This is a genomic window from Salegentibacter haimaensis (assembly GCF_054121495.1).
In genome coordinates this window covers 105,698-163,368 of the sequence record NZ_JBSYGH010000002.1, presented here as the reverse complement: position 1 = coordinate 163,368, position 57,671 = coordinate 105,698, and the positions used below count along the sequence as shown (strand labels likewise).

Here is a 57,671-nt window from a genome sequence, read left to right as displayed (position 1 = left end):
CCGCAGGAAAAAAACAATATTTATCAACATCCCGATTATGTGGATATTCGGGAGCAATTGCATACACAATTAGACAGCCTGCAGGAGCAATATCAAATTACTGAAGAAGAATTTAAACAAACCCCACCCGAACAGGTTAAGCGTTCTATGCGAAACTGGGCAAATCTTGCCGGAGAGGATCCCGACACCTATCCGGATAAAAAATCTACTAAATACGGTAATTAAAGTTTCGGGAATTTTTCCATACACTAGGACATATTCCTATTTTTGGAAAAATTCCAGCTTATGAATTTTGACCGAATAAAAGAAAAACTCAATATCCTGGCCGATGCAGCCAAGTATGACGTCTCCTGCAGCAGTAGTGGCAGTAAGCGAACAAATCCCGGCATAGGTCTTGGAAATTCTTCGGGAATGGGCATTTGCCATTCGTATACAGAAGATGGTCGCTGTGTTTCGCTGTTGAAAATTTTGCTTACCAATCATTGTATTTTCGATTGTGCCTACTGTGTTACCCGTAAAAGCAATGATATTAAAAGAGCGGCTTTTAAGGTGCAGGAGGTGGTAGATCTTACCATAAATTTCTATCGTCGAAATTATATTGAGGGCTTATTTTTGAGTTCCGGAATTTTTAAAAATGCCGATTATACTATGGAACGCCTGGTACAGGTGGCCAAAAAATTAAGATTAGAAGAAAATTTTAATGGCTACATTCATCTTAAATCAATACCCGGTGCCAGCGATGAACTTATGCGCGAAGCAGGACTTTATGCCGACAGGCTAAGCGTGAATATAGAAGTTCCCACAAAATCGGCTTTAAAACTACTTGCTCCCGACAAAAAGCACGAAGATTTCCTGAAACCTATGGAAAAGGTCAAAAATGAGATCATTCAATATAAGCAGGAGAAAAAAATAATAAAGAGCACTCCAAAATATGCTCCTGCAGGGCAAAGCACCCAAATGATCATCGGGGCTTCGGGTGAGAGCGACCGCGATATTATGTATTCGGCAGCATTTTATTATAAACAATTCAGGATGAAAAGGGTATATTATTCTGGTTATGTGCCTGTGAGTAACGATTCCCGGCTTCCGGCTTTGGGCAGTCCCGTACCTATGCTCAGGGAAAACCGTCTCTATCAGACCGATTGGCTGCTGCGGTTTTATGGTTACGATGTGAGGGAATTACTAAATCAGCAAACCCCAAATCTCGATCTGGAAGTCGATCCAAAATTGAGCTGGGCGCTTCGAAATCCTCATTTTTTTCCTGTAGATGTCAATAAAGCCGATAAGGAAGCGCTTTTACGAATCCCCGGGCTGGGTTTAAAATCGGTTTATAAAATTCTGAATGCCCGACGTTTTAGACAACTGGGAATCGAACATTTAAAGAAAATCGGGATTGCGCTAAACCGGGCCCAGTATTTTATCATTTGCCAGGGGTCTGATTTTAAAAAGACCGAAATGGCTTCGGAAAAAATAAAAGGCCAGATTCTTCAAAATTCATCAGGAAAATTCAGAAAAGAAATCGGGAATCAATTAAGCCTGTTCGCGTGAAAAATCTTCAGTTTACTTACGATGGAAGTTTTGAAGGCTTGCTTTGCTGTATTTTCGCTGCCTATGAACAAAAGTGTGAGCCTACTGCCATAAATCTGCCGGGAAGCAGGCAGGAAGCTCTTTTTGGAGCTTCAGAAGAAATTATCACTGAAGCTCCAAAAGCAACCCGGGTGTTGAAGGCATTAAAACAAAAAGGATCACGAGATGCCGCTTCGCAGATTTACAGGGCGTTTTTAAGTGAAATCCCGGGTATTGAACTCGAGATTTTTCATTTGGCCAGGTATATTTTCTCAGGAGGCAGCGATAAGGATTTTTCCAATAAGCACGCCTTAAAAATCGCAAAAACAGCAAAAATGGTGGGACGGGAAAAGCATAGAATGGAAGCCTTTATACGTTTCGAATTAACTGCAGATGAATTTTATTTTGCTGTGATAGAGCCCGATTTTAATGTTTTGCCGCTTATCGCTAGACATTTTAAAGAACGTTATGCCGATCAACATTGGCTTATTTACGACCTGAAACGAAAAATTGGGCTGAGCTACGATTTAAAAAGCCTGGAATATATTCAATTGGAATTGGATGAAAAATTTCTGAAATCAGAGAAAAAAGTAGAATTTCTGGCTTCAGAAGAACAGAATTTTCAAAAACTCTGGAAAAATTACTTCGAGTCTACAAATATCAAATCAAGAGCGAATCAAAAATTGCACCTGCAACATGTTCCCAAACGTTACTGGAAATATTTGAGTGAAAAGAATCCATTGATAAATTAAAAATTAGTTTAAATTTGCCTCTTCAACTAATTAAACATATTCTAAAATGAAAAAATTACTTTTATTACTTGCTGTTGCAATGATGACTGTTTCTCTTCAATCTTGTAGAGAGAACACTCAACAAGAATCTGAAGAAGCTGTAGAAGAAATCGGTAGAGATATCGAGGCCGGAGCTGAGGAAGCTGCCCGCGAAACTGAAGCTGCTGCTGAAGAAGTAGAAGCTGAGGTGGAAGCTGAAGTTAACGAAACTGACGATATGTAGTCTTAAGACTGCTAAAGTTTAAAGCCACCTACCCCCACGGGTTTGTGGCTTTTTTTAATTAACCACAAATGTACCAGTTATGAAAAAAAGCATTTTATTACTTGCTGCAATTTTTGCACTCGGGTTAACTTCCTGTAGAGAAACCACCCAGGAGAAAACCAAAGAAGCCGTTGAAGCTATTGGAGAAGACATCGAAGATAACGCCCGCAAGGCAGGAGAAAAAATTGAAGAAGGCGCCAAAAAAGTCAAAAAGGAGGTAGATGAAGAAATTCACGAAACCGATGATGTTAATGGCGAAGCTAATGACGAGGTTTAAGTAAACCGAACTCAATTTTAGGACCGCGTAATCACTCAAATTATGCGGTTTTTTATTTCATTTTTCAAAGTATAACACCATCGCTGGAAATATACCCCTATAGATCGTCTCCTTTCGGGAGAGGCGGGGGTGAGGGCCTATTTTTTACGTTCAATCACGTAATTCACCATGAGAACAAGAGAATCTTTGTAAGGCGAATCGGGAAAGGTTTCCAGAAGTTTTAAGGCCTCTTTCTGGAATTCTTCCATTTTGGCAATGGCGTAATCGAGACCGCCTTTGTTTTTCACAAATTCGATTACTTCCTTTACCCGCTTCTTATCTTTATTGTGGTTTTTCACCGAATTGATCAACCACTTTTTCTCATCTTTTGAAGCCTGATTTAGTGCATAAATAAGCGGCAGAGTCATTTTCTGCTCCTTAATATCTATGCCCGTAGGCTTCCCGATTTTCTCATCGCCATAATCAAAGAGGTCATCTTTGATCTGGAAAGCCATCCCGATAAGTTCCCCAAACCTTCGCATTGTTGCAATTTCATCCGATTCAGGTTTTACAGAGGCTGCACCCAGGCTGCAGCAAGCTGCGATTAGCGTCGCGGTTTTCTGCCGAATAATATCGTAATAAACGGCTTCGGTAATATCCAGCCTTCTGGCTTTTTCAATTTGCAGCAATTCCCCTTCGCTCATTTCCCGAACGGCCACAGAGATAATCTTCAGCAAATCAAAATCATTATTATCTATAGAAAGCAGTAATCCTTTAGAAAGCAGATAATCACCCACCAAAACAGCGATCTTATTTTTCCAGAGCGCGTTTATGCTGAAGAATCCGCGGCGGCGATTGGAATCGTCTACCACATCGTCGTGCACCAGGGTGGCGGTATGAATAAGTTCGATTACCGAAGCTCCCCTGTATGTACGTTCATTTACGCTTCCTTCTGAAACCATTTTGGCCACTAAAAACACGAACATAGGCCGCATTTGCTTGCCTTTGCGGTTTACGATATAATGGGTGATGCGGTTTAAAAGGGCCACCTGTGAAGACATCGAGGCATAGAACTTCTTCTCGAAGAGTTCCATTTCCTTTTCAACAGGAAGTTTTATTTGGGAGATCACTTTCATTAAGCCCCCAAAGATAAAGATTTACAAAGAATTTTTAACTGCTGAATTTCGTCAATCTTAAGCCGATTTATTTGCGAGCTGCCCACAGGCTGCATCGATATCTTTACCTCGTGACCGCCTCACGGTAACCGTGATTCCATTGCGCTCCAGCAAATCCTGATACATATTGGTAGCTGAAGCAGGAGCCTGCTGAAAATCGCCGTCGTCTATGGGGTTGTATTCAATGAGATTTACTTTGCAGGGCACATACTTACAAAATTTCACCAATGCCTCGGCATCTTTGCGGCGATCATTTATACCTTTCCAAACTATATATTCATAAGTAATTCTGCTTTTGGTTTTGGAATACCAGTATTCCAAAGCTTCGCGAAGATCGGTTAAGGGAAAGGTTTCATTAAAAGGCATTATTTGGGTTCGCACCTCGTCGATTGCCGAGTGCAGAGAAACCGCAAGTTTGATTTTCGCTTCATCATCGGCCAGTTTTTTAATCATTTTTGGCACTCCAGAGGTGGAGATCGTGATTCGCTTGGGAGACATTCCCAAACCTTCAGGGCTGGTGATTTTTTCTACCGCTTTCATCACATTATTGTAATTCATAAGCGGCTCGCCCATCCCCATAAAAACGATATTGCTAAGCGGACGATCAAAATACAACCTACTTTCATTGTCTATAGCCACCACCTGATCGTATATCTCATCGGGATTGAGATTCCTCATACGCTTTAGACGTGCGGTAGCACAAAACTGACAGTCGAGGCTGCAGCCTACCTGGGAAGAAACGCAGGCCGTGGTACGTGTGGCGGTAGGGATCAACACCGATTCTACGGTAAGCTGGTCATGTAGTTTAACAGCGTTTTTGATCGTACCATCGCTGCTGCGTTGCATTCGGTCTACCCGAATATGGTTGATCACAAAATTCTCCTTCAGCATCCCACGGGTTTCCTTGGAGATATTGGTCATCTCATCAAAACTATGAGCGCCTTTGTTCCAAAGCCATTCGTAAACCTGGCTTCCCCGAAAGGATTTATCGCCCTGTTCCACGAAAAAATTTTGCAATTGCTCTTTAGTTAAAGCCCGTATGTCTTTCTTCTTGTTTTTCACGCTGCAAAAGTATGAAGATTTAAAGGATTTTTAAATTAAGCTGAGCCTAAGTGTTTTAATTTGTGAGTCTAAGAATTGAATTCATCCTAAAATTAACCTGATTTTTCCGCTCCCACTAAACTCCTGGAATTCCTTCTGAAATAAAAAAGCCACAAATTCATCAATTTTATTGAGAATTCGTGGCTTATTTTTTTACTGAAATGAAGTTAGATGATCAACATTGCGTCTCCATAAGTATAGAAACGATACTTCTCCTTAATCGCCTCCTCGTAGGCCTTTTTCATAAAATCGTGACCGGCAAAGGCCGAGATCATCATCAATAAGGTAGATTTTGGCGTGTGGAAATTGGTGATCATACAATTCGCGATGCTAAAATCGTAAGGAGGGAAAATGAATTTATTGGTCCAGCCTGCAAATTCATTCAGGTTATGGTCTGAAGATACCGAACTTTCCAATACCCGCATCACTGTGGTACCTACGGCACACACGCGGCGATTTTCACGTTTGGCTTTGTTGATGGTTTCAGTTGCTTTTTTGGTGATGAAAGCTTCTTCAGAATCCATTTTGTGTTTGCTTAAATCTTCTACCTCAACCGGGCTAAAGGTACCCAGACCTACGTGAAGGGTAACTTCAGCAAAATCTACACCTTTAATCTCCAAACGCTTCAACAGGTGCTTGGAAAAGTGAAGTCCTGCAGTTGGCGCAGCAACGGCTCCTTCTTCTTTTGCGTAAATAGTTTGATAGCGCTCCTGATCTTCAGGCTCTACCCCTCTTTTTATATATTTTGGAAGTGGAGTTTCTCCCAGTTCCTTCAGTTTAAGACGAAAATCTTCATAAGACCCGTCGTATAAAAATCTAAGGGTTCTTCCGCGGGAAGTAGTATTGTCTATAACTTCGGCAACAAGACTTTCGTCGTCACCAAAATAAAGTTTGTTTCCAATTCTAATTTTTCTGGCAGGATCTACCAGTACATCCCATAATTTGGTTTCAGGATTAAGCTCACGCAACAAAAACACCTCAATACGGGCCCCGGTTTTTTCCTTATTTCCGTAGAGACGGGCCGGAAAAACCTTGGTATTATTAAGCACCATAACATCCTGTGGCTCAAAATAGTCAAGGATATCTTTAAATTGACGATGCTCAATGGTTTGTTCCTTTCGGTTGAGTACCATTAACCTCGATTCATCCCTGTTTTCAACAGGATACTCGGCTAATAGTTCATCCGGAAGGTCAAAATTGAAGTGTGAAAGTTTCATTCCCATAGTTATAATTTTAAAGAGCGCAAATATACAATCTCAAAACAGGGGTTGTCAAGTAAATACCGGTTTATTTGGAAATAGCCTTAATCTATGCTGAATCCCAGCTGTTTTAAGTCTTTCCAGAAATCGGGATAAGATTTGGAAACCACCTCTGCATCCTCAATTTCTACCGGAAGTTTTAGTCCCATAGGAGCAAAGGCCATAGCCATTCGGTGATCGTTATAGGTCGCTATTTTTACTCCTGAATTAAATTCTTTTCGGGGACTTAGCTGCAGCCTGTCGTCACTTATTTCTACCTTACTCCCAAACTTTTCAATTTCATTTTTAAGGGCCACCAGGCGGTCGGTTTCCTTAATTTTTAGGGTATGCAGACCCCTCAAATCACAGTCTACTCCAAGAGCAAGACAGGTCACCGCAATGGTTTGAGCGATATCGGGACAGTTTTGTAGATTTTTTGAAAAATGCCGGGGCTTTTTATGATTGTGTTTGGAAAGAACAATAGACTGATCTTCATAGGTAGTCTCCACCCCAAATTGATGATAAAGTTTCGCAATTACCGAATCTCCCTGCAAACTATTTCTTCGATAGCTGTTCAATTTTAAGCTGGCATCCCCGCTTATAGCCACCAGACTATAAAAGTAAGAGGCCGAACTCCAGTCGCTTTCCACCACTATGCTTTTAGCAGGAACCTGCTGCATCGGCTCAATACTGATTTTGTTATTCTCAAATACTCCTTTAATCCCGGCCTGCTTCATAATGTCCAGCGTCATTTCGATATAGGGCACCGAGGTTACCTTTCCGTCCAGGTTAATCTCCAGTCCATTTGGCAGTGATGGCGCTATTAGCATTAAAGCCGAAATATACTGGCTGCTAATATTGGCCTGCACGTTAACTTCACTCTCGAGTAATTCCCTGCCTTTAATACGAAGCGGCGGATAGCCTTCTTCCTTTTCATAACCAATATCGGCTCCAAGACTACGAAGCGCATCTACCAGCAGTTTTATAGGCCGTTCCTGCATTCTTTTGCTTCCGGTAAGCACTACCTCTTTACCTTTCTTAGCGGCAAAATAGGCGGTAAGAAAACGCATAGCCGTACCGGCGTGATGAATATCAACTACCTCCTGTTTTGAAGCCAATGCTTTTTCCAGATATTGGGTATCATCACTGTTGGAAAGGTTTTCAATTTCTATATTAGGATAAAGCGCTCGTAAAATCAGCAGCCTGTTCGATTCACTTTTTGAACCGGTAAGCTGAAGTTCACCGCTCAAGGCAGGCGTTTTTTTTGAGATTTTCAAATTCATAGCAGCTTAATATTAATTCTCCTGATTTTCTCTCTTTAATTTAGATCGAATTTGGCCGTAGGCGATGATCATTCCGTAGATAAGACTGGAGGCCAATTGTGCCAGGATAAACCTAAACCATTTGTTCTCTATCTTATCCTTATAGAAGGCCTCAAAATCGAAACTACCATATTCAAACCATATCGAAATAAGGTTAAAAACGATCATAAAACCAATTCCCAACAAAGCGACCGATTTCCAGTAATCTCTTCTGGAAAGAATTTCTTTCGGACTCATTTACTGAAGTTTTTTATTATTCTTATGCCGGTCTTTATCGCGTTTGGTTTTTAAGGCTAGCTTTTTATCAAAGGCTTCCTGCAAATTTACCCCGGTTTGGTTGGCCAAACAAAGCACTACAAACATTACATCTGCCAGTTCTTCGCCCAGGTCTTTCTCTTTATCGCTTTCCTTTTCACTTTGCTCGCCATAGCGCCGGGCTATAATGCGGGCCACTTCTCCTACCTCTTCGGTTAATTGAGCCATATTGGTGAGTTCGTTAAAATAACGCACCCCGTGCTCCTTTATCCAGGCATCAACTGCTTCCTGGGCATTTTCTAAATTCATAGTTTATACTTTTGTAAAATTCAAATTTTAACTTTTGTCTTTAGAATCCATTAAGATAGTGACTGGCCCATCATTGAGTAGCTCAACTTTCATATCGGCTCCAAATTCCCCGGTTCCAACAGGTTTTCCGAGGTTTTTTTCCAGGGTCTTAACAAAAGTCTCGTAAAGTGGAATTGCGACATCGGGTTTTGCCGCTTTTATATAACTGGGACGGTTGCCCTTTTTCGTACTGGCGTGCAGGGTAAACTGACTTACGACAATCGCTTCGCCGTTGATTTCCAGCAAAGAATTGTTCATCACTCCCTGCTCATCGTTGAAAATTCGCATATTCACGATCTTTCTGCAAAGCCAGTCTATATCTTTCTTTTCATCGGCATCTTCAATACCCAGAAGCAATAACAGCCCGGGGCCGATTTTTGTATTTATTGATCCGTTAATACTCACAGAGGCGTTTGCCACCCTTTGTATCACTACTCTCATTCTTTTTTATATATATCGGTTCGGTAATTGTCTTCCTCACCTTCTAAAATTTGCAAATAACTTTTATATCGGCTCCAGGCGATTTCTCCTTCTTCCAGAGCCTCCTTTACCGCGCATTTAGGCTCCTCGAGGTGCATGCAATTATGAAATTTGCAATCCTGCTTCAGTTTAAAAAATTCCGGAAAGAAATCTCCCAGCTCTTCCCGCTCAATATCTACCACCCCAAAACCTTTAATTCCGGGGGTATCTATGATGCGGGCGTCAAAACTCAAATCGAACATTTCGGCAAAGGTGGTGGTATGTTGCCCCTGCTTATGTTGGTCTGAAATTTCAGAAGTTTTTAAATTCAGAGAAGGTTCAATGGCATTGATAAGCGTAGATTTTCCCGTACCGCTATGGCCCGAAAACATACTGGTTTTGCCCAGCATCATTTCTTTTACCTTATCTACATTTTTCCCGGTTTTGGCCGATATCCCAAGACATTCATAGCCTACCGCACGATATAGCGCTGCCAGGTACTTAATCTCTACCAGCTCGTCTTCATTATAGGTGTCGATTTTATTGAAAAGCAGTACAGCTTTAATCCCATAGGCTTCCGCAGTAACCAAAAACCGATCTATAAAAGTGGTAAAGGTTGGCGGATTATTTAGTGTAACCAATAGAAAAACCTGGTCGATATTCGAGGCGATGATATGGGTTTGCTTGGATAAATTTACCGACCGCCGAATGATATAATTTGAACGTTCTTCAATCTTCTTGATCACCCCGGTAACCTCATCGGCCTTTTCGTCGATGTCGAATTCCACCCGGTCGCCCACTGCCACAGGATTGGTGCTTTTAATTCCCTGAATACGGAATTTCCCCTTTATCCTGCAATCGTAGCTTTCCCCTTCGGGAGTTTTCACCAAATACCAGCTTCCGGTAGATTTATATACTGTGCCTTTCATATTTTAAGGAAGTAAAGCTGTCTAAAAAATTCAGCTTGGTTTGAGCGCAGTCTTTTCAACTTCGCCTAAATTTTAAATGCTCTTAGACAGCTTTTTTCTTATAATTTCCGCTAAAATAACAAAAGCCAACCTCATTTCTATAAAAAGGCAGAATTATGGAAAAACTCAATTATTTGGCCTTCATTATTTTTTCCTGGTGGTTTATAGATTCCTGATGTACCGCTTTGAAAAGCCTTAGAATAAATTCTTCGCTTAAGCCGTGGCGTTCACCTTCCAACACCATATTCCCTAAAATCTCGTTCCAACGCTTGGTTTGCAATACCGATACATTTTGATCTTTTTTCACTCTCCCTATTTCGTCGGAAATTTTCATTCTTCGGGACAATAGCTCGATAAGCTGATTATCGGCCACATCGATTTGCGCTCTTAAATTGCTAAGCTTCGACTGAAACTCTTCGCTTTCTGAAACTTCCTTTCTTATTTTTAGATCTTTCATAATCTGAACTAAAGTACCGGGGGTAATTTGCTGGGCTGCATCACTCCAGGCGTCATCTGGAGTATGATGGGTTTCTACCATCAATCCGTCGTAATTCAGGTCAAGCGCGGTTTGACAAAGATCAAAAATGATATCCCGTCTTCCGGCAATATGAGAAGGATCCAGAATTAGCGGCAAATCGGGAAATTTATTCTGAAGTTCGATCGCGATCTGCCATTCAGGGTTGTTTCGGTATTTTGTCTTTTCGTAAGCTGAAAACCCACGATGAATCACGCCCAGGTTTTTGATATCGGCAGTGTGCAGGCGTTCTACAGCTCCCAACCAAAGCGAAAGATCTGGATTCACCGGATTTTTCACCAATACGGTTTTGTCGGTTCCTTTTAATGCGTCGGCGATTTCCTGCACGATAAAGGGAGAAACCGTTGTTCTTGCCCCTATCCAGAGAATATCCACATCATTTTCCAGCGCCAGATCTACGTGGTGCGGATTAGCAACCTCTGTAGTGGTTAGCATTCCCGTTTCTTCCTTGGCTTTTTTAAGCCATTTTAGACCCAGGGCGCCCACACCCTCAAAATTCCCGGGTCGGGTTCGGGGTTTCCAGATTCCTGCTCTAAGTACCGTGGCATCGGTATCCTTAAGTTGATGAGCGATTTTTAAAACCTGTTCTTCGGTTTCTGCGCTACAGGGCCCGGCGATAACCAGTGGATGATCCAAATTGAAATCGTCCAGCCATTTTCTCATTTCTTTCCTGTTTTCCATAATTCAAGTTGTAATTTAATGTATTCCGTTTAAAATTGTTTTTATATGATTGGTTCGCTGCATCTCTCCAAAAATTTCTTCAAATTCATCCTTTTCAAGAAGATCTTTAAAGCGGGTGAGATTGGCGATATATTCATTTAGAGTTTCCAGCACATTGGTTTTGTTTTGTCTGAAAATAGGCGTCCACATCTCAGGAGAACTCTTAGCAAGCCTCACCGTTGAAGCAAACCCACTCCCGGCCAGGTCGAAGATATCCCGTTCGTTTTTTTCCTTTTCCAGCACTGTTTTTCCCAGCATAAAAGAACTTATATGCGAGAGATGTGAAACATAAGCAATATGCCGGTCGTGAGACCCGGGGTCCATATAACGAATGCGCATTCCAAGTTTCTGAAATATTTCCAGCGCCTTTTCCTGAAGCCTGAACGCTGTTTTCTCCACCTCGCAAATAATATTGGTCTTATTGCGGTACAAATTCGCAATGGCGGCATTGGGACCCGAAAATTCGGTTCCTGCAATGGGGTGGGCCGCCAGAAAATTCCGCCGGTTGGGATGCGTGGCCACGGCTTTGCAAACGTCGGCCTTGGTAGACCCGGCATCAAAAACCAGGGTTTCGGGGCCCACTGCATCTAAAACCTGAAGCAACACCTTTGGAGCCGCATCTACCGGCACGGCCACAATTACCACCTCGAATTGAGAGGCCTGCTCTATTCCTGAAACTGCATCTATTATTCCCAATTCCCGGGCTTGTTTTAAATGTGCCGGGTTCTTATCGCAGCCACTAATATGAGCTTCCGGAAAAACCGATTTTAGATCTATGGCAAACGACCCGCCTATAAGCCCTATTCCAATTATCTGAATTTTCATCCTGTCACCCGTTTTAAAGCCCTGTGTATTTCTTCTTCTGAAGCACAAAGCGAAAATCTTACATAGCCTTCGCCATTATTTCCGAAGATAAATCCCGGGGCGGCAAAAATGCTGTACTTCTCCAGCAGGAAATCCACAAATGCTTCAGCTGAAGTGCCTGCCGGAAGCTTACACCACACGAACATCCCGGCCTGTTTTGGGGCAGGTTTGCAATCCAGTGCTTCAGCCAGCTTTAGAATTCCCTGTTTCCGTTTTTGGTAAATTTCATTTTGTTCGCCAAACCAGTTCCCATTTAAGCGCAAGGCAGCAGCGGCACCGGCCTGTACCGGGTAAAACATCCCGCTATCCATATTGCTTTTTACCTTAAGCACGGTGTTTAGATTCTGCTCACTTCCGCAGAGCATTCCCACACGCCAGCCCGCCATATTGAAGCTTTTGCTTAAAGAATTTAGTTCCAGGACCACCTCTTTGGCGCCATTGGCCTGTAAAATACTTTTAGGCTGTTCATTCAGAATAAAACTGTAAGGATTGTCGTTCACCACGAGAATTTGATGCTTCCTGGCGAATTCTACCAGATTTTCAAAAAGTGCATCGGTAGCGGAAGCCCCGGTAGGCATATGCGGATAATTAACCCACATCAATTTCACCCTGCTCAGGTCTTTTTGAGCCAAAGCCTCCAAATCTGGCAACCAGATATTTTCTTCAGAAAGATGATAATAAACCGGATTGGCCTCCACCAATTTTGTCACCGAAGTATAAGTAGGATAGCCGGGATCTGGGATCAACACCTCATCGCTCTTATTCAAAAAAGCCATAGAAATATGCAGAATTCCTTCCTTGCTACCCATTAATGGTAAAATTTCGGTGTCGGGTTCCAGCGAAACTCCATATTTTTCGCGGTAGAATCCGCCGATGGCATTTCTAAAATCGGCTGTGCCTTTATAGGGTTGGTATTGATGCGCATTAGAATTGAACATCGCCTCGTTCAAGGCCTTGATCACCTGCGGTGGCGGGGGCAGGTCGGGACTGCCTATGCCCAGGTTGATTATATCCTTCCCGGCGGCTTCGAGGGCGCGAACCTCTCTAAGTTTTGCCGAAAAATAATATTCCTGCACCTGGTTTAATCGGTTGGCCTGTGCTATCATATCAAGCTGTTTTTATAGGTTCCGAAGATTTTAAGGTCTTCGGTCATTACTTTTACTATTTCCATTGCCTTTTCAAACTCTTGGAATTCTTCGAAAATCACATCCACGAAAAATGAGTATTTCCAGGGGGTTTCAATAATGGGCATACTTTGAATTTTGGTCATATCCAGATTAAAATCCCTGAGGATATTCAAAACCGAAACCAGGCTGCCGCGTTTGCTTTCAAGTTCAAATTTTAAACTGGCCTTATCGATCACCTCGCCGTTGGGCTGCTTGCTTTTGGTGCTAATAATCAAAAACCGGGTGGCATTGCTCTTTTTGGTGTGAATGCTTTTGGCAAGTATATCCAGTCCAAAAATTTGAGCCGCTGCTGTACTGGCCACGGCTGCTACTTTATGACTTTGTTTTTCTGAAATTCTTCGCGCCACCTCGGCGGTATCGGCATCTTCTATGAGTTTTATATGCGGATGCTTTTTAAAGAATTCCTTGCATTGCAAAAGTGCCATGGGATGCGAATACACCTTCTTGATATTTTCGATTTTTTGCCCCTGCAAAGCCATCAAATTCATATCTATGGGAATGTAATGCTCGCCCACTACTTTCAGATTATTTTCATCAATCAGGGCATAATTTGGCAGAATAGAACCGGCTATCGAATTCTCAATCGCCATCACCCCTTCGGTAGCCTCGCCATTTACAAGGCTTTTAGCCAGGCCGGCAAAAGACATACATTCCAGCACCTCGATTTCTTCGCCGTAAAATTGCTGAGCCACCAAATGGTGAAATGAACCCTGAATTCCCTGAATTGCTATTTTTCTTTCCATTTAAAAAAGGCATAAAAAAAAGTCCCGATCTACACCGGGACTTTTTTATATAATTTTCTCAATTAACTATACAGCATTCCCGTTCCTATTCCTGAAATAGAAATAAAAATAATAGAATGCGTTCCAGCTAATTAGATTGTTCATTACTTCAATGTTATGCGGCTAAAGTAGAATATAATTTCAATTTGAAAAACTCTTTCTGCTAAAAATTTTTGCTTTTTGTGAAGTTGATCATTTTTCCCAAACACTAATTATAAATCTCCAAATTCTCCGATTTTTTATCCCTCGGAATTCCGAAATCAATAATGCTTCTCCGGCTGAAGCTTTCTGCTATAAATCCCTATTTTTGAAAAAAATAAGCAGTATGTCTATTTCGGTACAGGAAATCTCCAAATTTTACGGTTCACAAAAGGCACTTGATAAGCTTAGCTTTACCGTAGAAAAAGGCGAGATTGTTGGTTTTTTGGGGCCTAATGGCGCGGGAAAGTCTACGCTTATGAAAATTCTAACCGGATATTTACCGGCTTCAGAAGGTAGCGCTCAAATAGCCGGAATTTCTCTTGAAGACGACCTGCATAGCATTCAGAAGAATATCGGGTATTTGCCTGAACATAATCCGCTGTATACCGAAATGTATGTGCGGGAATACCTGGAATTCAATGCCCGGGTGTATGGCATTTCCCAATCCCGAATCGAAGAGGTAATTTCGCTTACCGGCCTAACGCCTGAAGCCAATAAACGCATTGAGCAACTTTCCAAAGGTTATCGCCAGCGCGTTGGGCTGGCCGCGGCCCTGCTGCACGATCCCGAAGTACTAATTCTCGATGAACCTACCACCGGCCTGGATCCCAACCAACTTCTGGAAATACGAAACCTTATAAAGAATATCGGGAAACAGGATGGGGAAAAAGGCAAAACCGTTTTTCTTTCTACCCATATTATGCAGGAAGTCGAGGCGATTTGCGACCGGGTGATCATCATCAACAAGGGAAAAATCGTAGCCAATAAATACCTGAAAGACCTGCGCGATGAGAACGAACAGGTAATTTTTGTGGAGTTCGACTACCAGATAGAACCCGTAGCGATTAAACGCCTACCGCATTTGAGTCAGGCCAGAAATATTGGCGGATTTAACTGGGAATTGCACTTCGACACCAAAAAAGATATGCGACCTGCAGTTTTCGACTTCGCCCACGATAACGGACTCAAAACCCTTCAGCTTAATCAAAAAACCAAAAACCTGGAAAGCCTTTTTGCTGAATTAACGAAGCAGGCCCCCTAGCCCTCTACAATCGATCAAAATTCGGTTAAAAAAGTTTCCATATATTACAACTTAATAATATCTTTACACAACTTAAATCCTGGTTGTCAAATAAATGGACTCTAAATTTGAAATTGTCTTTTTAGAAGAGGCTATAGAGTTTCTTAATGAACAGGAGCCCAAAGTCAGGAAAAAAATCTTCTATAATCTCGATAAAGCCAGGTACATCAATGATCCAAAAATTTTTAAAAAGCTCACTGAGGAGATTTGGGAGTTTCGCGTAAAGTTTAACAGATTACAATACAGGTTATTTGCTTTCTGGGATAAAAAAGATAATTCAAATACTCTGGTAATCTCGACTCACGGAATAATAAAGAAGACAGGTAAAGTTCCAAAGTCTGAAATCGAAAAAGCGAAGAAAATTAGGTCTGGATATTTCAACTATTAACCTTGTCCAGGCATCTGAAATAAAAATAAATACCGCTATGGAAAAGACTAAAATGAAAATGATGACACTCGATCAAATGAAAGATGAGCATCTAGGTAAAGAAGGCAGCCCGAATCGGGATAAATATGAATTTGACCTAAAATTAGAGATATTGGGGGAAATGATAAAGTCGGTGCGAAAAGAAAGACAGTTAACCCAGGAACAGTTGGGAGAGTTGGTGGGGGTTCAGAAATCTCAAATCTCAAAGTTAGAGCGAAATGCTAAAAATGTGACCGTGGAAACCATTTTAAAAGTCTTTCACGCATTAAAAGCAAACATTAAATTCAGCATAGAACTTAAGGAGGAGCATTTTAATATAGCGTAGAAAACTTTTTTAATATTTATTGAAAGAAAAACTCTTATCCCTCTTTATCAACAAACCATTTTTTTAGGATAAGACAAAATTTAATCTCCCCCTTCGGGGGCCGGGGGGCTTATAATAAGCCTTCCGCTATAATGCTCTGTCACCCTCACCTCGGCCGGACGGTTAACGGCAATCACATCTCCAAAACTATAAATATCGCCGCTAATCGATTGCCGCGGATTCAAAATAAGTTTATTGGAACCACGATGCATCAGGTCGATGTGTTGAGCTTTCAACTCCCCGGCTTCAATTCTGGCGTCTCCGTTGGCGATGAATAAATTGAAATTTTCGGCGGTTCCTCTCAGGTAAAAATTAGAAATATGATCGCTGGTTATTCTCAGGTTTTCAACTTCCAGGTCCAGGTCAAAATCTCCATTGGTATAAATATCGGGGTCCCGCTCCTGGTTGATAGACCTTAGCCAAAGGTCCGGAAATTTCAAAATACCCCGGCTTTCTATTTTTTTATAACTGCTGTTTTGAAGCCAGCTTAGATTCGGGGTGCTTACATAAACTTCAATCACATCATTTTCGCGAAACAATTTACAACCCGACTCATTGCGCAATTCCAATCGGTCACCCACCACCTCCACGCTAATTTGCGGCAACAGATTTCTTCCGGTTTTGACCACAACTTTGGTTTCAGGGCTTTGTTCGAGAATCAATTTCACATTATCAAACACCTGGATTTCCTCAAAACCTGCTACTGCGATCTCTTCAGAAATCATTTCACCTGAAGTCTGCAAGCAATCTGGAGAATTTTCAGAACTGCATCCAAAAATCAACAAAATCGCCAGCAATATTCCGAAGCTTTTCATAAACGATATCCAATTGAAAGTTCCACGGCTTCGGCATTGGCCCAATGTGAACGCACACTTAGCGATGCCCATAGCTTTTCTGTAATTTTTCGTTGCAGGCCAACGCGATTATACACCTGGTTTACATAATGCTCGTATGGAAAGTACACATAATATCCCAAATGCGTGATCACCGATAATTTATCGAAAGTAAGCTGATGCCCCACAAAAACTCCAACCCGCCTGGAATCCTCATCTCCCCTGGTGTCGCCCTGCGGAAATGCGATTGACTGATATCTTATACGCTCGGCCATAGCTTTGGAGAGAAAAAGTTCACTTCCCGCCTGCAGGGTGCTTTTATAATTGAGACGTTTATCGGCATAGGCTGAAAAGGTCAAAAACGGATATTGAGGTGATCCAATAATCCCCATCGTATTAACCCCGCCGCGAAGCACCAGATTCAAATGAATGGGTTCAGAATATTTTTCTCTGTTCTTCGGAATATATTCGGGTGAATCTCCCCGGTTCAAATCATAATTCACACCTAAATTGAAGCTGAAAGTATTGGTGCTGGTGTTTGGCGATTTAAAATCGGCATTGGAATAATGTATCACTGAAATCCCGCCCTGAAGCCCCAACCCGGCCAAAATATTCTCTTTTTTAAGATTGGCCATCAAATAGGTGCTGCTAAGCAAGCGGGAGCCATAGGCATTGTTTCGGTAATTTTCGTCGGGATGATATGGGTTCCCGGCATAGGCCAAACCCTGCCCAATGCGGAACATCAATAATCGCTTCAGCAAATAAAAATTCATATGTGCATACAGCCCAAAATTCTCGCCCAAAGCAGGTTCCTGCAGGTCCTGATAACTGAATGAAACTCCCACATCGGGATAATTGTAGCGGGCTTCCCATTCTTCAAATCCAAAACTTTTTTTATTAAAGCCCAGGATGAATCCGCGGGGGTGGCCGGTGCGCAAATGTGCGATATGCGGATTATGCTCAATAATACTTCCATAGAAATAACTGGCATCGGCCGAAAAATTATTTTTGGGCTGTGCAAAAAGGTTAGTTCCGGTAAGCAAAAGAATAAGGGCGAAAAATTGCTTCATTACCCGCAAATGTAGGGGAATTTGCTAAAAAACCGCCTGTGCTATTTTCTGAATATTGGTGCTTTTCCCCATCGAATAATAATGCAGCACCGGGACCCCGGCGGCAATAAGCTCCTTGCTTTGCTGAATTCCCCATTCTACGCCCACTTCTCTCACCTGCTTGTTGTCTTTACATTTTTCGACCTCGTGAATCAAATCTTCGGGCATATCTACGTGAAATCTATGTGGAATAATACTCAGCTGCCTCTTGGTTGCAATAGGCTTCAATCCTGGGATGATAGGCACATCGATCCCGGCTGCCCTGCATTTTTCTACAAATTCAAAATATTTTGAATTATCAAAAAACATCTGGGTAACCACATACTCGGCCCCGGCTTCGATCTTCTCCTTTAACCGCTGAATATCCTTGTCTAAACTTGGCGCTTCCATATGTTTCTCGGGATAACCCGCTACGCCTATGCAGAAATCGGTATTGTGTCCTTTTTCAATCACCTCATCCAGGTATTTTCCGCAGTTCATACCTTTGATCTGTTCCACGAGATCTTTGGCAAATCGGTTTCCGCCAGGCTCCGGACTAAAATAGATCTCGCTTTTCACCGCATCGCCACGCAGAGCCACTACATTCTGAATTCCCAGGAAATCCAGGTCGATCAGGAAATTCTCGGTATCCTCTTTTGAAAATCCGCCGCAGAGGATATGAGGTACGGCGTCTACGCCATATTTGCTTTGAATCGCCGCACAGATGCCCACCGTCCCGGGGCGTTTACGAACGATCTTCTTTTCCAGCAAACCATTGTCCTGCTCGTTATACACATATTCCTCACGATGATAGGTTACATCAATAAATGGCGGTTTGAATTCCATCAAAGGATCTATTCCATCATAAATCGACTGTATATTCTGCCCTTTTAAAGGCGGTAAAATTTCAAAGGAAAACAAAGATCTTCCTTTAGCTTTTTCTATATGTTCAATTATCTTCATAGGCCTCCCCCAGCCCCTTCCCGATAGCTATCGGGAGAGGGGAGTTGGGTGAATTTTAATTTATTAAACTATTTCAATACTATAAAACTTTAATTTTCCTGCGCTCTTAAAATTTGAAAATCGAAAAATTGATAATTTATATCTCCAAATTCCTCCCCTTTGGGGAGGCCAGGAGGGGCTTTTAATCGGCGATATTCGGATTCAACCATTTCCGGGCTTTCTCTTCGGAAATTCCTTTCCTGGAGGCAAAATCTAAAACCTGGTCATCCTTGATTTTTCCCACGCCAAAATACCGGGATTCAGGGTTGGCAAAATAATAGCCACTAACGCTGGATGCCGGCCACATTGCCAGGCTTTCGGTAAGTTTTACCCCAATGCGTTTTTCTACCTGCAGCACTTCCCAAATACTTATTTTCTCCAAATGATCGGGACAGGCCGGATAACCTGGCGCAGGGCGAATTCCTTTATAGTTTTCTTTTATCAGGTCTTCGTTGCTTAGATCTTCATCGGCTGAATAACCCCAATGCCTGGTACGTACTTCTTTATGCAAATATTCGGCAAAGGCTTCAGCCAGGCGATCGGCCAGGGCTTTGACCATTATCGAATTATAGTCGTCGTGATCTTTTTCAAATTTTGCAGCCAGTTCTTCGGTTCCAAATCCGGTGGTCACACAAAAACAGCCCAGGTAATCCTGAATTTTACTCTCCCGAGGCGCAATAAAGTCGACCAGCGCGAAATTGGGCTGGTCACCGTGTTTTTTAAGTTGCTGCCTAAGCGTTCTGAAAACTTTGGTCTTTTCTTCGGAATTCTCCTCATAACGGATTTCAATATCGTCGTCTCCAACAGAATTAGCCGGGAAAAGACCAAAGATCGCTTTCGCCTTCAGGAGTTTTTCATCCAGAATTCGCTTCAGCAAAATTTTAGCATCTGCAAATAGCGATCTGGCCTGCTCGCCCACCACCTCATCTTCGAGAATCTGCGGATATCTTCCGTGCAAATCCCAGCTTCTGAAAAATGGACTCCAATCTATATAATCCAACAACTTCTCCAGTTCAAATTCCTCAATCACCTGAATCCCGGGTTCATTCGGAGCCTTGATCTCTGAAGTTCCCCAATCTATTCTAAACTTATTTTCCCTGGCCTCCTCCAAACTTAAATAAGTTTTATGCTTGCTACGCTTTTTAAAATTCTTCCTGAATTTATCATATTCTTCCTTGAGATCGCTCATATATCTTTGGCGAGAGCTTTCTTTCAAAAGATCGCCCACCACAGTTACCGCCCGGGAGGCGTCATTGATATGGGCCACAGCACTTTGATATTCGGGATCGATTTTTACCGCAGTATGTGCCTTCGAAGTGGTAGCCCCACCAATTAAAAGCGGCACCTTGAAATTCTGCCGCTGCATTTCTTTGGCCAGAAAAACCATCTCGTCCAGCGATGGAGTGATGAGTCCGCTAAGGCCTATAACATCTACATTTTCGGCCTTGGCAGTTTCGATGATCTTTTCTGGTGGTACCATCACCCCCAGGTCTATGATCTCATAATTATTACAACCCAGCACCACACTCACGATGTTTTTTCCAATATCGTGAACGTCGCCTTTTACGGTTGCCATTAGTACGCGGCCAGCCGATTGGCGTTTGGCGGACGAGGAAGCTTCGATGAAGGGTAATAAATACGCCACCGCTTTTTTCATCACCCTGGCCGATTTCACTACCTGTGGAAGGAACATTTTCCCGCTTCCGAAGAGATCGCCCACCACATTCATCCCGATCATCAAATGACCTTCGATGACTTCAATGGGTTTTTCGGCTTCCTGCCGGGCCTCTTCGATATCTTCAATAATATAGGCATCGATACCTTTAACCAGGGCGTGGGTGATTCGATCCTGAAGCGGATTCTCCCTCCAGGAAAGGTCGATCTTATTCTCCTTTTTAGAACCCACTACGGTTTCGGCAAAATTCAACAAGCGCTCGGTAGCATCTTCGCGCCGATCCAGGATTACATCTTCCACGTGCTCGAGCAAATCTTTTGGGATTTCATCGTACACCTCCAATAAGGACGGATTCACAATTCCCATATTCATCCCGGCCTTAATCGCGTGGTACAAAAACACCGAGTGCATCGCCTCCCTTACGGGATTATTTCCGCGGAAGGAAAAGGACACATTGCTCACACCTCCACTCAAACTCGCGTGAGGCAGATTTTCCTTGACCCAACGCGTGGCTTCGATATAATCTATCGCATTTCTTTTATGCTCGTCCATCCCGGTGCCTACCGGAAAAATATTGAGATCGAAAATGATATCTTCCGGAGGAAAATTTACTTTTCTTACCAAAAGATCATACGAACGTTTTGCGATCTCTATACGGCGCTCATAATTATCGGCCTGGCCTACCTCATCGAAGGCCATCACGATTACCGCCGCTCCATAGCGTTTGATCTTTTTGGCGTGTTCTAAAAATTCAGCTTCGCCCTCTTTGAGGCTAATCGAATTCACCACGCATTTTCCCTGCACCACCTGAAGCCCGGCTTCGATGATTTCCCATTTTGAACTGTCTATCATTATAGGCACCCTGGCGATATCGGGCTCGGCTACGATAAGGTTAAGGAATTTCACCATCGCTTCTTTGCCTTCTATCAACCCGTCATCCATATTGATATCGATGATCTGGGCACCATTTTCAACCTGTTCCCGGGCCACGTCCAGAGCTTCTTCAAATTTTTCTTCCTTGATTAACCGCAGAAACTTTTTAGAACCGGCCACGTTGGTGCGCTCCCCTACATTTACAAAATTGCTTTCAGGAGTAATGACAAGCGGCTCCAGGCCAGATAATTTTAATGCTCTCTTCTCTGCCATAATCTATACGCTTTCCGGAATTTGTGATTTTTTCAAGGGCCTTGGTTTATAATTTTTCGCTATTTCTGAAATAGCCCTGATATGCCCAGGCGTGGTGCCACAGCAACCACCCAGAATATTCACTAGGCCTTTTTCCAGGTATTCTTTTATCTGGCTTGCCATTTCTTCGGCATCCTGGTCGTATTCCCCAAAGGCATTGGGAAGACCCGCATTGGGGTAGGCCGAAACCCCGGTTTCAGCGTAACGATTTAAAACTTCAAGATGCGGAGTGAGTTGTTTTGCGCCCAGGGCACAATTAAAACCTATACTTAATAACGGAATATGAGAAACCGAAATCAAAAAAGCCTCGGCGGTTTGGCCCGAGAGTGTTCTCCCCGAAGCATCGGTAATCGTACCGCTTACCATAACAGGAATATTTGTTTGTAACTCCTCCTTAAGTTCCTCGATAGCAAAAAGTGCGGCTTTTGCGTTCAGGGTATCAAAAACCGTCTCAACCAACAAAATATCCACTTCTCCTTCAATCAGCGCCCGGGCCTGTTGCTTGTAGGCCAGTCGTAATTCTTCAAAAGAAATAGCTCTGAATCCGGGATCGTTCACATCTGGACTCATACTCGCGGTTTTATTGGTTGGTCCAATCGCTCCGGCAACGAAACGTGGTTGATCAGGATTCTGAGCTGTAACTTCTTCAGCTACTTTTTTGGCAATTCTGGCCGACTCATAATTGAGCTCATAGACCAGGTCTTCCATCTGGTAATCGGCCATCGCGATGCTGGTACCAGAAAAAGTATTGGTTTCCACGATATCAGCGCCGGCTTCGAAGTATTTGCGGTGAATGGCCGCAATGGCTTCAGGCTGGGTTAGAGACAAGAGGTCGTTATTTCCCTGCAGGGAAACCGGCCAGTCGGCAAAGCGTTTTCCGCGGAAATCTTCTTCGGTGAATTTATACTCCTGAAGCATAGTGCCCATCGCACCATCCAGGATCAATATTTTATGTTTGAGTTGTTCTTCTAATTTTGACATAATATCGCAATAAATCGCATCAAAAAAAGAAGCAGGAAAGAAGCTTGTTTTTGTTATCTATCTGTGCCCGTAGCAGAGTAGAATTTAGCACCTTCTCCCATTACAGGAGGGTTGCCAAGGTTTCACAGGGTCTATTCCCTCAACCTTTCTTGATAACGATAGTAAAAAATGAACTTTGAACCGGCAAATATAAGGGGCGAACTTTAATTCACAAAGCCAGCCCCTTATTTTTAAGGATTTCTGAATTTTATTGGCTTAATGCCCAGTTTATTCTGGAATAAGGAAAATCACCCTCAATTAATTCTGAATTAAATAACCTCCTGACCATTGACTTTAACCGCAAATGTGATTTCAGCCGCCTTTTCCAGCATTTTGGAAACCGAACAATATTTTTCCATCGAAAGCTCCACCGCTCTTTTGGCTTTGGCAGCAGGGATGTCTCCCTTGAGCAGAAAATCCAGGTGAATTTTTTTAAACACGTTGGGAACTCCTCCCTCTCTAAAACCTTCTACTTCAACCTGTAGATCTTCGGGTTCCAACTTTTGTTTTTTCAGAATCATTACCACGTCTATGCTGCTGCAGCCGGCTATGGCACGAAGCACTAAATCCATAGGACTCGATCCTTTTGGCTCTTCCTCGGTTTTATTGTCGAGCAGTACCACATCACCGCGTTCGTTTTTGGTTTCAAAAAGATAATTATCGTTTAAGCGCTTCAGCTGAATTTTCATAGAATTTAATTTTTATCAAATTTAGGAAAAAGCTGGAGAAAATAGACCTCACTAGCCTACAGACCTCACAGGTTTCAAAAACCTGTGAGGTCTAAACTTAAACCACCCCGGCCTATCGGCCACCCCTCCTTAAAAAGGAGGGGAGCATCCTATACACTAATGCTCTGTACCACTTCTTTTTTCGCCTCTTTTTTGCTTCCGTCAAAACCGGTTACCCCACCAACGGTGGTGTATTTCAATACGTATTTTTTATCGGGATAGATACGGTTATAAGCGCTTTGACACATAAGAGCCGCCTCGTGAAAACCGGAAAGGATCAATTTCAATTTCCCTTTGTAGGTATTTACATCGCCTATGGCGTAAACGCCGGGGATATTGGTTTGATAATCGTAAGAGTTATCTACCTTGATCGCGTTTTTTTCAATTTCCAGACCCCAGTTTCCGATGGGCCCCAGTTTTGGCGACAAGCCAAACAGCGGAATAAAATCATCGATTTCCCTGAATTCCTCACCTCTAGCCACATCCTTATGTCGAATCACCACCTGCTCGAGCTTATCTTCTCCCCGCAGGCCAACCACCTCGGCATTGGTGATCATCTCTATCTTGCCGAGTTTTGCCAGTTCTGAAACTCTTTCTACCGAATCCAATGCTCCCCTGAATTCTTCGCGTCTATGCACCAGGGCTACTTCAGAAGCTACATCGGCCAAATAAATCGCCCAGTCTAAAGCCGAATCGCCACCCCCGGCGATCACAACCCTTTTATCGCGATAAACCTCTGGGTCTTTGATAAAATAGGAAACCCCTTTATCTTCAAAATCGGCGATATTCGGGATTGGCGGTTTTCTGGGCTCGAAAGACCCCAAACCACCGGCAATGGCTACCACCGGGGCGTGGTGTTGGGTGCCTTTATTTGTGGTGACTATAAAGGTACCATCGTCCAGTTTTTCCAGCGTATCGGCACGTTCACCTAAGGTAAATCCCGGTTGAAAAGGTTTTATTTGCTCCATAAGATTTCCTACCAGGTCTCCCGCTAAAATTTCAGGAAAGGCGGGAATGTCATAAATGGGTTTTTTCGGATAAATCTCGGAACACTGCCCGCCGGGTTGCGGTAAGGCATCTATTAAATGCGTCTTCAGCTTTAATAAACCTGCCTCAAATACGGTAAATAGTCCGGTTGGGCCGGCTCCTATTATCAGGATATCAGTCTTAATCATCGGTCTTGTTTTTTGCTTTTAATGATTCGGTTATAGTATTCATTTGTGCCACTTTGGCTTCAAAATCGCCTTTTATGGTGCTTCGGTATTCATTTAAATTTTCTACCATTTTATTTACATTTTCAGGAATCACCTCTTCGAAAAATTGCCTTAGACGTTTTGCCGTGGTGGGGGATTTTCCATTGGTGGAAATCGCAATTTTCACGTGTCCTTTATTTACAATTCCTCCCATATAAAAATCGCAGAGTTCGGGCGTATCGGCGATATTGGCCAGCAGGTAGCGCTTTTTAGCATCCCGATGAATTCTCTTATTGAGTTTCTCATTATTAGTGGCTGCAATCACGATATGGCGCTTTTTTAAATATTTCCTGCGGTACCGCCCCTTTGTAAGTTTTGCGCCGTGCTTTTTGGCCAGCTCTTCAGTTTCGGGCAAAAACCATTTTGCTACCACTTCTACATTGGCATTGGGGCTTGATTTAAACAGAAAATGCAGTTTTTCGTGGCCCACATTTCCGCCGCCAACCACCAGAATGTTTAGCTGGTTCACCTTTAAAAAAACCGGGTATAATTCGTTTCTTTCTTCCATAAGTCGGCCCCCTAGCCCCTCCCGATAGCTATCGGGAGGGAATTTATTATTACTGATTCTTGAATTGCGTTCTGCAATACTGGCTCTAATCTTCTGCTTTCTCTTACCACCTCGCCAATCACGATAATTGCAGGAGCCGTTAATTGCCTTTCAGCAACCACTTTTTCGATACTTTTTATAGTTCCAAATCCTGATTTTTCATTATCGGTAGTTCCATTTTGAATGATGCCTACGGGGCAATCTTTTTTCCCGTTTTCCCTGAAAACCTCAACGATTTCTTTCAATTTTCCCATCCCCATCAGGATCACCACCGTTGCCGTAGATTGTGCAGCCAGGCGTACATCTTCAGATAGTCTTTTCTGACTGGTAGTCCCGGTGATCACCCAAAAACTTTCTGAGGTGCCTCTTTGGGTTAAAGGAATTCCCACATTGGCCGGCACCGCAATGGATGAAGTTATTCCCGAAACCACAGCAGTTTCCAATCCGTGTTTTTTAACGAAATTGATCTCCTCAGAGCCCCTTCCGAAGATGAAGGGATCGCCTCCTTTGAGTCTTACCACATGTCCCCGTTCGAGCGCAAATTTCACAATAAGCTCATTGATCTCGTCCTGGGAGAACCTATGTTTGTCTTTACGTTTTCCTACAAAAATGTGCTCTGCCTGCGGCGCATAGTCCAGCAGTTCCCGGTTTATTAGGGCATCATATAGCACCACTTTTGCCGATTTCAATACATTAACCGCTTTTACAGTGATTAATTCAGGATCGCCCGGCCCGGCACCTACCACACTTAATCTTGCTGAATTATACATTTTGTACCTCCTTTGTTCTATAGGCATCTACCCTTTTCAGAAATAGCTGCGCGTCTTCTAAATATTTACTGGCGAAAGCCTCTGAAGGCTCATTTTCATTCAACTGGTAAGCGAAATCTTTGAAAGAAGTCGCTAATTCAATCTTACCGGTTGACACGAACAATTCATCGAACTGGGAAATGATCCCTGCCTGGGTATTGGTCTTCAAATCTTCAGAAAGCAATAAAGCTTTTGCCGAATTCACGATCGAAGTATAGGAATGATAAATACTGTCGGCCCAGGCCTTACGCTCAAGAGCGCTTTTTGCATTATCTATCTTCTCTTCGCTTTCAAATAAAAGCGTAGCGATAAGGTCTATGACCACCCCGGCGCATTCGCCCACTCCCACTGCCTTGATATAAGGCTTTTCGTGACCCCAATCCACAAAATCATTTTCGCTGAGATTGGTAGTATCGGCCAGGTCTTTTAACAAATCGTAGAAATAGGTCTTGCCCTGGCGATCGTAATAGTCTGCGAATTTTTCTTCGGAAATTGAATTAGTCTCAAAATCATTCAGCAAAATTCGAAGAGCTTCGGGACCGCGTTTGCTGGGCACTTTTACTACTTTATCTGCAAATCGACCTTTTCCGTCACCCAGGGTGCCGCCCCCAAGCAACACCTGAAGCGCAGGCGCCACCTGTTTGCCCACTTTGATCGACATTCCCTGAAACCCGATCTCGGCCATATTATGCTGCCCGCAGGCATTCATACAGCCGCTGATTTTTATGGTGATATCTTTCCCATTGGAAAACTGAGGAAATTCCTCTTTCAACACATCTTCCAGCACATCGGCAATCCCTGTACTGCTGGCGATTCCCAGGTTACAGGTATCGGTTCCGGGGCAGGCAGTGATATCGACGGTTTTATTATATCCCGTTTCAGCAAATCCCAGCTGCTTTAATTCTGAATAGAAAAATGGCAACAATTCCTCCCTCACGTGACGAATTAAAATATCCTGCCTTAGGGTGAATCTCAATTCGTTCCCGGCATATTTTTTTATGAGATCTGCCAGTTTTCTGGCCGCCCCGGTGTAAAAATCGCCAAGCGGCACCCGAATCCCCACAGCAAATAAGCCTTTTTGCTTCTGTGGAAAAACATTGGTGTTTTTCCAGGCTTCAAATTCTTCAGAATTGATTTCCACCTTAGGCAAGTCTATCTGCTGAAGCGGCGGCACTGCCTCAAATTTTTTAATCTCAAAAGCCGGAACATTTTGTGAAAGTGCGGTTTGCTGTGCTGCCACCAGCTTCATAAATTCTTCTTTACCTATATCCTTGATGAGATATTTCATTCGGGCTTTCATTCTTTTGGCCCGCTCGCCGTGGCGATCGAAAACCCGCAAGACTCCTTCAATAAGCGGAATTAGTTCTTCAACCGGAAGAAAATCGTAAAGTTCGTCGGCGTGGCGGGGCTGCGAACCCAGGCCGCCGCCTAACATTACTTTAAAGCCGCGTTTTCCGTCTTTCAGTTTTGCGATAAAACCAAGATCGTGAATGTAGCTTAGTGCCGTATCTTCTTCAGAAGAAGAGAACGAAATTTTAAATTTTCGGCCCATTTCCTGGCAAATGGGATTCCGAAGAAAAAATTTAAAAGTTGCTTCGGCATAAGGCGAAACATCAAATGGCTCCTTAGGATCGATTCCCGCTGTAGGCGATGCCGTAACATTTCGCACGGTATTTCCACAAGCCTCCCTAAGGGTGATGTCGTCTCTTTCCAGCTGCGCCCATAATTCGGGGGTGCGATCCAGACTTACGTGGTGAATCTGAATATCCTGCCGGGTAGTGATATGCAGCCTTCCGGTAGAATATTCATCGGAAACATCGGCGATTCTATGCAGTTGTTCCGAAGTCACTTTACCAAAAGGCAGTTTTATTCGAACCATCTGCACTCCAGCCTGGCGTTGCCCGTAAACTCCACGAGCTAAACGCAGGCTTCGGAATTTTTCCTCATCGGCCTTTCCTTCGCGGAAAAGGCGTATTTTCTTCTCCAAATCCAGAATGTCTTGCTCGACAACGGGATTTTCAATTTCGGTTCTAAAACTTTGCATAATCTTTGTTTTTGTGCCTTTTGGCAATTCGGTTAATCTAATTCTCCGGATTTCCGGAAATAAAAAAGTCCTTTTTCGGCTTTACCTAAAAGGACTTTTTATAAATGAGTTTATAAAAAACACTCCCAGGTAGGCGGCCGGCGCATACACATTCTCCACATCTTATGTGCTTTACAAAAATTCACTAATTTTCTATTTAATAAATCCGACTCCGGCAGTGGTATTGGTTTGCGTATCTACCAAAATGAACCTGCCGTTGGCTTTATTTTCGTTATAATTATCGGCAAACAGGGGTTTGCTTAATTTCAGGCTCACCTTGCCGATTTCGTTTAGCTTAAGCGAATTCGCTACTTGTAGCTCTTCAAAATTTGTGGAAACCTGCCCGTCGATTCGGTCAATTTTTGCCAAAACCTCGCGGGTATTATGCTGCAACACATATTTGGTCCCGGGCAGAAGGGCTTTACCATCCATCCAGCAAATTGTTGCATTGAGTTCGCGGGTTTGTTGCGGCTCCTCTCCAGATTTCACCAACATATCTCCCCGGGCCACATTGATATCATCGGTCAGACTAATGGTAACCGAGCTTCCCGCCGGGGCTTCGTCAAATTCCTCCTCAAAAAAAGAGATGCTTTTAATGGTGGAAGTGGTTAGGGATGGCAATACGGTAACCTCATCGCCCACTTTAAAGCTGCTTCCGGTGATCTTCCCGGCATAGGCGCGATAATCGTGAAATTCTTCAGTTTTTGGACGAATTACGGTTTGCACCGCAAATCTTGCCCGGGACTCTTCTCGGAAATCTTCAGTTTTGATATTTTCTAAATGCTCTAAAACCGTGTCACCAGAATACCAGCTCATCGCCGACGAACTTTCAGCAATATTTTCTCCCCAAAGCGCCGAAACCGGGATAAAGGTGATTTTTTGCTCTTTGAAGTCGCTTTTTTGTTGCAGTTCCTTGAAATCGGCAACGATCTCGTTAAAGACTTCTTCAGAATAATTCACCAGATCCATTTTATTTACCGCCACGATCACTTCTTTTACCCGAAGCAGGTTGTTGATAAAAAAGTGTCGGTAGGTTTGCTCGATCACTCCTTTTCTGGCATCGATCAAAATGATAGAAGCCTGCGAGGTAGAAGCCCCGGTCACCATATTTCGGGTATATTCCACGTGGCCGGGCGTATCGGCAATGATGTAGCTTTTCTTAGGAGTGGAAAAATAAATATGGGCCACATCTATGGTAATACCCTGCTCCCTCTCGGCAACCAGGCCATCGGTAGCCAGGGAAAAATCGAGGTAATACAAACCATTTCTACGGCTGGCTTTTTCAATGGCCTCAATTTTATCGGTTGTAAGCGAGCGGGTGTCATAAAGCAATCGCCCTATAAGCGTACTCTTACCGTCGTCTACACTTCCCGCCGTTGCTATTTTTAAAACTTCCATTTTTAATTTTTTAGAGTTGCGGATTTAAAAATATCCCTGTTGTTTTCTGGTTTCCATCGCGGCTTCAGAACGTTTATCGTCTATTCGGGCGCCGCGTTCTGAAATGCTGGATTCTCTAATTTCCTGAACTATTCTTTCAATAGAATCGGCTTCCGATTCCACTGCGGCGGTACAGGTCATATCGCCAACAGTTCTGAATCGCACGGTACGCAGCTCGGTTTTTTCATCTTCTTCCCGGTATACATATTCTGAAGCCGACCAAAGCAAACCGTCGCGTTCAAAGATCTCACGCTGATGCGCGTAATAAATCGAGGGAATTTCAATTCCTTCAGCAGCGATATAGCTCCAAACATCAAGCTCGGTCCAGTTGGAAATAGGAAAAACCCTTACATTCTGTCCAATTTCGATTCGCCCGTTGAGCATATCAAAAACTTCGGGCCTCTGATTTTTTTCATCCCATTCTCCAAAATCATTTCTCACCGAGAATATTCGCTCCTTGGCCCTGGCCTTTTCCTCATCGCGGCGTGCCCCACCAATACAGGCATCGAATTTAAATTCTTCTATAGCATCTAAAAGCGTGTTGGTTTGCAGGGAATTTCGGCTGGAATATTTGCCTTTTTCCTCGATGGCTTTTCCGTTATCTATATCGTCCTGCACATTTCTCACGATTAGTTCAAGGCCTAATTCGGCTACCAGTTTGTCGCGAAATTCGATGGTTTCCGGAAAATTATGCCCGGTATCTATATGTAGGAGCGGAAAAGGAATTTTCCCAGGGTAAAAGGCTTTTTGAGCCAGCCGCACCAGCGTAATAGAATCCTTCCCGCCCGAAAAAAGCAAAACCGGATTCTCAAACTGCGCCACTACCTCCCTGAAAATATAAATCGCCTCGCTCTCCAGGCTGTTTTGTTTTAAAATTCTTGTCATTTCTTTCTAATTTTAGGCGTGTAACCCACATTCCCGGTTAGACAATACCTTGGTTGGATCGAAGTATTTGAATTCATTGGGCAAATTATGCTTCTTCAGATAGGTGTCCAATCTTTCATCGTCCCAATGGTAAAACGGACTCACTTTCAAAATCCCATCTTTACTGTAACTCAAAATATCGATACTGTCTCTAAAAGCGGTTTGGCCCTTGCGCAGGTTGGTGAACCATACATCGGGTTTTTGTTGTTTCATTGCCCGCTGAAATGGTTCCAGCTTTACCTGCCTGGTAAACTCTTCGTGCTGGGAAGAATTTACCTCGGGAATTCCGCCAAAAATCGCATCTCTGTAAGCTGCGGTTTGCTTTGGAGAATAGAGCTTTACATTTAAATCTAATTGCTCGATCACCTGGTTGGCGTGCCGGTAAGTCTGTGGGGTATTGTAACCCGTATCGCACCAAATTACTTTAATGTTAGGCTCAATTTTGGAAACCGCGTGCAAGATCGCCGCCTCATAGGGCCTGAAGTTCGTGGTAACCACCGGCCTTCCGGCGTTGGAAAGCACCCACTGTATGATCTCTTCAGGGCTAATTCCTCGAAACTGCGCGTTTAGCTCCTTTAACTGATTTTCACTAAGCTTTTTCATATTTATTCCTTTCCAAAGTTTATGGCGTTCCACAGCCGTTCGTGCCCAAAGTATAATATCATTTTTGTTACCAACTCTACCGATCCAATGGCCAGGGCAGTTTCTACCTTCCCTGTTAACACCCAGCTTATCACAATGGTATCAAGGGTGCCTACAGTTCTCCAGCTTATGGTCTTAAGGACGCTGCGTATAGGCTTCTCGCCAGAACGATCTTCCTTGAAGGTCTTTTCAGCCTGCCGGGTTTTTAATAACATAAGCATTGTTTCTTCTTATTTTCTATTACCCTATCGGGCAAGTAGGTTTTAAAGCAAAAATACTTTTCACAATCGGGACCACCAATTAATACGTGGCTAAATTTCAGTCTTTAACATTTATTTCTTCACTCTGGCAAGATCGGCCAGTGTATTCTCTCCCAAAACCTTAAGCGTGCTATCCCTCACCTGTATCATTAAAGCGTGAACCGAACAGGTCGCCTCATCGGGACAGTCGTCGCACTTTTCATAATAATTAAGGCTTACGCAAGGCACCATTGCAATAGGCCCTTCCAGAACCCGTATCACCGAGGTCATCTTGATCTCCTTTGGTTCTTTAATTAGATAATAGCCCCCACCTTTGCCTTTTTTAGAACCGAGAAATCCGGTTTTGCGCAAGGTGAGCAGAATGCTTTCGAGGAATTTCAGGGAGATATTCTCGCTTTTTGAGATTTCTGAAGTTTGTACGGGTTTTTTATCCTCCCGGGAGGCGATATAGGCCAGGGCCTTGATCCCGTATTTGGTCTTTTTTGAAAGCATTTCACGAAGATACTTAAATAAATATTTTACCCGAAAACCGGAATTGAAATACTGTTTAAGAATTCTTCCTGATATTCCTTCAGCTACTTCCAGCGGCAGGTCAATTAAAGTCGTCGCACTGCTACCCCATTTCCCTGTTTCCTGAAATTCATTCATCTTAATTGCTGTTTAAGGCCTGAGCCAGATCATTAATTATATCTTCGGGGTGTTCCAGTCCTACCGAAACCCTCACCAACCCATCAGTAATCCCGGCTTCCAGTCTGTCTTCCTCGCTTAATTTGCTATGTGTGGTTGAGGCCGGATGCGTCACTATACTGCGGGTATCTCCCAGGTTTGCCGACCTCGAACAAAGCGCAATTGCATTGATGAATTTCCTACCGGCTTCAATTCCTCCTTTAATTTCAAAGGAAATTATATTGCCCCCGGCCTTCATTTGTTTTTTTGCGATTTCATATTGCGGATGCGACTTTAAAAAAGGATATTTTACCTTATCGGCATTGGGCTGCGTCTCCAGAAATTCGGCTACTTTCAAGGCGTTTTCACAGTGCCGGTCTAAACGCACAGGCAAAGTTTCCAGGCTTTTTGATAAGACCCAGGCATTAAATGGCGATAAAGCCGGGCCGGTGTTTCGGGAGAACAGGTAAATTTCTCTAACTAAATCGGCATTTCCTACCGTTACGCCACCCAGCACTCTGCCCTGCCCGTCGATTAATTTGGTAGCCGAATGTATGACCAGGTCCGATCCAAATTCTATGGGATTTTGCAAGTAGGGCGTCGCAAAGCAATTATCTATAATTAAAATCAGATTGTGTTTTTCAGCAATTTTCCCCAGCAGTTCGAGGTCAAGAATATCAACCCCGGGATTGGTGGGGCTTTCAGCGAAAATGATTTTGGTCTCGGGCCTAACTAAGTTCTCGATTTGATCTACCTCATCTACATTAAAGTAGCTATGCGAGATATTCCACTTCGGAAAAAATTTGGTAAACAAACTATGAGTTGAACCAAAAACCGCCCTGGCCGAAAGGATATGGTCCCCGCTATCAAGCAATGCTGCCAGCGTCGAAAAAACAGCGCTCATCCCGGTTGCGAAGGCAAAGCCTGCCTCGGCGCCTTCCATTTTAGTGATTTTCTCAACAAACTCTGAAGTGTTGGGGTTGGTAAACCGGCTGTATATATTGCGCTCTTTTTCTTCAGCAAAGGAGGCTCTCATATCCTCGGCATCTTCAAAAACATAGCTCGAAGTGAGATACAGCGGTGTGGAATGCTCCAAAAACTGCGTTCTTTCGGTTTGGGTTCTTATGGCTTCGGTTTCAAAATACATCTCGTTGGTTTTTCCCGATAAACGGGATTAATATTTTCCGAGGTCTGCCTCGAAATTTAATTTTTATACCTCACACGGGTTAGCCCTGAGGTAGTTTCCTGTTTTATTAATTAAGCCTTTGCGATAATTTCAGGACATCGCTAACCACCCCACGGGCGGTTACTGCAGCCCCGGCCCCGGCTCCCTGAATCACCAAGGGCTGATTTCCATAGGATTCAGTATAAATTTCAAAAATGTTATCGGCTCCTTTAATCTGGCCCAGGGCAGTGTTGCGGGGTTCAGAAATGAGTTTGGCTTCGAGGCTGGCCTTCCCCACCCGAATTTCACCTATATAGCGCAGCACGTGATCTTTCGCCAGATTCTGCTTATGCTTTTCAAAAATTTCATCTAATTCTGAAATTCTTTGCTGAAACTCTGCTGCGGAAGTTTTTCCGTTTAATTTTTCGGGAATAAGCGATTGAATTTTCACTTCCTTCAGTTCTTTTTTCAGCTGAAGCTCCCTTGCAAGAATTAACAGTTTTCGCCCCACATCATTTCCTGACAGATCCTCGCGGGCATCGGGCTCGGTAAAACCTAATTCCCCGGCCTGTTTTAAAACTTCAGAAAAACCCGATTCAGAATCTGAAAAACTATTAAAAATATAGCTCAGAGAACCCGAAAACACCCCACGGATTTTAGTCACTTTCTCCCCGGCCTGGTGCAATCCCTGCACGGTTTGCACAATTGGCAAACCTGCACCCACATTGGTTTCATAATAGAAATGCTTCTGATGTGTTTCCAGTTCCTTTCTCAATTCGGTATAAAATTCATCGGAAAGCGTGTTGGCCACTTTGTTGGCCGCTACCAGGTTGAAACCACTGCGCACCAGCTTTGGATATTCCAAAACCAGGTTCTGGCTGGCTGTAGCGTCTACCGCGATAAGATTTTCCAACTTGTTATTTTTGCTGAATTCCAGAATATCCTTTAACTCGTAAGATTCCGATTTGGTTGCCAGCTCTTCCTTCCAGCTTTCCTCTATGCCTTCAGATTTAAATAATGCTTTTCGCGAATTGGCAATTACGGGGATTTCCAACTTTATCCCCTGTTCTTTCCATTTTTGTTTGGTATTGAGAAGTTGGGTGATAAGCGTGCTTCCCACATTACCTACTCCAAATATGATGATGTTTATTTTTTTCATTTGATTGAATTCTTGCGGTTTTTTCGCTCCTCTGGAGCTCTATTTCTCTTTATAACCAGCTTTGTGAGTCTAAGACTCTACCTGACTCTTTTTCAATTTTATCGGTTTTAAAAACCGGTCGTAAAAAACGGGCGAGTTGAGAGGCTTCGATTAGAAAAGCATCGTGCCCGTGAATCGATTTAATTTCGTGAATGCTCACATTGGGTTTGGCCAGGGATAAGTCTACATAGGTTTCCCAATTTTCATCGGCCAGAAAAAACCAATCTGAATTCACCGTTATAATATGAATATGACCTTCAATCTTTTTGGCGGCCTCCAGGTGATTTCCGCTGCCGTTGCTAATATCTATGGTAGTTAGCAGATGGTTCATCAATTTATATGAAGCCAACTGAAATCTTTCCTCCAGTTTATCGCCGTGATATTGTAACCAACCTTCTACCTTGTAACAGGCTTTTTGTTCTTCCCTGCTTCGATTAAATTTTTTGGTAAGCGATTGCGGCGTACGATAAAAGGTCATCGCGTGCATACGCGCGTCTTTCACAGGTGCATTCGAGTTATTTAAAATTTGCTCCTGTACCTTGCAATTTGCCAGCACCCAGTCGGTCGCCTTATAATCGGTCGCTATGGGAATGATATTTTCGGCCAGTTCCGGTTTAAGTGCGGCGAGTTCCCAGGCCAGTGCTCCGCCAATAGAGCCTCCAATAATCGCATATAATTTTTCAATTCCTAAAGCTCCCAGCGCTAAGGCCTGGATTTTTGCAATATCCTTTAACCTGAATTCCCTGTAATTCTCAATAAGATCTTCTTTTTTTCCGTTGAATCCGTTACCCGGAATATTAAAGGCCAGAACAGCATAGTGCTCTGTATCGATTGTTTTCCCGGGGCCTACGATCCCACTCCACCAACCATTCTCCCCGGTGATTTGGGAATTACCGGTGAGCGCGTGATTCACAAGCACGATGGGAGCAATTTCTAAAGGCTGCCCAAAGTGCTGGAAACTCAAGTTTATGTCCTGGAACCTTCCGGCGGAATTTTCAAAATTTTTTAAACAGATCTCCTGAAGCATATTTTCCTTTTTTCGAAAGGCCTTAAGGGAAAAGACTTAACCTGGATGCTTTTCCCTATAGCCTTCCAACCAACAAATGATTATACCAATGCTTTTTTTCCAATTTTTGAAAACGCTTCTTTTAGATCGTTCTTCAGGTCTTCCACATCTTCCAGTCCAACCGATAATCTTATAAGATCCTGGGTAACCCCGGTGGTCGCCTGTTGCTCCTCGCTTAACTGCTGGTGGATGGTACTTGCGGGGTGAATGATGAGCGATTTAGTATCCCCAATATTGGCGAGCAAGGAGAAAAGTTTGGTCTCATCGGCAACAACCCGGGCCGATTCGTAGCCGCCTTCAACTCCAAAGGTCACCACTCCGCTTTGCCCCTTCGGAAGGTATTCCTGGGCCAGCTTATAATATTTGCTATTCTCCAGCCCCGGGTAATTCACCCATTTCACCTCGGGTTGCTCCTGAAGCCATTTGGCCAAAGCCAGGGCATTTTCGCTATGCTGTTTAATTCGAATTTCCAGAGTTTCCAATCCCTGGATTATCTGAAAGGCATTAAAAGGGCTCAATGCCGCGCCATGATCGCGCAATCCTTCAATTCTAACTTTGGCGATGAAGGCAGCTTCTTTTAAAGCTTCGTGGTACACCAGGCCGTGATAGCCGGGTGAAGGTTCGGTGAATTCAGGAAATTTCCCGTTGGCCCAGTCGAATCTTCCGGCGTCGATAATGGCACCTCCCAGGGCCGTTCCATTTCCATTGATGTATTTGGTAAGCGATTCAATTACGATATCGGCCCCGTGTTCAATAGGCTTCAGCAATGAAGGGGTAGCCACTGTATTATCTACAATAAACGGAACCTTAAATTCTTTGGCTTCCGCAGAAATTGCTTTAAGATCTAATACATCGAGTTTTGGATTCCCAAGGGATTCCACAAAAAAGGCCCTGGTATTTTCTTTGGCCGCTTTTTTAAAGTTTTTTGGATTCGAAGGATCAACAAAGCTAGTAGTGATTCCCAGCCTGGGCAGGGTTACACTAAGCAAATTATAAGTGCCGCCATATAGACTGTTGGAAGCCACAATATGATCTCCGGCTTTCAATAAAGTTAGAAGAGTTGTGTTGATTGCAGCCGTTCCCGATGCGGTTACCACTGCTGCTATTCCTCCTTCTAAAGCGGCAAGCCGCTGCTCGAGAATATCGTTAGTGGGATTGTTGATTCGGGTGTAGATAAAGCCCGGTTCGGCCAGAGAAAACAGATCGGCGGCGTGCTGCGCATTTTTAAAAACATAAGAAGTCGACTGGTAAAGAGGCACGGCTCTGGTTCCTGCGTTAGCGGTAACATCGTGGCCTGCGTGAAGTGCGTTGGTTGAAAATTTTTGAGTACTCATGATATTAGTTTTTTAAAGTTTTGATTCTTGATTTTAAGAGATGCCCACCTTCGTGAGCATTATGCCTAAGGCATAAAAAAGTCCCCCTGGAATTGCTATTACCAGGGGGACTTGAATTGAACTCTAAACAAACTAAGTTACATTCTGTTCTGGCAATAGCATTTCATGTGCATACACATACACATCATCATAATGGCCTGCATCATTTTTTTCGCTATTGACAGATTAATACTCATAAATTTTTCTTTTCGTCTTTCCCGTCCCGATAGCCATCGGGAGCAGGAAACTATTATTATAATTTATTCTTCTTTTTAAGATTTCCGTCTTTACGGAAATGACACCTTTTGTTTTTTTGAGATTTCCACCTTCGTGGAAATGACTTAAACAAAAAAAGCCGCTGCGGTGGCAGCGGCTTAATGCAAATATCTTTTCAGTTTTATGCAATAGTGCGCGCTGCGGAGGTTTTCCACATCATCATACACATCATATTGCAAATAAACTGGTACATTTCGTTGTTTTGTTGGCTACAAAGATAAGGGTAGAAATTTTTAATATCCAAACCGCCACTTCATTTTTATGAAATTATTTTTTTGAAGAAAAATTATTTTACTATTCGGAAAATCAAACCTGAAATCTTGATAATCACCAAAAAAACCTGGTAAAAGAAAGACTTATTTGAGAAATAAACTTCAATGGTTATTAAAAACAATCCCTTCCTTATGCAGATAAGGGTTTGACCTTGATTTGTCCACCAATAGCTTTCAATACCTTAAATATGGTTTCAAATTGTGGTTTGGCTCCAACAGTTAATGCCTTATAAAGACTTGATCTACTCATTCCGGTTTTTTCTGCAATTTTTGTCATTCCTATCGCCTTTGCAATATGTCCAATTGCTACTATTAAATCAGAACTATCCCCATCTTCAAGTACGGTATTGAGATATTCAGCAATCATTTCGTCACTATCTAAATAGTCGGCTATGTCTAATTTTGTAGTTTCCATTCATTCATTTTTTATTCTGTCCCAAATTTTTTTTGCGGTTTCGATGTCCTTCTGTTGCGTTGATTTATCTCCCCCAATTAAAAGGATTATGATTTTGCCATCCTTTTGCTTAAAATACACCCGATAACCTTTAGCATAATTTATGCGCATCTCGTTTATCCCACCACCAACAAATTTAAAATCTCCGAAATGTTCATCAGTTTCAAGCTTTTGAATTCGGTATAGGATTTTAGCTCTTGCCCGCAGATCTTTCAATTTCCTAATCCATCTATCGAACTCAGATGTTTTTTCAATAATCAACATTTAATAAATGTATCCATTTAGATACAAAAATAGACATTTTTAATATTACAAAATCAAAAAGACATATAGAGTTGAAAAATTAAATTAAGCCAGCGCATTTTCCAAAGAAGAAAATATTATTAAAGCTTTCAAAAGAAATTTTGATTCTCACTTATTTTTATACATTTGTAACCGAATAATTTCAAGGGAAGGATTTGACTGATTGCAACCCTTAATACACTTAGTTGTATTGAAAAATGCTAAAGCAGTGTCACTACTCCTCTTAGCTTCGCCCGTCAAATTCAGCCCATAATTCTATAATTCAAAAGAAATATGGCATATTTATTTACTTCAGAAAGTGTTTCTGAAGGGCACCCCGATAAAATCGCCGATCAAATCAGCGATACTCTACTTGATAACTTTTTAGCTTTCGATTCTGAATCTAAAGTGGCCTGCGAAACCCTTGTTACTACTGGGCAGGTTGTGCTTGCAGGAGAGGTGCGTAGCGATACTTACCTGGACGTGCAAACCATAGCCCGCGATGTGATAAATGACATAGGGTACACCAAGGGAGCCTACAAATTCAGCGGGGATTCCTGCGGGGTAATCTCGCTAATTCACGAACAATCCCAGGAAATCAATCAGGGAGTTGACCGTGGAAATAAGGAGGAACAGGGCGCCGGCGACCAGGGAATGATGTTCGGCTACGCCACTAACGAAACCGAAAATTATATGCCCCTGGCACTGGATATTTCTCATAAGATTCTTATCGAACTGGCCAAAATTAGACGGGAAGGCAAAGAAATGACCTACCTGCGTCCCGATTCCAAGAGTCAGGTGACTATTGAATACAGCGATGATAATATGCCGCAGAAAATTGTAGCGATAGTGGTTTCTACCCAGCACGATGAATTTGATGAAGATGATGATAAGATGCTGGCTCAGATCAAAAAAGATATTATCGAGATACTTATTCCGAGGGTGAAGAAACAATTACCCGAATATGTCCAAAAGTTGTTCAACGATGAAATCACCTATCACATCAACCCTACAGGGAAGTTTGTAATCGGCGGCCCACACGGGGATGCCGGCTTAACCGGAAGAAAGATTATCGTGGATACTTACGGTGGTAAAGGCGCCCACGGCGGCGGAGCTTTTTCAGGAAAAGACCCGAGTAAGGTAGACCGTTCAGCGGCTTATGCTGCAAGACATATCGCCAAGAACCTGGTAGCTGCCGGGGTTGCCGACGAGGTTTTGGTGCAGGTGTCTTATGCTATTGGCGTGGTGGAACCCACTTCAATTTTTGTAGATACCTACGGAACTTCTAAGGTAAACCTCAAAAATGGTGAAATTGCAAAAAAGGTAGCTGAAATTTTCGATATGCGCCCCGCTGCCATCGAAGAACGACTGAAGCTTCGCAACCCGATCTACCGTGAAACCGCAGCTTACGGGCATATGGGAAAAGAACCCCGAACCCTCACCAAGGTTTTTGAAAGCCCCTACAATGGCAAAGTCACCCGCGAAGTAGAGCTTTTTACCTGGGAAAAACTGGATTATGTAGACAAGGTGAAAAAGGCATTTGATTTATAAAAATAAAACTCACCTAAACTATTAGACCTTGCAGGACCTCAAACCTGCAAGGTTTTTTTAACCCTGTAGGTCTGGAATCAACCCGAAGTGTACCAAACAAAACCCTGCCTTCCTCCCAAAATACCTACAAGGTCCTGGAGACCTTGCAGGAAAGACTTATTCCAGACAGATCCCAAGGAGAAACAAACCTCCTGCAAGGTTTAGCAAACCTTGTAGGTCTGGAATCAACCCGAAGTGTACCAAACAAAACCCACCTTTCTCCAAAATACCTACAAGGTCCTGGAGACCTTACAGGAAAGACTTATTCCAGACAAAATCCCAGGAAAAAACCAACCTCCTGCAAGGTTTTATTAACCCTGTAGGTCTGGAATCAACCCGAAGTGTACCAAACAAAACCCACCTTTCTCCAAAATACCTACAAGGTCTTTGAGACCTTGCAGGAAAGACCTACTCCCAAAGGAATGAATTCTGCAGAAGAAAACTAACCTCCTGCGAGGTTTAGCAAAACTTGTAGGTCTGGATTCAACCCGAAGAGAACCAAACAAAACCCACCTTTCTCCAAAATACCTACAAGATCCTGGAGACCTTGCAGGAAAGACTTATTCCAGACAGATCCCAAGGAAAAACAAACCTCCTACAAGGTTTAGCAAACCTTGTAGGTCTGGATTCAACCCGAAGTGTAGCAAACAAAACCCTGCTTTCTCCCAAAACCCCAACAAGACCTTTGAGACCTTACAAGAAAGTGCAAATCGCAATCTTTTTCGACATTGCCACAGGGACCTGATTTTTTTGACGTTTTCTTCGGAAAGCTTTAACAACGGGCAGGATTTATTATTCCTAATTTTAATATCCAACCAATCCCACACTAAATGTCCGTTTTTAAAAAAGTTCGCAACACCTTTAGCCTTCTCAAGTCGGTTGATCTGGATCAACTGGCCAAAATCAATAAGCAAATCGATCTTTCGGAAGCGATGAAAACTTTGGGTACGCTCGACGAGCGTCAACTCAAGGGCCTGATGAAAATGTTAAAAACCAAGCGTCGAAAAGGTCAAAGTGATTTGCCTCCCATCGACGGTGATTTTTACAACCTGGACCTCAAATTAAACGAAGACCAGCGCAAGCTACAAATGGAGGTGCGCAATTTTATGGAAGACGAGGTTCGTCCTTTAGTAAACGATCATTGGAATCGCGCGAAATTTCCTTTCGAGATCATCGAAAAATTTAAAAAGCTCAATATAACCGGGGTGCCTTACGAAGGTTATGGCTGCCCTAACCTTCCATTTTTGATGGAAGGAATCATCGCCCAGGAAATCGCCAGGGTAGATGTTTCAATTTCTACATTTTTCGGGGTACATAGTGGCCTGGCGATGGGTTCCATTTACCTCTGCGGCAGCGAAGACCAAAAACAGGAATGGCTTCCGAAGATGCAAAAACTCGAAAAAATAGGGGCCTTTGGCTTAACCGAGCCCAATGTAGGCTCTGGCGTGGCCGGCGGCCTGGAAACCACCTGTAAATTCGATGGGGAAAACTGGATTTTAAACGGACAAAAGAAATGGATTGGTAACGCCACTTTCGCCGATGTGATCGTGATCTGGGCCAGGGATGAGGATTCCAACCAGGTTAAAGGTTTTTTGGTTCGCAAGGAGAACCCGGGCTTTAAGGCCGAAAAAATGGAAGATAAGATGGCTTTGCGTATAGTGCAAAATGCCCTTATCACCCTTGAAAACTGTATCATCCCTGAGAGTGACAGGCTCCAAAATGCCGAGAGTTTTAAAGACACCGCCAAAGTACTTCAAATGACCCGTGCCGGGGTAGCCTGGCAGGCTGTGGGTTGTGCCCGGGGCGCTTATGAAGCCGCGTTGAAGTATACCCGAAAACGCGAACAATTTGGAAGGCCAATAGCTTCCTACCAGCTTATTCAGGATCATTTGGTTGAGATGCTTTCCAATTTAACCGCAATGCAAACCCTTGTTTTCAGGCTTTCAGAATTACAGGATGCCGGCATGCTTTCAGACGAGCACGCCTCCCTGGCCAAGGTATTTTGCAGTATGCGCACCCGCGATGTGGTGAGCCGGGCCCGAGAAGTTATGGGTGGCAACGGGATTTTACTCGAACACGATGTGGCCCGCTTCGTGGCCGATGCAGAAGCCATTTATAGTTACGAGGGTACCAAAGAAATAAATTCACTCATAGTTGGCCGTGCCATAACCGGTTACAGCGCATTTGTGAGCTAAATAATAATTATCAAAAAAACAGAAATTTAATGTCATTTTTAATCGTAAGTCCGGGGAGAGACCCGAAAGCCTGGGTTGAAGCCCTGGAAAATCAACATCCGGGATTGAACATCTATGTATACCCGGAAGATCATAATAAAGAAGAAGTAGAATTTGCACTTACCTGGAAGCACCCACGTGGGCTTTTCAAAAACTATCCAAACCTTAAAGTTATCGCTTCTATGGGTGCCGGGGTAGATCATATCACCAGCGACGAGGAGTTGCCTGAACATATTAAAGTCACCAAAGTAGTAGACGATATGCTCTCGGCCGATATGGGGAATTTTATTTTGAGTCTAATTCTTCAACATCAACGAAACCTTTTAGATTATTCAAAACAACAGGCCGAAAAGCAATGGCAACCAAAATCTTATAGACGAAATAAGGACGTAAGAGTAGGAATTCTCGGGCTGGGAACTTTGGGAAAAAAAGCCGCTGAAATTTTGGTAAACAACAATTTCGATGTGCACGGTTTTTCAAGAAATCCTAAAGAGATCGACGGGGTAGAAAGCTTTTCAGGAGAAGACCAGATGGATGATTTTCTGGCGAAATCTGATATTCTGGTGAATCTACTGCCATTAACTCCCAAAACTGAGAAAGTTTTAAATAAGGAACTTTTTGAAAAATTACCCGAAGGCGCTTATGTGGTAAATGTAGCCCGCGGAGAACATTTAGTGGAACTTGATCTTCTGGAAATGATCGATAATGGCCATCTTTCAGGTGCAGCTTTAGATGTTTTCTGGCAGGAACCTTTAGCCGACGATCACCCCTTTTGGGAACACCCGAAGGTATTTATCACCCCGCATATAGCCAGTGTCACCCATCCGGAAGCCGTTGTACCACAAATCGTGGAGAACTACGAACATATGATGGAAGAGGAGCCGCTGAAGAATCAGGTGAAACGCGATATAGGTTATTAAAACTAAAAAAAATGGAATTTAAAAATATTCTTGTGGCGGTAGATCTTACCGACAGTTTTGGCGAGTTAATGACTTATGCTGAAAGTATCGCTAAAAAATTCGAAGCCAAGGTTTGGGTCGTACACGTTGCAGAGCCCAATCCCGATTTTGTAGGCTATGAACCGGGCCCGCAGTATATTCGGGATATTAAGGCTGAAGAATTTCGAGAGGAACATCGAAATCTTCAAAATATTTGTGAGCTTTTTATCGATAGAGATATAGAGTCTGAAGCCTTGCTAATTCAGGGTTCGACGGTAGAAACCCTCATTGCTGAAGTGAAAAAATTGCAGGCCGACCTTTTGATTGTAGGTACTCACAAACACGGATTTTTCTACAACCTGCTGGCCGAGAATGTTTCACTCGAGTTGCTGAAAAAGGCCGAAATTCCATTTTTGGCTATTCCGATAGCTGAAGAATAAACAGGAGGTTTCAGAAATTTTTATTTTCTTGGAGGTGACTTTTAAATTTTAGAAATTTTGAAACCAATCAGCAAAGAAGAATTCACTCGGCTCCATCAGCAAATCTCAGAGCACATACATAAAACCCCGGTTTTAAGTTCAGGGCTAATAGATGAAATGGCAGGAGCCGGGATATTCTTTAAATGCGAAAATTTTCAAAGAGCCGGTGCCTTTAAAATGCGGGGTGCCACCGCTGCGATATTGAATCTAAGCGAAAATGACCGAAAGAAAGGCGTAGTCACCCATTCTTCCGGAAATTTTGCCCAGGCCGTATCGCTGGCGGCGAAAAGTTTGGGAATTCCTGCTTATATCGTAATGCCCTCTTCGGCGCCCGAGGTTAAAAAAGCAGCGGTAAAAACCTATGGCGGAAAAATCACAATTTGCGAGCCTACCTTAAAAGCCCGTGAAGAAGCCGCTGAAAAAATAGTACAGGAAACCGGCGCCAGTTTCCTGCATCCTTCCAATCAGCTTGATGTGATCTATGGGCAGGGAACGGCCGCTATAGAATTGCTGGAAGAACAACCCGATTTGGATTTTGTGATCACCCCCGTTGGCGGCGGCGGACTTTTAGCCGGGGCCGCGCTTGCCGTGAAGTACTTCGGAAAGGATTGCAGCTGCCTTGGCGCCGAACCCTTTGAAGTCGATGATGCATACCGCTCCCTAAAAAGCGGAAAAATTGAAACCAACGAAACCACCAATACCATCGCCGACGGGCTTAAGACTCAGCTGGGAGACAAGAATTTCCCCCTTATTCAAAATTATGTTTCAGAGATATTAAGAGTTGAAGAACAGGAAATAATTTCTGCAATGCGGCTTATTTGGGAGCGAATGAAAATCATAGTGGAGCCATCTAGCGCGGTGACCCTGGCAGCGCTGCTTCGGGAGAAAGAAAAGTTTAAAGGGCGGAAAATTGGGATTATTATTTCCGGAGGTAATGTGGATTTAAGCAATTTGCCGTTTTCGTAGATTTCAGCAGTTTTATTCAGGAGAAAACATTTATCAGAATTCTTATCTTTAGCTCCTATTTAAAAACTTCAAAATGCTTCAAAGAATTCTACCGGCGGTAGTCCTACTTCTTTCCGCCACCAGCCTGCTTGCCCAGGATAAGAAAGACGATAAAAAATGGGATGTTAATGATCCCTATTCCGATGACTGGAATATAAAAGAGGTGCAACTTCAAACCGATGAAGGCACCTGGATGAACCTGGACGTGAGTCCCGATGGCAAAACCATCGTTTTTGACCTTTTAGGCGATATTTATTCGATGCCTGTTTCCGGAGGGAAAGCTACCGCATTGCGCAGTGGGATGGCATACGAAGTGCAGCCCAGGTTTAGCCCAGATGGTTCAAAAATCTCCTTCACCAGCGACGCTGCAGGTGGAGATAATATCTGGATAATGGATCGCAATGGCGAAAACGCCAAACAACTCACCAAAGAAGATTTCAGACTATTAAATAATGCCGAGTGGATGCCCGATGGGCAGGCCCTGGTGGCGAGAAAACATTTTACCTCGGGGCGCTCGCTTGGTGCAGGTGAAATGTGGCTTTACCATATTGGCGGGGAAGCCGGCCTGCAGCTCACCGAACGTAAGAACGATCAGCAGGATGTAAACGAGCCCAGCATTTCTCCCGACGGACAATATCTGTACTACAGTGAAGATATGTACCCCGGCGGTGCTTTTCAATACAACAAAGATCCCAACAAACAGATTTATGTGATAAAGCGTTACGATTTTGAAACCGGGGAAAACACCACTATCACCGGCGGTCCGGGAGGAGCAGCAAGACCGCAGGTTTCTCCAGATGGCAAAAAACTGGCCTTTGTAAAACGCATCAGGACCAAATCGGTTTTATATATCCACGACCTTGAAACCGGCGAAGAATGGCCGGTTTACGATAATCTAAGCAAAGACCAGCAGGAAGCCTGGGCGATTTTTGGCGTGTATCCGGGCTACGAATGGATGCCTAATAATAAAGAAATTGTTTTTTGGGCCCAGGGGAAGATTAACAAAGTGAATATCGAGACTTACGAAAGCGAAGTAATTCCTTTCGAAGTGGAAAACACGATTAAAATTGCTGAAAGCCATCGCAGCGAGCACCCGGTTTTTTCTGAAGAATTCGACGCCAAAGTGATTCGTCACGCGGTAACCTCTCCAAATGGAAAAACCCTTGTCTTTAGCGCCGTGGGTCAACTTTGGAAAAAAGACCTGCCCAACGGGAAACCTCAGCGCATCACCAAAAGCGAAGAAGCCGAGTTTGAACCGGCATTTTCTCCCGATGGAAAGGAGATCGCCTATGTAACCTGGACCGACGAGGGAATGGGCGCACTTATGAAGGTTGGTTTAAACGGAAGAAATCCTCAAAAACTCACTTCAGAAAAAGGGATTTTTAGAAACCCCTCCTTTTCGCCCGACGGGAAAAACATAGTTTTTGTAAAGGAACGAGGCAACTCAGACCAGGGTCAAACCTTTAGCAAGGAACCGGGAATTTATACGATAAGCACTTCCGGAGAGAATATGGAAAAAATTTACGATTCGGGAGATTTTCCGCAGTACAGCGCCGATGGAACGCGAATTTTCTTCCAAACAGGAGGTGGCCTTATGGGTAGCATCGAAAAAAGCCTGAAGAGTATAGACCTTTCAGGAAATGATGAACGCACCCATATCAACTCAAAATACGCCAATCGCCTGGTGCCAAGTCCCGACAATAAATGGGTGGTTTTTTCGCATTTGCACAAGGCTTATGTAGCGCCGCTGCCAATGACCGGCCGTCCGGTAGATTTGGATAATAACACCAAAACAGTACCGGTGAGTCAAATCGCCAAAGATGCCGGCTTAAACCTGCATTGGTCTAACGACAGTAAAAATCTGCATTGGACCCTGGGCGATGAATATTTCACCAATAAGGTTTCAGAGCGATTTACATTTTTACAAAATTCGCCAGATTCTATTCCTCCAATTACCGAAGAAGGGACAAAAATCGGCTTAAAGCTAAAAACCGATGTTCCTTCTGGTCAAATAGCTTTCACCAATGCCCGCATTATCACGATGAATGGCGAGCAGGTGATCGAAAATGGTAGCATCCTGATTGAAGGAAATAAGATCGTTTCGGTAGGCGCAGCTTCCGAAGTAAACATTCCGAATAAAGCTAAAGTTTATGACCTTGAAGGCAAAACCATTATGCCCGGTATCGTAGATGCACACGCCCATATTGGAGCTTTTCGCTACGGACTTACCCCAGAAAAACACTGGCCGCTTTATGCAAATCTCGCCTTTGGTGTGACCACGGTGCACGATCCTTCGGCTTTGAGTGAAACCATTTTTAGTATGGCCGAAATGGTCAAAGCCGGCGTAATGGTTGGCCCAAGAATTTACTCAACCGGGGTTATCCTTTACGGAGCCGACGGAGATTTTAAGGCAGTGATCAATACCCTGGAAGATGCGCGTTCGGCTTTGAGAAGAACCAAAGCTTTTGGTGCGACTTCGGTTAAAAGTTACAATCAGCCGCGCCGGGAACAGCGCCAGCAAATTATGCAGGCTGCAAAAGAATTGGGTATGAATGTGGTTCCGGAAGGTGGAAGTACATTCTTCCACAATATGAATATGATCGTAGACGGGCATACCGGGATAGAACATAATATTCCAGTGGCGCCGGTTTACAAAGACATTAAAACCCTTTGGGGAAACAGCAACACCGGCTACACCCCTACCCTGATCGTGAATTACGGCGGAATTAACGGGGAATACTATTTCTACGACAAGGATAATGTTTGGGAAAATGAGAGACTGTTGAATTTCACTCCGCGATATATCGTAGATTCCCGCTCCAGACATCGTACGAAATTACCTGAAGAAGAGTACGAACAGGGGCCAATTCTGGTTTCTGAAACAGCAAAAGAACTTACCGATATTGGCGTGAAAGTAAACCTGGGAGCTCACGGGCAGTTACAGGGCCTTGGCGCCCACTGGGAGCTTTGGTTGCTTCAAATGGGCGGAATGACCAATATGGAAGCCCTGCAGGCCGCCACCATTAACGGCGCAGAATATATTGGTATGGGCAGCGAAATTGGTTCTCTGGAAGAAGGCAAACTGGCCGATTTGATCGTGCTGGAGGAGAATCCGCTGGAGGATATTCGCAATTCAGAATCAATAATCTATACTATGGTGAACGGTAGATTATACGATGCTGAAACTATGAATGAAATTGGCAACGAACCCAAAGAACGCGGTAATTTTTACTGGGAAAACAATAAATACAATGCTGCGTTTCCCTGGCACGAAAGTACAGAGAGCTTTACCGCTCCCGGCTGTACCTGCCAGAGCACACATAATTAATTAGCAAATTTTTCAAACCGGATAGTTAAAAATAAAGTTTTTAAATTCGCCTAAACAAGCTGGATTTAGTAACTTTTAAAGCAAATTAACCATCCGGTTTTTTTTTGAAAATACCATTTTATGAGAAGAGTTAAATTTGGAAGACTTTTCACCCACCGAAAGATAGACGAGAGCATCATTCGGGAACACTTGGCCCTGGAGCGCACCAAACTCGCCAATGAGCGTACCCTGCTGTCTTACACCCAGGCGGCACTTTATTTTTTGCTGGGGGGTTTGGCTTTAATTCAGCTTAAGGAATACCAGGAGATGCATTATATTGGCTATTTGGCCCTGGTTTTTTCTGTGCTCTTTGTAACTGTTGGTATTTGGCGTTTTATTGTACTCAAAAATAAAATGAAAGATCTCCTAAAAGGAAAAATCGAATCTACAGCCGATGATGATAATGAAGAAGACACGACAAAAAACGACTAATTGAAATACTGCTTCTTTTCATACCAGTCTATCTGAATTTCTAATAAATCCATTTGCAAACTTTCACCCATTATTTTCTTCATTTTATAGTCATTGGGGCTATTGCTTGGTTCTATGACAAAAAGAACTGGAAACGAAACTGGTTAATTTTACTGGCCACTATGGCCGTAGACATTGACCATATAGTTGCCACCCCACTTTTTGACCCTATGCGCTGCGGTATTGGTTATCACCCGTTGCATAGTTTCTGGGCGATTGGAGTCTATTTCTTCGGAAGTATTTTTGTGAAACACCGCATCCTGAAACTGGTGTTCATCGGGCTGCTTTTCCATATGCTCACCGATTTTATCGATTGTCTTTGGATGTTTTCAAAATGTGAAGAGTGTTATACGGGCTCAGAACTTTTCAAAATTTTCAATTGGGTTTTGATGCTATAACCTCATCGTCTTTCTCCCCGGTAACTTTTTTGCTAATTTTTTCGAAAACATTACTCATCATTTCTATTTGCGAAAGATTTTTATCAAGCCCAAATCTCTGGGCCAGCCAGGATGGATCATTATAAGATAAAAATACCTGGCCGGCATCATCACGCCAAACCAGAATTTTCACCGGGAGTTCCAGACCAATCTGAGGGTTGTCTTGCATCAAAACGCTGCCAACATCAGGATTACCGAAAATCACCAAAGTAGCAGGGCGTAGGCCCATTTGCAATTGACTTGCGTTATCGCAATGATCTATCTCTGCAAATAAACCTAACTTTTCTATACTTTCGATCTCTTTTAAAAGCAATGCGTAGGTGGTATTAAAATCGTGTGGACTTTTTTTAAGAATCACTCCTTCATTTTCTTTCACTTTCAATTTTCCCGAATTCGATATTTTAGCACCCGAGGCTTTTTCGATTTTTTTGTGAAGCAGGTTTTTCATTTTCCGCAGTTCTTTTTGACGGCCCAAATTATAACGGGCACCTAAAAAATCTGGATTGGAGGCTACCATAAAAACCTCTTCATTTTCATCCTGGTACAGGCTAATTCGTAATGGCAGGTCTAATCCGGCCAATTGCTGCTGTTGCATAAGTTTGATTTCTGCTTCCGGAATTCGCAGCAGAAAAATAGTTAAAGGAGAAAGTTGCAGGGAGTTTTTTGCAGCATTCTGAGCGTGGTCGATCTCGGCTATCAATTCAAAATCGGGCGAAGTTTTAAGCAGGTGCTTCAGCCTTCCTTTGCTTTCATCAAAACCAAAATTGCTTTTAGCCAATAGAAGCCCACTTTCGCTTCCGCGCTGCGAAAACACAGAAATTGAATTCAGAAAACATAGCAGTAATAATATGTTGCCCAGGTTTTTCATAGCGAAGATTCTCCAGTGCTAAACTTCCTTTAATTTACGCAAATTCCGTGGCATTTTAACATTCTCAACACATTAAATATTTCACAAAAATGACTTTAAGGTTCCAAGCAGGCTAAATGAAAACTTGTATATTTACCCTCATATTATCGATAAGTCTTATCCCAAGACCCCAGCCAATAAATTAACCAAATATGCACGTAGCCATTGCCGGAAACATAGGTGCGGGTAAAACCACCCTCACCAAACTTTTAGCGAAACATTATAATTGGGAAGCTCAATTTGAAGATGTTCTCGAGAACCCATATCTGGAAGATTTCTACAATAAAATGGAACGCTGGTCTTTTAACCTGCAAATCTATTTTTTGAATAGCCGCTTCAGGCAAATTCTCCAGATTCGTGAGAGCGGAAAGAAAATTATTCAGGATAGAACCATCTATGAAGATGCGCATATTTTCGCTCCCAACCTGCACGCAATGGGACTTATGACCAACCGGGATTTTGAAAATTACAAATCGCTGTTCGATCTTATGGAAAGCGTGGTTCAGGGCCCAGATTTGCTCATCTATTTGAGAAGCAGTATTCCCAACCTGGTGAACCAAATTCATAAACGCGGCCGGGATTATGAAAATTCAATTTCAATAGATTACCTGAGCCGCCTTAATGAGCGATACGAAGCCTGGGTTCATAATTACAATAAAGGAAATTTGTTAATCGTTGATGTAGATAATATTAACTTTGTAGATAAACCCGAAGACCTGGGTGATATCATTAACCGAATAGACGGCCAGTTACATGGTTTATTTTAAAAGCTTACACCTATGGAATCGACAAAATTAAAAAGACCAAAACACAAGGGCTCACCAAAGCTTTTCGACAATCCGTTTCTGGAAAAGTTAACGCATACGCATATCGCATATCCGTTAATTATCTTCGGAACGGTGGCAACCATTTTATTCTACTACGGAATTGAAGAAAAAGGTTTTACAACCCCAACTATGCTATTGCTTTTCTTCGCCGGAATGTTCTTTTTTACCCTGGTTGAATACCTGATGCATAGATACCTGTACCATATCCCTGCCACCACCCCAAAAAGGCAGAAAATCTCGTATACCATGCACGGGGTGCATCACGATTATCCAAAAGATAAATCGAGACTGGCAATGCCTCCAATTTTAGGTTTGCTTATCGCAACTATACTTTTTGTGATTTACAGGGCGATTTTAGGCGATTTTGTATTCGGATTTTTAGCCGGTTTCCTCATTGGTTACGCCGGCTACCTGGGAGTTCACTACTCGGTGCACGCCTTTAAGGTACCCAATAATTTCCTGAAAGTGCTTTGGCATCACCACAGCATTCATCATTATCGCGAACCCGACCGTGCCTTTGGAGTTTCCTCTACGCTTTGGGATCATATTTTTGGCACTATGCCAAGAAAAACCCCGGTTTCCCAACGTACGGCTGTGGGGAAAAGCATAGACGATTAACCCGGTACCCGGGAATTCACTCGAAATTATCTTTTAGTATTCCAGAAAAGACACAAAAAAATGTCAGCTTTCGACTTCGCTCAAGCTGACATTTTTTATTTAATGCGATTGCTTCGGGCTATTTGATAAAACCATTTTCGCGGGCGTGCTCTTCGGCTTCTTCCGAAGAATATACCATAAGCACCGGGGTGGTTTTAAAATCATCTATGATGCTTTGTACGTGAGCCATTTGCTTTTTATGTTTTACACTGCGCAAATAAATTGCCAGGATCCTGTCTGGGTGTTGTTCGGCTATTTCTGTATAGATTGAAGCGTCGTGCTCGCCGCTATCCCCTATTAAAATAAATTTTAGATCGGGATAGGTCTTAAGAATATTGGCGATTTCCTTTTGTTTGTGAGGCTTCTCAGGTTTAAGACTTCGATCAAAAGGCGTTCGGAAATTTCTCAGCAAAATCGGGCCTTTTGGAAAAGCATTGTGATCCAAAAATAAGGTGAGATATTCATACAAATTCCAGGGACTGTTGCTCAAATAAAACATCGGATTTTTATTTTTTCCGCTTTTGCCCAAATGCAGTTTGCTGTAAAAATCGGCAGCTCCTTTTAAAGGAATTCGCTTAAAGGCATTGGTGAGCAATGAATTTTTCAGCAATCGCCACTTAAGAAAAGAAGTTACTCCCGTATGTAAAATCGTGTCATCTATATCGCTAATCACCCCATATTCGGCATCTGGCTCGGGGATTAAAAATTCACCTTTAAAAGGGTTTTCGAGAACTTCGGTCTTTTTTCCCAGCGGCCCTTTGTAATATAATTCATAATCCAGCCAGCCTTCTTCATCGGCGTGCTCGGCGAGGTCCTGTTCGATATAATCATCAAACAGAAAGTAACCTTCAGGATCAGATTTAGTGGTGGCATTTACCTTTCCCGGCAGTACCAGCTCGATTTCTGCATCGGGAATTTCGAAAGTATCAAACTGCTTGTATGTGGTTTTCAGGGTTTTTAGGAAAGATGAATCCTGCACTATCTTCAAAGGTTCATTATCCAGAACTCTCCCTTTTATATAAAGATGGGAATGAGTGCCGTAACTGCGATAAGGTGTGATAAGCACCTGGTCTATAAACTTGTATTTTCCGGCGAGTTTTCGTAATCGTTTCTTCATAAATACCTGGCTTTTAAACCAAGATAGAAAGATTAGCCCGGGCTGGTAGTGGCTTTAAAAAAAGTTTAGGAGTTTTCAAGACGGCCTATAGCCTTTTGCATATCTATGCCCTTACCCAAAACTTTGCTGAATAATTTTTTCTTCTGATTCTCCAGGCGTTCAGGCATATTCTGAATATTAAAATCAAGGATTTTAAGACCGCTTTTTACTTCTTTCCATTCTAATGGAGCAGATACCGGGGCGCCGGGTTTAGGCCTTGCGCAATAAGCTGAAGCCAGAGTCTGCCCCCGACGGTTTTGCAGATAATCTAAATAGATTTTGCCTTTTCGGGCTTTTACGGCCCGCTCCATACTGGTGATTTCCGGCAGTTTTTCCTGAATATAATAACAAAGCAATTTGGTAAAATCCCTCGCCTGCTCGTAATCGTATTGCGCGCCCATTGGAATGTAGATATGCAGCCCGCTCGATCCCGAGGTTTTACAATAAGCCTCAATTTTTGCCAAATCAAGCACTTCTTTGGCCGCCTGCGCCACTTCAATCACTTCTTCAAAGCTGTTTTTCTCTGAAGGATCTATATCGATCACCGTATAATCTGGTGCATCGAGATGCTGCTTCCTGGAATTCCAGGGGTTGAGTTCGATACAACCCAGGTTTGCCATATACAGAAGGCTGGCCTCATTCTGGCAAAGCATATATTCGATTTCCTTTTCGGCAGATTCTGAATATATCTCTACCCGCTCAATCCAATCGGGCATCTGGCCTTCGGTGTCTTTTTGGTAAAATCCCGGTTTTTTTATCCCGCTGGGGTGGCGATGCAGGTTTTGAGGCCTGTCTTTCAAAAATGGCAAAATATAATCTGAAACTTTAATATAATAATCGATAAGGTCATATTTCCTGAATCCCGAATCGGGCCAGTAGACTTTTTCCAGGTTGGTGAGGGGCACCGAAATCCCGTTTACATCGAGGGAGGCTCCTTTTTTGCCTTTTTTAGCTCTTTTCCCGGGGGCTTTGGTTTCCTTGACTTCGGTGACTTCTTCTGGCTGCTTATCTTCCCGCAGACCCAGAAAAACCGGATGTCGCAATTTTCCGGTTTTGGTCTCTTCGCTAAATTTCACCTCGCAAATCAAGTCGGGTTTCATCCAAACCGGTTCCCGGCCTTTTAAATTAATTTTCTTCGGAAAAGGAGATTCTTCAGTTTTGAATTTTTTGAAAATTTTGAGCAGATTCTTTTGATCTTCATTGCTGAAACCTATACCTACATTCCCAATATATTCGAGCTTTCCATCTTTAAAACTACCCAAGATAAGCGAACCAAAAACTGAAGCTTTCGAATCGGTATAGCCGCAAATTAGCGCCTCAAGGGTATGTTCTTTTTTGATTTTTAACCAGTTTTCACTGCGATAGCCCGGGACGTAGGTAGAATCGGTCTTTTTTGCAATTACTCCCTCAAGGCCTTTTTCAATGGCTTTCTCATAAAAAGTTTTTCCCATCGCTTCGATATGATCACAAAAAAACACCTGCTCCAGGTCTTCGAGCACTTCGGGAATAAGGCTTTTTCTTTCCAGGAGCGGCAGCTCCAGCATTGAATGCCCGTTGAGAAATAGCATGTCAAAAACATAATACCGCAACTCCCCTCCTGTTTTATTATCGTAATTCTGCAACGCCTGGAAATCTGGAATACCGTCTTTATCTAACAAGACCAACTCGCCATCCAGAATCACATCGTGCTCCAGCTGTTCCAGCTCTTTCCTTATTTTGCTGAATTTTTTATTGAAAGAAATCCCGTTTCGGGAATACAAATTCACCTCCCCATCCTGCACATTAGCCAGCAACCGATAGCCATCCCATTTTAGCTCATAAATCCAGTTTGGATTATTAAAAATTTTATTGGTGGCCGTGGCAAGCATTGGCTTCAGAAACTTTCCGGGGTCGATTTTGCGAATTTTGCCTTTTTCTCCTGTGTTTTTTTCTGAAGGTTTTTCCGAAGAGAAAACTTCGGCATCATAATCCAGGTCGGTCGCATAGTCATCTTTCTTTTTGATAAGCAACCACTGATTTTTCTCCTTGGCCGAATTCATATGCACCAAAGCAAAACTTCCCCTTAATCTTTTTCCTGAAAAATCGATTTTAAGATTTCCGTCTTCCAGCTGCTCCAGTAAGTATTCCTTCTCTCCTTTCGAAGATTCAAAGGTGCCTTTATCCCAAATGCTCATCTCTCCTGCGCCATAATTCCCCTTGGGGATGGTGCCTTCAAAATCAAGATATTTTACGGGATGATCTTCGGTTTGAATGGCCAGGCGCCTATCGTTTGGATTCATAGACGGGCCCTTGGGCACGGCCCAGCTTTTTAGCACACCCTCCATCTCCAGGCGCAGGTCGTAATGCAACCTGCTAGCCTGGTGCCGCTGAATTACAAACCGGCCACGATTTTCATCGCTGTAATCGGCCCCGGGTTCGGGTGTTTTCTCAAAATCCCGTTTTTTGATATAATCGTCGAGACTCATTTTCAAGAAGCCTTTTTCTTTTTCTCCAAACTGGCTTTAAGTTGTGCCATAAGGTCTTTTGCGGGGGTGGGTTTGCTCTCAAATTCTTCAGCCTTAATCTTCTTACCTGAAGTTTTAGACTTGATAATCTTCATAAGCTGGTCGTTATACACGTCTTTAAACTTATCCAACTTAAATTTGGTGCTATGTTGCTCGATAAGGGAAATAGCCATATCTACTTCCTTTTTGGTCACTTTGGTCTTAGGCAATTTTAATTCGGAAGGATCCTTAATTTCCTCGGCGAATCTTATTACATGAAGCACCAAAGCCTTATTATAAACCCCTATCAGTGCCAGATGTTCCTTTTGACGCATCACAAAAGTAGCCACCCCCAGTTTTTTGGTTTTTTTCAGGGCATCCCTAAGCAGGTTATAGGATTTCCCGCCTTCTTTTTGAGGTTCGAGGAAATAAGGTTTTTTGTACAAAACCTCTGCAACCTCATCTTCCTCTATAAATTCCTCGATATCTATAGTCTTGCTTTTCTTCTGATTGGCATTCTCGAAATCTTCTTTTTCCAGAACCACATAGGCCTCATCCTGCTTGTAACCTTTCACGATATCCTTCCACTCTACCTCTTTCCCGGTTTCCTCATTAATTCGTTTATACCTGATGCGGGCATTATCGTGCCTGTCTAACATATCCAATTCCAACCGGCGGTCTTCAGATCCCGAATATAATTTCACGGGAATAGATACCAGACCAAAACTTATACTTCCATTCCAGATCGATCTCATATTTTTTCAGCTTTAAGACTAAAATTAGCCTATCTATTTTGGGAGCTTAGTTGTAAAAGTGTTAAAAGATTTGGCTGAGACCCTGTTTTTGCGTTTTAACAAACTGAATTCTTTACCAGTTATTTAACTCATTTCCAAAGTTTTAATTTTTAACTTTAAAGAAGTAGTCAGGATTGAAATGAAGAAAGCTTATGAGATATTATAAAAAAACTTGCTTCAGGCAAAGTAGACAATCTGCCGATAACAAGTTTGAATTAGCCGAGAAAGCCCCTTTAAAGAGAAACTTCAAAGGGGCTTTTTAATGTTGAAGTAGTAAGCTTTTAATTCAGGTTCACCTCAAAAATATCTGCTTTATTTTGTACTGCAGCGGTTTCTACCTGCGGAGCTTCTTCCGGCTCATTAGGCACATTGTCTTCTGAATGACCTCCTAAAATTGGCGCCAAAACCAAACCGATTAAACAGGTAAGTTTAATGAGAATATTCATCGAGGGGCCAGAGGTGTCCTTAAACGGATCTCCTACCGTATCACCGGTTACTGCAGCTTTATGTGCCTCAGAGCCTTTATAGGTCATCTCCCCGTTGATCATTACTCCAGCTTCAAAAGATTTTTTCGCATTATCCCAGGCACCCCCGGCATTATTCTGAAAGATCGCCCAAAGTACACCGCTCACGGTAACTCCTGCCATATATCCCCCAAGCATTTCGGCGATTAGCACGTTTTCATAACCAAAAATCATAGGTACAAATGCAATAGCGATGGGAAAACCAATGGTGATTACTCCCGGAAGCAACATTTCTTTTAAGGCGGCTTCGGTAGAAATTGCAACACATTTATCATATTGCGGCTTCCCGGTGCCTTCCATAATTCCCGGAATTTCCCGGAATTGACGCCGAACTTCCTCTACCATTTTCATCGCCGCTTTCCCTACCGATTTCATCGCGAGGGCTGAAAATACCACGGGAACCATTCCGCCGATAAATAGCATCGCTAAGACCGGAGCTTTGAAAATATTGATCCCGTCGATTCCCGTAAAGGTCACATAAGCAGCGAAAAGCGCCAATGAAGTAAGTGCTGCCGAGGCGATTGCAAAACCTTTCCCTGTGGCTGCGGTAGTATTTCCTACTGAATCTAAAATATCGGTTCTCTCGCGAACTTCAGGTGGAAGCTCGCTCATTTCGGCAATACCCCCGGCATTATCGGCAATGGGTCCGAAGGCGTCTATGGCCAGCTGCATAGCAGTAGTAGCCATCATCGCTGAAGCTGCCATCGCCACCCCGTAGAATCCAGCGAAGGCATAAGATAACCAGATGGCCACTGCGAATAACAATACCGATAGAAAGGTAGAGATCATCCCGGTAGCCAGCCCGGCGATGATATTCGTCCCGGCTCCTGTACTTGAATTTTGTACTATAGAGAGTACCGGTTTTTTTCCCAGACCGGTATAATATTCGGTCACCGATGCGATAACTCCTCCCACGATAATACCTACTAAAGAGGCATAAAATACTCTTATGGAAGCTATGCTGGTATATTCAAAACCTTCAGCACCCCCTACGAAGAATCCCATAGTAAGAGTGTTGGCTGGCAGCATCCATTTTACCAGAAAGAAGGTAGCAATGGCTACCAGGATTATAGAGGTCCAGTTTCCGATATTTAAAGCTTTTTGAACTTCAGCTTCTTTGGCTGAGTTACTGCTGATTTTTACAAGCAGGGTGCCCACGATAGACATAATTACACCCACGCCGGCAATGGCCATTGGCAGAAGAATTGGGCCAATTCCACCGAAGCCTGAATCTACAATATTCCCGCCCATATCTTCGATGATATAATTTCCAAGTACCATAGCTGCGAGAACGGTAGCGACATAACTTCCGAAGAGATCTGCACCCATTCCGGCTACATCTCCCACATTGTCACCAACATTATCTGCGATGGTGGCTGGGTTTCTGGGGTCATCTTCAGGGATTCCGGCTTCAACCTTACCTACTAGATCGGCGCCTACATCGGCAGCTTTGGTATAAATTCCACCGCCTACGCGCGCAAAAAGCGCGATAGATTCAGCACCCAATGAAAAACCGGCCAGGGTTTCCAAAACTATGGTCATTTGGGTGGTATCGGTCCACTCACCTCCCATAAAATAGTGATAAAAAATTATAAAAAAGGTGGTTAGCCCCAAAACGGCCAGACCGGCCACACCAAGACCCATAACCGTACCGCCGCCAAA

The 57,671-nt window shown here is 43.1% G+C and carries 56 protein-coding genes and 1 riboswitch (2 of these 57 running past the window's edge); of the genes, 18 read left to right on the top strand and 38 right to left on the bottom strand.

The window, feature by feature from the left end:
- The 5 genes from ACW6QP_RS04060 to ACW6QP_RS04040 all read left to right on the top strand — a co-directional run.
- Positions 1–225, top strand: the final stretch of a protein-coding gene (locus ACW6QP_RS04060) for a sulfatase family protein (RefSeq protein ID WP_457909564.1). It extends 1,458 nt beyond the left edge of the window; only the last 225 of its 1,683 coding nucleotides appear in the window; its start codon lies off the left edge, out of view; its stop codon occupies positions 223–225.
- Positions 226–285: 60 nt separating this feature from the next.
- Positions 286–1,548 carry a putative DNA modification/repair radical SAM protein gene (locus ACW6QP_RS04055; protein WP_457909563.1) on the top strand — a complete coding sequence of 421 codons (1,263 nt, stop codon included), beginning with the start codon at positions 286–288 and terminating at the stop codon, positions 1,546–1,548.
- Positions 1,545–2,318 carry a TIGR03915 family putative DNA repair protein gene (locus ACW6QP_RS04050; protein ID WP_457909562.1) on the top strand — a complete coding sequence of 258 codons (774 nt, stop codon included), beginning with the start codon at positions 1,545–1,547 and terminating at the stop codon, positions 2,316–2,318. The genes ACW6QP_RS04055 and ACW6QP_RS04050 overlap by 4 nt, the downstream gene beginning before the upstream one ends.
- A gap of 46 nt (positions 2,319–2,364) precedes the next feature.
- Entirely contained in the window at positions 2,365–2,580 is a 216-nt protein-coding gene (locus tag ACW6QP_RS04045) for a hypothetical protein (RefSeq protein WP_457909561.1), read from the top strand.
- Between the two features lie 79 nt (positions 2,581–2,659).
- Positions 2,660–2,896, top strand: a complete 237-nt coding sequence (locus ACW6QP_RS04040; RefSeq protein ID WP_457909560.1) for a hypothetical protein — start codon at positions 2,660–2,662, stop codon at positions 2,894–2,896.
- Positions 2,897–3,033: 137 nt separating this feature from the next.
- Here ACW6QP_RS04040 and ACW6QP_RS04035 read toward each other — a convergent pair whose 3' ends face one another.
- The 12 genes from ACW6QP_RS04035 to ACW6QP_RS03980 form a co-directional block, all read right to left on the bottom strand.
- Positions 3,034–4,011, bottom strand: a complete 978-nt coding sequence (locus tag ACW6QP_RS04035; protein ID WP_457909559.1) for a polyprenyl synthetase family protein — start codon at positions 4,009–4,011, stop codon at positions 3,034–3,036.
- 57 nt (positions 4,012–4,068) lie between these two features.
- Positions 4,069–5,112: a 23S rRNA (adenine(2503)-C(2))-methyltransferase RlmN gene (gene rlmN, locus ACW6QP_RS04030; RefSeq protein ID WP_457909558.1), complete on the bottom strand. Its 1,044-nt coding sequence runs from the start codon at positions 5,110–5,112 to the stop codon at positions 4,069–4,071.
- 206 nt (positions 5,113–5,318) lie between these two features.
- A complete protein-coding gene (queA, locus tag ACW6QP_RS04025) occupies positions 5,319–6,368 on the bottom strand; it encodes a tRNA preQ1(34) S-adenosylmethionine ribosyltransferase-isomerase QueA (RefSeq protein WP_457909650.1) in 1,050 nt (349 codons plus the stop codon).
- 86 nt (positions 6,369–6,454) lie between these two features.
- Entirely contained in the window at positions 6,455–7,672 is a 1,218-nt protein-coding gene (aroA, locus tag ACW6QP_RS04020) for a 3-phosphoshikimate 1-carboxyvinyltransferase (RefSeq protein WP_457909557.1), read from the bottom strand.
- Positions 7,673–7,684: 12 nt separating this feature from the next.
- A complete protein-coding gene (locus ACW6QP_RS04015; protein WP_457909556.1) occupies positions 7,685–7,948 on the bottom strand; it encodes a hypothetical protein in 264 nt (87 codons plus the stop codon).
- Positions 7,949–8,275, bottom strand: coding sequence for a nucleotide pyrophosphohydrolase (locus ACW6QP_RS04010; RefSeq protein WP_457909555.1), 327 nt, complete (start codon positions 8,273–8,275; stop codon positions 7,949–7,951).
- Between the two features lie 27 nt (positions 8,276–8,302).
- The gene (gene dtd, locus ACW6QP_RS04005; RefSeq protein ID WP_457909554.1) at positions 8,303–8,755 is read right to left on the bottom strand and encodes a D-aminoacyl-tRNA deacylase; all 453 of its coding nucleotides are present in this window, start codon (positions 8,753–8,755) and stop codon (positions 8,303–8,305) included.
- The gene (rsgA, locus tag ACW6QP_RS04000) at positions 8,752–9,702 is read right to left on the bottom strand and encodes a ribosome small subunit-dependent GTPase A (protein ID WP_457909553.1); all 951 of its coding nucleotides are present in this window, start codon (positions 9,700–9,702) and stop codon (positions 8,752–8,754) included. The genes dtd and rsgA overlap by 4 nt, the downstream gene beginning before the upstream one ends.
- 169 nt (positions 9,703–9,871) lie before the next feature.
- Complete coding sequence (locus tag ACW6QP_RS03995) at positions 9,872–10,957, bottom strand: chorismate mutase (protein ID WP_457909552.1); 1,086 nt, start codon at positions 10,955–10,957, stop codon at positions 9,872–9,874.
- A gap of 15 nt (positions 10,958–10,972) precedes the next feature.
- Positions 10,973–11,821, bottom strand: coding sequence for a prephenate dehydrogenase (locus tag ACW6QP_RS03990; protein ID WP_457909551.1), 849 nt, complete (start codon positions 11,819–11,821; stop codon positions 10,973–10,975).
- Positions 11,818–12,966, bottom strand: a complete 1,149-nt coding sequence (locus tag ACW6QP_RS03985) for a pyridoxal phosphate-dependent aminotransferase (RefSeq protein WP_457909550.1) — start codon at positions 12,964–12,966, stop codon at positions 11,818–11,820. The genes ACW6QP_RS03990 and ACW6QP_RS03985 overlap by 4 nt, the downstream gene beginning before the upstream one ends.
- On the bottom strand, positions 12,963–13,790 hold the full coding sequence (locus ACW6QP_RS03980) for a prephenate dehydratase (protein WP_457909549.1): 828 nt from the start codon (positions 13,788–13,790) through the stop codon (positions 12,963–12,965). Before ACW6QP_RS03980 ends, ACW6QP_RS03985 begins: the two co-directional genes overlap by 4 nt.
- Positions 13,791–14,154: 364 nt before the next feature.
- Here ACW6QP_RS03980 and gldA point away from each other — a divergent pair, with 364 nt between their 5' ends.
- The 3 genes from gldA (at position 14,155) to ACW6QP_RS03965 (ending at position 15,863) form a co-directional block, all read left to right on the top strand.
- Complete coding sequence (gene gldA / locus ACW6QP_RS03975; RefSeq protein WP_457909649.1) at positions 14,155–15,072, top strand: gliding motility-associated ABC transporter ATP-binding subunit GldA; 918 nt, start codon at positions 14,155–14,157, stop codon at positions 15,070–15,072.
- Between the two features lie 94 nt (positions 15,073–15,166).
- Positions 15,167–15,499 (top strand): type II toxin-antitoxin system RelE/ParE family toxin, encoded by a 333-nt coding sequence (locus ACW6QP_RS03970; protein ID WP_457909548.1) that lies wholly within the window; start codon positions 15,167–15,169, stop codon positions 15,497–15,499.
- Between the two features lie 37 nt (positions 15,500–15,536).
- Positions 15,537–15,863: a helix-turn-helix domain-containing protein gene (locus tag ACW6QP_RS03965; protein ID WP_457909547.1), complete on the top strand. Its 327-nt coding sequence runs from the start codon at positions 15,537–15,539 to the stop codon at positions 15,861–15,863.
- 80 nt (positions 15,864–15,943) lie between these two features.
- Here the strand turns inward: ACW6QP_RS03965 and ACW6QP_RS03960 are convergent, their stop codons facing one another.
- From ACW6QP_RS03960 to ACW6QP_RS03860, 21 genes are all read right to left on the bottom strand, one after another.
- Positions 15,944–16,717, bottom strand: a complete 774-nt coding sequence (locus tag ACW6QP_RS03960; protein ID WP_457909546.1) for a head GIN domain-containing protein — start codon at positions 16,715–16,717, stop codon at positions 15,944–15,946.
- Positions 16,714–17,805, bottom strand: coding sequence for an acyloxyacyl hydrolase (locus tag ACW6QP_RS03955; RefSeq protein ID WP_457909545.1), 1,092 nt, complete (start codon positions 17,803–17,805; stop codon positions 16,714–16,716). Before ACW6QP_RS03955 ends, ACW6QP_RS03960 begins: the two co-directional genes overlap by 4 nt.
- 24 nt (positions 17,806–17,829) lie before the next feature.
- Positions 17,830–18,786, bottom strand: a complete 957-nt coding sequence (gene metF / locus ACW6QP_RS03950; RefSeq protein ID WP_457909544.1) for a methylenetetrahydrofolate reductase [NAD(P)H] — start codon at positions 18,784–18,786, stop codon at positions 17,830–17,832.
- A 181-nt stretch (positions 18,787–18,967) separates the two neighbouring features.
- Positions 18,968–21,646: a methionine synthase gene (gene metH / locus ACW6QP_RS03945; protein WP_457909543.1), complete on the bottom strand. Its 2,679-nt coding sequence runs from the start codon at positions 21,644–21,646 to the stop codon at positions 18,968–18,970.
- Between the two features lie 3 nt (positions 21,647–21,649).
- A complete protein-coding gene (locus ACW6QP_RS03940) occupies positions 21,650–22,666 on the bottom strand; it encodes a homocysteine S-methyltransferase family protein (protein ID WP_457909542.1) in 1,017 nt (338 codons plus the stop codon).
- Between the two features lie 50 nt (positions 22,667–22,716).
- A riboswitch (SAM riboswitch) is annotated at positions 22,717–22,825 on the bottom strand.
- A 149-nt stretch (positions 22,826–22,974) separates the two neighbouring features.
- Positions 22,975–23,394, bottom strand: coding sequence for an OsmC family protein (locus ACW6QP_RS03935; protein ID WP_457909541.1), 420 nt, complete (start codon positions 23,392–23,394; stop codon positions 22,975–22,977).
- A gap of 149 nt (positions 23,395–23,543) precedes the next feature.
- On the bottom strand, positions 23,544–24,608 hold the full coding sequence (locus tag ACW6QP_RS03930; RefSeq protein WP_457909540.1) for an NAD(P)/FAD-dependent oxidoreductase: 1,065 nt from the start codon (positions 24,606–24,608) through the stop codon (positions 23,544–23,546).
- Entirely contained in the window at positions 24,601–25,194 is a 594-nt protein-coding gene (locus ACW6QP_RS03925; RefSeq protein ID WP_457909539.1) for a precorrin-2 dehydrogenase/sirohydrochlorin ferrochelatase family protein, read from the bottom strand. Before ACW6QP_RS03925 ends, ACW6QP_RS03930 begins: the two co-directional genes overlap by 8 nt.
- Before the next feature lie 11 nt (positions 25,195–25,205).
- Positions 25,206–26,003, bottom strand: a complete 798-nt coding sequence (gene cobA / locus ACW6QP_RS03920; protein ID WP_457909538.1) for a uroporphyrinogen-III C-methyltransferase — start codon at positions 26,001–26,003, stop codon at positions 25,206–25,208.
- Positions 25,996–28,086: a HEPN domain-containing protein gene (locus ACW6QP_RS03915; RefSeq protein WP_457909537.1), complete on the bottom strand. Its 2,091-nt coding sequence runs from the start codon at positions 28,084–28,086 to the stop codon at positions 25,996–25,998. The genes cobA and ACW6QP_RS03915 overlap by 8 nt, the downstream gene beginning before the upstream one ends.
- Positions 28,087–28,278: 192 nt before the next feature.
- Positions 28,279–29,523 carry a sulfate adenylyltransferase subunit 1 gene (locus ACW6QP_RS03910; RefSeq protein WP_457909536.1) on the bottom strand — a complete coding sequence of 415 codons (1,245 nt, stop codon included), beginning with the start codon at positions 29,521–29,523 and terminating at the stop codon, positions 28,279–28,281.
- A 24-nt stretch (positions 29,524–29,547) separates the two neighbouring features.
- Positions 29,548–30,447 carry a sulfate adenylyltransferase subunit CysD gene (gene cysD, locus ACW6QP_RS03905; RefSeq protein ID WP_457909535.1) on the bottom strand — a complete coding sequence of 300 codons (900 nt, stop codon included), beginning with the start codon at positions 30,445–30,447 and terminating at the stop codon, positions 29,548–29,550.
- Between the two features lie 12 nt (positions 30,448–30,459).
- Entirely contained in the window at positions 30,460–31,089 is a 630-nt protein-coding gene (locus tag ACW6QP_RS03900; protein ID WP_457909534.1) for a phosphoadenosine phosphosulfate reductase domain-containing protein, read from the bottom strand.
- 2 nt (positions 31,090–31,091) lie between these two features.
- Positions 31,092–31,349 carry a DUF2061 domain-containing protein gene (locus ACW6QP_RS03895; protein WP_457909533.1) on the bottom strand — a complete coding sequence of 86 codons (258 nt, stop codon included), beginning with the start codon at positions 31,347–31,349 and terminating at the stop codon, positions 31,092–31,094.
- Positions 31,350–31,460: 111 nt separating this feature from the next.
- Positions 31,461–31,880 carry an RrF2 family transcriptional regulator gene (locus tag ACW6QP_RS03890; protein WP_457909648.1) on the bottom strand — a complete coding sequence of 140 codons (420 nt, stop codon included), beginning with the start codon at positions 31,878–31,880 and terminating at the stop codon, positions 31,461–31,463.
- A gap of 157 nt (positions 31,881–32,037) precedes the next feature.
- Positions 32,038–33,201 carry a trans-sulfuration enzyme family protein gene (locus ACW6QP_RS03885; RefSeq protein ID WP_457909532.1) on the bottom strand — a complete coding sequence of 388 codons (1,164 nt, stop codon included), beginning with the start codon at positions 33,199–33,201 and terminating at the stop codon, positions 32,038–32,040.
- Positions 33,202–33,307: 106 nt separating this feature from the next.
- A complete protein-coding gene (locus tag ACW6QP_RS03880; RefSeq protein ID WP_457909531.1) occupies positions 33,308–34,378 on the bottom strand; it encodes an aspartate kinase in 1,071 nt (356 codons plus the stop codon).
- Positions 34,379–34,427: 49 nt separating this feature from the next.
- Positions 34,428–35,444, bottom strand: a complete 1,017-nt coding sequence (locus ACW6QP_RS03875; protein ID WP_457909530.1) for an alpha/beta fold hydrolase — start codon at positions 35,442–35,444, stop codon at positions 34,428–34,430.
- An 80-nt stretch (positions 35,445–35,524) separates the two neighbouring features.
- Positions 35,525–36,817, bottom strand: a complete 1,293-nt coding sequence (locus tag ACW6QP_RS03870) for an O-acetylhomoserine aminocarboxypropyltransferase/cysteine synthase family protein (RefSeq protein ID WP_457909529.1) — start codon at positions 36,815–36,817, stop codon at positions 35,525–35,527.
- 717 nt (positions 36,818–37,534) lie between these two features.
- Positions 37,535–37,819, bottom strand: coding sequence for an addiction module antidote protein (locus tag ACW6QP_RS03865; protein ID WP_457909528.1), 285 nt, complete (start codon positions 37,817–37,819; stop codon positions 37,535–37,537).
- The gene (locus ACW6QP_RS03860) at positions 37,820–38,122 is read right to left on the bottom strand and encodes a type II toxin-antitoxin system RelE/ParE family toxin (RefSeq protein ID WP_457909527.1); all 303 of its coding nucleotides are present in this window, start codon (positions 38,120–38,122) and stop codon (positions 37,820–37,822) included.
- Between the two features lie 312 nt (positions 38,123–38,434).
- Here ACW6QP_RS03860 and metK point away from each other — a divergent pair, with 312 nt between their 5' ends.
- The 8 genes from metK to ACW6QP_RS03820 all read left to right on the top strand — a co-directional run bounded on the left by metK (position 38,435) and on the right by ACW6QP_RS03820 (position 48,622).
- Positions 38,435–39,691, top strand: coding sequence for a methionine adenosyltransferase (metK, locus tag ACW6QP_RS03855; RefSeq protein ID WP_457909526.1), 1,257 nt, complete (start codon positions 38,435–38,437; stop codon positions 39,689–39,691).
- A gap of 869 nt (positions 39,692–40,560) precedes the next feature.
- Positions 40,561–41,925 (top strand): acyl-CoA dehydrogenase family protein, encoded by a 1,365-nt coding sequence (locus ACW6QP_RS03850; protein WP_457909525.1) that lies wholly within the window; start codon positions 40,561–40,563, stop codon positions 41,923–41,925.
- Between the two features lie 29 nt (positions 41,926–41,954).
- Positions 41,955–42,884 carry a 2-hydroxyacid dehydrogenase gene (locus ACW6QP_RS03845; RefSeq protein ID WP_457909524.1) on the top strand — a complete coding sequence of 310 codons (930 nt, stop codon included), beginning with the start codon at positions 41,955–41,957 and terminating at the stop codon, positions 42,882–42,884.
- A gap of 11 nt (positions 42,885–42,895) precedes the next feature.
- Positions 42,896–43,342: a universal stress protein gene (locus tag ACW6QP_RS03840; protein WP_457909523.1), complete on the top strand. Its 447-nt coding sequence runs from the start codon at positions 42,896–42,898 to the stop codon at positions 43,340–43,342.
- Between the two features lie 66 nt (positions 43,343–43,408).
- A complete protein-coding gene (locus tag ACW6QP_RS03835) occupies positions 43,409–44,347 on the top strand; it encodes a pyridoxal-phosphate dependent enzyme (protein WP_457909647.1) in 939 nt (312 codons plus the stop codon).
- Positions 44,348–44,420: 73 nt separating this feature from the next.
- Positions 44,421–47,714, top strand: coding sequence for an amidohydrolase family protein (locus ACW6QP_RS03830; RefSeq protein WP_457909522.1), 3,294 nt, complete (start codon positions 44,421–44,423; stop codon positions 47,712–47,714).
- 120 nt (positions 47,715–47,834) lie between these two features.
- On the top strand, positions 47,835–48,185 hold the full coding sequence (locus ACW6QP_RS03825; RefSeq protein WP_457909521.1) for a DUF202 domain-containing protein: 351 nt from the start codon (positions 47,835–47,837) through the stop codon (positions 48,183–48,185).
- Between the two features lie 53 nt (positions 48,186–48,238).
- A complete protein-coding gene (locus tag ACW6QP_RS03820) occupies positions 48,239–48,622 on the top strand; it encodes a DUF6122 family protein (protein ID WP_457909520.1) in 384 nt (127 codons plus the stop codon).
- On the opposite strand, the gene ACW6QP_RS03815 is transcribed toward ACW6QP_RS03820, so the two are convergent.
- Positions 48,600–49,529 carry a DUF302 domain-containing protein gene (locus tag ACW6QP_RS03815; RefSeq protein ID WP_457909519.1) on the bottom strand — a complete coding sequence of 310 codons (930 nt, stop codon included), beginning with the start codon at positions 49,527–49,529 and terminating at the stop codon, positions 48,600–48,602. The two genes, ACW6QP_RS03820 and ACW6QP_RS03815, sit on opposite strands and share 23 nt — an antisense overlap.
- A gap of 191 nt (positions 49,530–49,720) precedes the next feature.
- Between ACW6QP_RS03815 and ACW6QP_RS03810 the strand changes: the two genes are divergently transcribed.
- Together ACW6QP_RS03810 and ACW6QP_RS03805 are read left to right on the top strand one after the other, a co-directional pair.
- Positions 49,721–50,335, top strand: coding sequence for a deoxynucleoside kinase (locus ACW6QP_RS03810; protein ID WP_457909518.1), 615 nt, complete (start codon positions 49,721–49,723; stop codon positions 50,333–50,335).
- A gap of 12 nt (positions 50,336–50,347) precedes the next feature.
- Positions 50,348–51,013 (top strand): sterol desaturase family protein, encoded by a 666-nt coding sequence (locus tag ACW6QP_RS03805; RefSeq protein WP_457909517.1) that lies wholly within the window; start codon positions 50,348–50,350, stop codon positions 51,011–51,013.
- A gap of 118 nt (positions 51,014–51,131) precedes the next feature.
- Here ACW6QP_RS03805 and ACW6QP_RS03800 read toward each other — a convergent pair whose 3' ends face one another.
- From ACW6QP_RS03800 to ACW6QP_RS03785, 4 genes are all read right to left on the bottom strand, one after another.
- Positions 51,132–52,169, bottom strand: a complete 1,038-nt coding sequence (locus ACW6QP_RS03800; RefSeq protein ID WP_457909516.1) for an App1 family protein — start codon at positions 52,167–52,169, stop codon at positions 51,132–51,134.
- A 65-nt stretch (positions 52,170–52,234) separates the two neighbouring features.
- Positions 52,235–54,673 carry a DNA ligase D gene (gene ligD / locus ACW6QP_RS03795; RefSeq protein ID WP_457909515.1) on the bottom strand — a complete coding sequence of 813 codons (2,439 nt, stop codon included), beginning with the start codon at positions 54,671–54,673 and terminating at the stop codon, positions 52,235–52,237.
- Positions 54,674–54,675: 2 nt separating this feature from the next.
- Entirely contained in the window at positions 54,676–55,446 is a 771-nt protein-coding gene (ku, locus tag ACW6QP_RS03790) for a non-homologous end joining protein Ku (protein ID WP_457909514.1), read from the bottom strand.
- A 320-nt stretch (positions 55,447–55,766) separates the two neighbouring features.
- Positions 55,767–57,671, bottom strand: the 3' portion of a protein-coding gene (locus ACW6QP_RS03785) for a sodium-translocating pyrophosphatase (RefSeq protein ID WP_457909513.1). 384 nt of this gene lie beyond the right edge of the window; only the last 1,905 of its 2,289 coding nucleotides appear in the window; the start codon falls outside the window, past its right edge — the gene reads right to left on this strand; the stop codon is at positions 55,767–55,769.

Bases quoted from the DNA above. Each gene is read 5' to 3' on its own strand.
- ACW6QP_RS04055 (WP_457909563.1), top strand. From the start codon at position 286: ATGAATTTTGACCGAATAAAAGAAAAACTCAATATCCTGGCCGATGCA.
- ACW6QP_RS04045 (WP_457909561.1), top strand. From the start codon at position 2,365: ATGAAAAAATTACTTTTATTACTTGCTGTTGCAATGATGACTGTTTCT.
- ACW6QP_RS04040 (WP_457909560.1), top strand. From the start codon at position 2,660: ATGAAAAAAAGCATTTTATTACTTGCTGCAATTTTTGCACTCGGGTTA.
- ACW6QP_RS04035 (WP_457909559.1), bottom strand. From the start codon at position 4,011: ATGAAAGTGATCTCCCAAATAAAACTTCCTGTTGAAAAGGAAATGGAA.
- queA (WP_457909650.1), bottom strand. From the start codon at position 6,368: ATGAAACTTTCACACTTCAATTTTGACCTTCCGGATGAACTATTAGCC.
- aroA (WP_457909557.1), bottom strand. From the start codon at position 7,672: ATGAATTTGAAAATCTCAAAAAAAACGCCTGCCTTGAGCGGTGAACTT.
- ACW6QP_RS04015 (WP_457909556.1), bottom strand. From the start codon at position 7,948: ATGAGTCCGAAAGAAATTCTTTCCAGAAGAGATTACTGGAAATCGGTC.
- ACW6QP_RS04010 (WP_457909555.1), bottom strand. From the start codon at position 8,275: ATGAATTTAGAAAATGCCCAGGAAGCAGTTGATGCCTGGATAAAGGAG.
- dtd (WP_457909554.1), bottom strand. From the start codon at position 8,755: ATGAGAGTAGTGATACAAAGGGTGGCAAACGCCTCTGTGAGTATTAAC.
- rsgA (WP_457909553.1), bottom strand. From the start codon at position 9,702: ATGAAAGGCACAGTATATAAATCTACCGGAAGCTGGTATTTGGTGAAA.
- ACW6QP_RS03995 (WP_457909552.1), bottom strand. From the start codon at position 10,957: ATGGAAAACAGGAAAGAAATGAGAAAATGGCTGGACGATTTCAATTTG.
- ACW6QP_RS03990 (WP_457909551.1), bottom strand. From the start codon at position 11,821: ATGAAAATTCAGATAATTGGAATAGGGCTTATAGGCGGGTCGTTTGCC.
- ACW6QP_RS03985 (WP_457909550.1), bottom strand. From the start codon at position 12,966: ATGATAGCACAGGCCAACCGATTAAACCAGGTGCAGGAATATTATTTT.
- ACW6QP_RS03980 (WP_457909549.1), bottom strand. From the start codon at position 13,790: ATGGAAAGAAAAATAGCAATTCAGGGAATTCAGGGTTCATTTCACCAT.
- gldA (WP_457909649.1), top strand. From the start codon at position 14,155: ATGTCTATTTCGGTACAGGAAATCTCCAAATTTTACGGTTCACAAAAG.
- ACW6QP_RS03970 (WP_457909548.1), top strand. From the start codon at position 15,167: ATGGACTCTAAATTTGAAATTGTCTTTTTAGAAGAGGCTATAGAGTTT.
- ACW6QP_RS03965 (WP_457909547.1), top strand. From the start codon at position 15,537: ATGGAAAAGACTAAAATGAAAATGATGACACTCGATCAAATGAAAGAT.
- ACW6QP_RS03960 (WP_457909546.1), bottom strand. From the start codon at position 16,717: ATGAAAAGCTTCGGAATATTGCTGGCGATTTTGTTGATTTTTGGATGC.
- ACW6QP_RS03955 (WP_457909545.1), bottom strand. From the start codon at position 17,805: ATGAAGCAATTTTTCGCCCTTATTCTTTTGCTTACCGGAACTAACCTT.
- metF (WP_457909544.1), bottom strand. From the start codon at position 18,786: ATGAAGATAATTGAACATATAGAAAAAGCTAAAGGAAGATCTTTGTTT.
- metH (WP_457909543.1), bottom strand. From the start codon at position 21,646: ATGGCAGAGAAGAGAGCATTAAAATTATCTGGCCTGGAGCCGCTTGTC.
- ACW6QP_RS03940 (WP_457909542.1), bottom strand. From the start codon at position 22,666: ATGTCAAAATTAGAAGAACAACTCAAACATAAAATATTGATCCTGGAT.
- ACW6QP_RS03935 (WP_457909541.1), bottom strand. From the start codon at position 23,394: ATGAAAATTCAGCTGAAGCGCTTAAACGATAATTATCTTTTTGAAACC.
- ACW6QP_RS03930 (WP_457909540.1), bottom strand. From the start codon at position 24,608: ATGATTAAGACTGATATCCTGATAATAGGAGCCGGCCCAACCGGACTA.
- ACW6QP_RS03925 (WP_457909539.1), bottom strand. From the start codon at position 25,194: ATGGAAGAAAGAAACGAATTATACCCGGTTTTTTTAAAGGTGAACCAG.
- cobA (WP_457909538.1), bottom strand. From the start codon at position 26,003: ATGTATAATTCAGCAAGATTAAGTGTGGTAGGTGCCGGGCCGGGCGAT.
- ACW6QP_RS03915 (WP_457909537.1), bottom strand. From the start codon at position 28,086: ATGCAAAGTTTTAGAACCGAAATTGAAAATCCCGTTGTCGAGCAAGAC.
- ACW6QP_RS03910 (WP_457909536.1), bottom strand. From the start codon at position 29,523: ATGGAAGTTTTAAAAATAGCAACGGCGGGAAGTGTAGACGACGGTAAG.
- cysD (WP_457909535.1), bottom strand. From the start codon at position 30,447: ATGACAAGAATTTTAAAACAAAACAGCCTGGAGAGCGAGGCGATTTAT.
- ACW6QP_RS03900 (WP_457909534.1), bottom strand. From the start codon at position 31,089: ATGAAAAAGCTTAGTGAAAATCAGTTAAAGGAGCTAAACGCGCAGTTT.
- ACW6QP_RS03895 (WP_457909533.1), bottom strand. From the start codon at position 31,349: ATGCTTATGTTATTAAAAACCCGGCAGGCTGAAAAGACCTTCAAGGAA.
- ACW6QP_RS03890 (WP_457909648.1), bottom strand. From the start codon at position 31,880: ATGCTTTCAAAAAAGACCAAATACGGGATCAAGGCCCTGGCCTATATC.
- ACW6QP_RS03885 (WP_457909532.1), bottom strand. From the start codon at position 33,201: ATGTATTTTGAAACCGAAGCCATAAGAACCCAAACCGAAAGAACGCAG.
- ACW6QP_RS03880 (WP_457909531.1), bottom strand. From the start codon at position 34,378: ATGAAAAAAATAAACATCATCATATTTGGAGTAGGTAATGTGGGAAGC.
- ACW6QP_RS03875 (WP_457909530.1), bottom strand. From the start codon at position 35,444: ATGCTTCAGGAGATCTGTTTAAAAAATTTTGAAAATTCCGCCGGAAGG.
- ACW6QP_RS03870 (WP_457909529.1), bottom strand. From the start codon at position 36,817: ATGAGTACTCAAAAATTTTCAACCAACGCACTTCACGCAGGCCACGAT.
- ACW6QP_RS03865 (WP_457909528.1), bottom strand. From the start codon at position 37,819: ATGGAAACTACAAAATTAGACATAGCCGACTATTTAGATAGTGACGAA.
- ACW6QP_RS03860 (WP_457909527.1), bottom strand. From the start codon at position 38,122: ATGTTGATTATTGAAAAAACATCTGAGTTCGATAGATGGATTAGGAAA.
- metK (WP_457909526.1), top strand. From the start codon at position 38,435: ATGGCATATTTATTTACTTCAGAAAGTGTTTCTGAAGGGCACCCCGAT.
- ACW6QP_RS03850 (WP_457909525.1), top strand. From the start codon at position 40,561: ATGTCCGTTTTTAAAAAAGTTCGCAACACCTTTAGCCTTCTCAAGTCG.
- ACW6QP_RS03845 (WP_457909524.1), top strand. From the start codon at position 41,955: ATGTCATTTTTAATCGTAAGTCCGGGGAGAGACCCGAAAGCCTGGGTT.
- ACW6QP_RS03840 (WP_457909523.1), top strand. From the start codon at position 42,896: ATGGAATTTAAAAATATTCTTGTGGCGGTAGATCTTACCGACAGTTTT.
- ACW6QP_RS03830 (WP_457909522.1), top strand. From the start codon at position 44,421: ATGCTTCAAAGAATTCTACCGGCGGTAGTCCTACTTCTTTCCGCCACC.
- ACW6QP_RS03825 (WP_457909521.1), top strand. From the start codon at position 47,835: ATGAGAAGAGTTAAATTTGGAAGACTTTTCACCCACCGAAAGATAGAC.
- ACW6QP_RS03815 (WP_457909519.1), bottom strand. From the start codon at position 49,529: ATGAAAAACCTGGGCAACATATTATTACTGCTATGTTTTCTGAATTCA.
- ACW6QP_RS03810 (WP_457909518.1), top strand. From the start codon at position 49,721: ATGCACGTAGCCATTGCCGGAAACATAGGTGCGGGTAAAACCACCCTC.
- ACW6QP_RS03805 (WP_457909517.1), top strand. From the start codon at position 50,348: ATGGAATCGACAAAATTAAAAAGACCAAAACACAAGGGCTCACCAAAG.
- ACW6QP_RS03800 (WP_457909516.1), bottom strand. From the start codon at position 52,169: ATGAAGAAACGATTACGAAAACTCGCCGGAAAATACAAGTTTATAGAC.
- ligD (WP_457909515.1), bottom strand. From the start codon at position 54,673: ATGAGTCTCGACGATTATATCAAAAAACGGGATTTTGAGAAAACACCC.
- ku (WP_457909514.1), bottom strand. From the start codon at position 55,446: ATGAGATCGATCTGGAATGGAAGTATAAGTTTTGGTCTGGTATCTATT.